This window comes from Massilia sp. 05N420 (assembly GCF_056397205.1).
In genome coordinates this window covers 171301-228971 of record NZ_JBFTMX010000003.1, presented here as the reverse complement: position 1 = coordinate 228971, position 57671 = coordinate 171301, and the positions used below count along the sequence as shown (strand labels likewise).

At 66.7% G+C, this 57671-nt stretch carries 49 protein-coding genes and 1 pseudogene (2 of these 50 only partly in view); 22 read left to right on the top strand and 28 right to left on the bottom strand.

What is annotated here, in order from left to right; translation table 11 throughout:
- Positions 1-95: the beginning of a pyridoxamine 5'-phosphate oxidase family protein gene (locus AC1DIX_RS03010; protein ID WP_442121377.1), read on the bottom strand. The gene continues 406 nt to the left of window position 1, outside the view; 95 of the gene's 501 nt are visible here — the first part of the coding sequence; it begins with the start codon at positions 93-95; its stop codon lies off the left edge, out of view.
- A gap of 192 nt (positions 96-287) precedes the next feature.
- Here AC1DIX_RS03010 and AC1DIX_RS03005 point away from each other — a divergent pair, with 192 nt between their 5' ends.
- From AC1DIX_RS03005 to AC1DIX_RS02980, 6 genes are all read left to right on the top strand, one after another.
- The gene (locus AC1DIX_RS03005; protein ID WP_477321912.1) at positions 288-1529 is read left to right on the top strand and encodes a glycosyltransferase; all 1242 of its coding nucleotides are present in this window, start codon (positions 288-290) and stop codon (positions 1527-1529) included.
- A 12-nt stretch (positions 1530-1541) separates the two neighbouring features.
- Positions 1542-2714: a glycosyltransferase family 4 protein gene (locus AC1DIX_RS03000; RefSeq protein ID WP_477321910.1), complete on the top strand. Its 1173-nt coding sequence runs from the start codon at positions 1542-1544 to the stop codon at positions 2712-2714.
- A gap of 208 nt (positions 2715-2922) precedes the next feature.
- Positions 2923-4551, top strand: coding sequence for an L-aspartate oxidase (gene nadB / locus AC1DIX_RS02995; protein WP_477321908.1), 1629 nt, complete (start codon positions 2923-2925; stop codon positions 4549-4551).
- Positions 4552-4602: 51 nt separating this feature from the next.
- Entirely contained in the window at positions 4603-5502 is a 900-nt protein-coding gene (locus AC1DIX_RS02990; protein ID WP_477321967.1) for a DMT family transporter, read from the top strand.
- A 96-nt stretch (positions 5503-5598) separates the two neighbouring features.
- Entirely contained in the window at positions 5599-6501 is a 903-nt protein-coding gene (locus tag AC1DIX_RS02985) for an NAD-dependent protein deacetylase (RefSeq protein ID WP_477321906.1), read from the top strand.
- Complete coding sequence (locus AC1DIX_RS02980) at positions 6498-7514, top strand: alpha/beta fold hydrolase (protein ID WP_477251394.1); 1017 nt, start codon at positions 6498-6500, stop codon at positions 7512-7514. Before AC1DIX_RS02985 ends, AC1DIX_RS02980 begins: the two co-directional genes overlap by 4 nt.
- 3 nt (positions 7515-7517) lie before the next feature.
- On the opposite strand, the gene AC1DIX_RS02975 is transcribed toward AC1DIX_RS02980, so the two are convergent.
- The 9 genes and pseudogenes from AC1DIX_RS02975 to queE form a co-directional block, all read right to left on the bottom strand.
- Entirely contained in the window at positions 7518-7970 is a 453-nt protein-coding gene (locus AC1DIX_RS02975) for an NUDIX hydrolase (RefSeq protein ID WP_477321904.1), read from the bottom strand.
- 170 nt (positions 7971-8140) lie between these two features.
- Positions 8141-9019: a carboxylating nicotinate-nucleotide diphosphorylase gene (nadC, locus tag AC1DIX_RS02970; protein WP_477321901.1), complete on the bottom strand. Its 879-nt coding sequence runs from the start codon at positions 9017-9019 to the stop codon at positions 8141-8143.
- Positions 9016-10050 (bottom strand): annotated as a pseudogene (gene nadA / locus AC1DIX_RS02965) (quinolinate synthase NadA); the annotation flags it as partial. The gene nadC and the pseudogene nadA, both read right to left, overlap by 4 nt.
- Positions 10051-10151: 101 nt before the next feature.
- The gene (locus tag AC1DIX_RS02960) at positions 10152-11753 is read right to left on the bottom strand and encodes an ABC-F family ATPase (protein ID WP_477321899.1); all 1602 of its coding nucleotides are present in this window, start codon (positions 11751-11753) and stop codon (positions 10152-10154) included.
- Between the two features lie 118 nt (positions 11754-11871).
- On the bottom strand, positions 11872-12789 hold the full coding sequence (gene ldcA, locus AC1DIX_RS02955) for a muramoyltetrapeptide carboxypeptidase (RefSeq protein ID WP_477321897.1): 918 nt from the start codon (positions 12787-12789) through the stop codon (positions 11872-11874).
- Positions 12786-13709, bottom strand: a complete 924-nt coding sequence (locus tag AC1DIX_RS02950; RefSeq protein ID WP_477321895.1) for an alpha/beta fold hydrolase — start codon at positions 13707-13709, stop codon at positions 12786-12788. The genes ldcA and AC1DIX_RS02950 overlap by 4 nt, the downstream gene beginning before the upstream one ends.
- Positions 13710-14040: 331 nt before the next feature.
- Positions 14041-14538: a tRNA adenosine(34) deaminase TadA gene (tadA, locus tag AC1DIX_RS02945; protein ID WP_477321893.1), complete on the bottom strand. Its 498-nt coding sequence runs from the start codon at positions 14536-14538 to the stop codon at positions 14041-14043.
- Positions 14531-14977, bottom strand: coding sequence for a 6-carboxytetrahydropterin synthase QueD (gene queD / locus AC1DIX_RS02940; protein ID WP_442121390.1), 447 nt, complete (start codon positions 14975-14977; stop codon positions 14531-14533). The genes tadA and queD overlap by 8 nt, the downstream gene beginning before the upstream one ends.
- Positions 14978-15006: 29 nt before the next feature.
- Positions 15007-15642, bottom strand: coding sequence for a 7-carboxy-7-deazaguanine synthase (gene queE / locus AC1DIX_RS02935; protein WP_442121391.1), 636 nt, complete (start codon positions 15640-15642; stop codon positions 15007-15009).
- 159 nt (positions 15643-15801) lie between these two features.
- Here queE and AC1DIX_RS02930 point away from each other — a divergent pair, with 159 nt between their 5' ends.
- The 3 genes from AC1DIX_RS02930 to AC1DIX_RS02920 all read left to right on the top strand — a co-directional run bounded on the left by AC1DIX_RS02930 (position 15802) and on the right by AC1DIX_RS02920 (position 20376).
- Positions 15802-16284, top strand: a complete 483-nt coding sequence (locus AC1DIX_RS02930; RefSeq protein WP_477321891.1) for a hypothetical protein — start codon at positions 15802-15804, stop codon at positions 16282-16284.
- Between the two features lie 171 nt (positions 16285-16455).
- Positions 16456-17439, top strand: coding sequence for a sensor domain-containing diguanylate cyclase (locus AC1DIX_RS02925; protein WP_477321889.1), 984 nt, complete (start codon positions 16456-16458; stop codon positions 17437-17439).
- An 84-nt stretch (positions 17440-17523) separates the two neighbouring features.
- Positions 17524-20376 (top strand): M16 family metallopeptidase, encoded by a 2853-nt coding sequence (locus AC1DIX_RS02920; RefSeq protein ID WP_477321887.1) that lies wholly within the window; start codon positions 17524-17526, stop codon positions 20374-20376.
- Between the two features lie 74 nt (positions 20377-20450).
- On the opposite strand, the gene AC1DIX_RS02915 is transcribed toward AC1DIX_RS02920, so the two are convergent.
- The 4 genes from AC1DIX_RS02915 to AC1DIX_RS02900 all read right to left on the bottom strand — a co-directional run bounded on the left by AC1DIX_RS02915 (position 20451) and on the right by AC1DIX_RS02900 (position 24061).
- Positions 20451-22406: a DUF2382 domain-containing protein gene (locus AC1DIX_RS02915; protein WP_477321885.1), complete on the bottom strand. Its 1956-nt coding sequence runs from the start codon at positions 22404-22406 to the stop codon at positions 20451-20453.
- 22 nt (positions 22407-22428) lie between these two features.
- Positions 22429-22854 (bottom strand): YsnF/AvaK domain-containing protein, encoded by a 426-nt coding sequence (locus AC1DIX_RS02910; RefSeq protein WP_477321883.1) that lies wholly within the window; start codon positions 22852-22854, stop codon positions 22429-22431.
- A 92-nt stretch (positions 22855-22946) separates the two neighbouring features.
- Entirely contained in the window at positions 22947-23213 is a 267-nt protein-coding gene (locus AC1DIX_RS02905; protein WP_442121397.1) for a hypothetical protein, read from the bottom strand.
- Positions 23210-24061 (bottom strand): DNA/RNA non-specific endonuclease, encoded by an 852-nt coding sequence (locus AC1DIX_RS02900; RefSeq protein WP_477321881.1) that lies wholly within the window; start codon positions 24059-24061, stop codon positions 23210-23212. Before AC1DIX_RS02900 ends, AC1DIX_RS02905 begins: the two co-directional genes overlap by 4 nt.
- Before the next feature lie 167 nt (positions 24062-24228).
- Here AC1DIX_RS02900 and AC1DIX_RS02895 point away from each other — a divergent pair, with 167 nt between their 5' ends.
- The 4 genes from AC1DIX_RS02895 to AC1DIX_RS02880 all read left to right on the top strand — a co-directional run bounded on the left by AC1DIX_RS02895 (position 24229) and on the right by AC1DIX_RS02880 (position 25506).
- A complete protein-coding gene (locus AC1DIX_RS02895; protein WP_442121399.1) occupies positions 24229-24621 on the top strand; it encodes a hypothetical protein in 393 nt (130 codons plus the stop codon).
- Positions 24622-24885, top strand: a complete 264-nt coding sequence (locus AC1DIX_RS02890; protein ID WP_442121400.1) for a DUF5985 family protein — start codon at positions 24622-24624, stop codon at positions 24883-24885.
- Positions 24886-24896: 11 nt separating this feature from the next.
- A complete protein-coding gene (locus AC1DIX_RS02885; RefSeq protein WP_477251519.1) occupies positions 24897-25163 on the top strand; it encodes a DUF5985 family protein in 267 nt (88 codons plus the stop codon).
- A 70-nt stretch (positions 25164-25233) separates the two neighbouring features.
- Positions 25234-25506: a hypothetical protein gene (locus tag AC1DIX_RS02880; RefSeq protein ID WP_442121401.1), complete on the top strand. Its 273-nt coding sequence runs from the start codon at positions 25234-25236 to the stop codon at positions 25504-25506.
- On the opposite strand, the gene AC1DIX_RS02875 is transcribed toward AC1DIX_RS02880, so the two are convergent.
- Positions 25503-26333: a phytanoyl-CoA dioxygenase family protein gene (locus AC1DIX_RS02875; protein WP_477321879.1), complete on the bottom strand. Its 831-nt coding sequence runs from the start codon at positions 26331-26333 to the stop codon at positions 25503-25505. The two genes, AC1DIX_RS02880 and AC1DIX_RS02875, sit on opposite strands and share 4 nt — an antisense overlap.
- A 182-nt stretch (positions 26334-26515) precedes the next feature.
- Between AC1DIX_RS02875 and AC1DIX_RS02870 the strand changes: the two genes are divergently transcribed.
- Positions 26516-28831, top strand: a complete 2316-nt coding sequence (locus AC1DIX_RS02870) for a hybrid sensor histidine kinase/response regulator (RefSeq protein WP_477321875.1) — start codon at positions 26516-26518, stop codon at positions 28829-28831.
- Here AC1DIX_RS02870 and AC1DIX_RS02865 read toward each other — a convergent pair.
- Both AC1DIX_RS02865 and AC1DIX_RS02860 read right to left on the bottom strand, forming a co-directional pair.
- Positions 28820-29245, bottom strand: coding sequence for an NUDIX hydrolase (locus AC1DIX_RS02865; RefSeq protein WP_477321873.1), 426 nt, complete (start codon positions 29243-29245; stop codon positions 28820-28822). The two genes, AC1DIX_RS02870 and AC1DIX_RS02865, sit on opposite strands and share 12 nt — an antisense overlap.
- A complete protein-coding gene (locus AC1DIX_RS02860) occupies positions 29242-32589 on the bottom strand; it encodes a response regulator (protein WP_477321871.1) in 3348 nt (1115 codons plus the stop codon). Before AC1DIX_RS02860 ends, AC1DIX_RS02865 begins: the two co-directional genes overlap by 4 nt.
- 96 nt (positions 32590-32685) lie before the next feature.
- On the opposite strand from AC1DIX_RS02860, the gene AC1DIX_RS02855 reads away from it, so the two are divergent.
- The 4 genes from AC1DIX_RS02855 (at position 32686) to AC1DIX_RS02840 (ending at position 36658) form a co-directional block, all read left to right on the top strand.
- A complete protein-coding gene (locus AC1DIX_RS02855) occupies positions 32686-33801 on the top strand; it encodes a mechanosensitive ion channel family protein (protein ID WP_477321867.1) in 1116 nt (371 codons plus the stop codon).
- 126 nt (positions 33802-33927) lie between these two features.
- On the top strand, positions 33928-34254 hold the full coding sequence (locus AC1DIX_RS02850) for a hypothetical protein (protein WP_477321865.1): 327 nt from the start codon (positions 33928-33930) through the stop codon (positions 34252-34254).
- 337 nt (positions 34255-34591) lie between these two features.
- Positions 34592-35746, top strand: a complete 1155-nt coding sequence (gene glf / locus AC1DIX_RS02845; protein ID WP_442121408.1) for a UDP-galactopyranose mutase — start codon at positions 34592-34594, stop codon at positions 35744-35746.
- A gap of 78 nt (positions 35747-35824) precedes the next feature.
- Positions 35825-36658, top strand: a complete 834-nt coding sequence (locus AC1DIX_RS02840; protein WP_477321863.1) for a metallophosphoesterase — start codon at positions 35825-35827, stop codon at positions 36656-36658.
- Between the two features lie 60 nt (positions 36659-36718).
- Here AC1DIX_RS02840 and AC1DIX_RS02835 read toward each other — a convergent pair whose 3' ends face one another.
- From AC1DIX_RS02835 to AC1DIX_RS02825, 3 genes are all read right to left on the bottom strand, one after another.
- The gene (locus tag AC1DIX_RS02835; RefSeq protein ID WP_477321861.1) at positions 36719-37990 is read right to left on the bottom strand and encodes a lipoprotein-releasing ABC transporter permease subunit; all 1272 of its coding nucleotides are present in this window, start codon (positions 37988-37990) and stop codon (positions 36719-36721) included.
- A gap of 79 nt (positions 37991-38069) precedes the next feature.
- Positions 38070-39305 (bottom strand): glycosyltransferase, encoded by a 1236-nt coding sequence (locus tag AC1DIX_RS02830; RefSeq protein WP_477321859.1) that lies wholly within the window; start codon positions 39303-39305, stop codon positions 38070-38072.
- 516 nt (positions 39306-39821) lie between these two features.
- Positions 39822-41039: a hypothetical protein gene (locus AC1DIX_RS02825; protein WP_477321857.1), complete on the bottom strand. Its 1218-nt coding sequence runs from the start codon at positions 41037-41039 to the stop codon at positions 39822-39824.
- Between the two features lie 323 nt (positions 41040-41362).
- Here AC1DIX_RS02825 and AC1DIX_RS02820 point away from each other — a divergent pair, with 323 nt between their 5' ends.
- Positions 41363-42655 carry an NCS2 family permease gene (locus AC1DIX_RS02820; RefSeq protein ID WP_442121414.1) on the top strand — a complete coding sequence of 431 codons (1293 nt, stop codon included), beginning with the start codon at positions 41363-41365 and terminating at the stop codon, positions 42653-42655.
- Here AC1DIX_RS02820 and AC1DIX_RS02815 read toward each other — a convergent pair.
- Positions 42640-45297 carry a GGDEF/EAL domain-containing response regulator gene (locus tag AC1DIX_RS02815; protein WP_477321855.1) on the bottom strand — a complete coding sequence of 886 codons (2658 nt, stop codon included), beginning with the start codon at positions 45295-45297 and terminating at the stop codon, positions 42640-42642. The genes AC1DIX_RS02820 and AC1DIX_RS02815 overlap by 16 nt on opposite strands.
- 297 nt (positions 45298-45594) lie before the next feature.
- A complete protein-coding gene (locus AC1DIX_RS02810; protein ID WP_477321853.1) occupies positions 45595-46227 on the bottom strand; it encodes a response regulator in 633 nt (210 codons plus the stop codon).
- A 208-nt stretch (positions 46228-46435) separates the two neighbouring features.
- Between AC1DIX_RS02810 and AC1DIX_RS02805 the strand changes: the two genes are divergently transcribed.
- A complete protein-coding gene (locus tag AC1DIX_RS02805) occupies positions 46436-47242 on the top strand; it encodes a DUF481 domain-containing protein (RefSeq protein WP_442121417.1) in 807 nt (268 codons plus the stop codon).
- Here the strand turns inward: AC1DIX_RS02805 and AC1DIX_RS02800 are convergent.
- The 3 genes from AC1DIX_RS02800 to AC1DIX_RS02790 are packed head-to-tail and all read right to left on the bottom strand — an operon-like array spanning position 47230 to position 49293.
- Positions 47230-47652: a GFA family protein gene (locus AC1DIX_RS02800; RefSeq protein WP_477321851.1), complete on the bottom strand. Its 423-nt coding sequence runs from the start codon at positions 47650-47652 to the stop codon at positions 47230-47232. The two genes, AC1DIX_RS02805 and AC1DIX_RS02800, sit on opposite strands and share 13 nt — an antisense overlap.
- 25 nt (positions 47653-47677) lie before the next feature.
- Positions 47678-48964, bottom strand: coding sequence for an MFS transporter (locus AC1DIX_RS02795; protein ID WP_442121419.1), 1287 nt, complete (start codon positions 48962-48964; stop codon positions 47678-47680).
- Positions 48961-49293 carry a thioredoxin family protein gene (locus tag AC1DIX_RS02790; protein WP_477321848.1) on the bottom strand — a complete coding sequence of 111 codons (333 nt, stop codon included), beginning with the start codon at positions 49291-49293 and terminating at the stop codon, positions 48961-48963. Before AC1DIX_RS02790 ends, AC1DIX_RS02795 begins: the two co-directional genes overlap by 4 nt.
- Before the next feature lie 309 nt (positions 49294-49602).
- On the opposite strand from AC1DIX_RS02790, the gene AC1DIX_RS02785 reads away from it, so the two are divergent.
- The gene (locus AC1DIX_RS02785) at positions 49603-49785 is read left to right on the top strand and encodes a DUF3606 domain-containing protein (protein ID WP_442121421.1); all 183 of its coding nucleotides are present in this window, start codon (positions 49603-49605) and stop codon (positions 49783-49785) included.
- Positions 49786-49904: 119 nt separating this feature from the next.
- Positions 49905-51005, top strand: coding sequence for a mechanosensitive ion channel family protein (locus AC1DIX_RS02780; protein ID WP_477321846.1), 1101 nt, complete (start codon positions 49905-49907; stop codon positions 51003-51005).
- A 204-nt stretch (positions 51006-51209) separates the two neighbouring features.
- Here AC1DIX_RS02780 and AC1DIX_RS02775 read toward each other — a convergent pair whose 3' ends face one another.
- From AC1DIX_RS02775 to AC1DIX_RS02765, 3 genes are all read right to left on the bottom strand, one after another.
- Positions 51210-53618 carry a penicillin-binding protein 1A gene (locus AC1DIX_RS02775; RefSeq protein ID WP_477321844.1) on the bottom strand — a complete coding sequence of 803 codons (2409 nt, stop codon included), beginning with the start codon at positions 53616-53618 and terminating at the stop codon, positions 51210-51212.
- 87 nt (positions 53619-53705) lie between these two features.
- The gene (locus tag AC1DIX_RS02770) at positions 53706-56516 is read right to left on the bottom strand and encodes a bifunctional diguanylate cyclase/phosphodiesterase (protein ID WP_477321842.1); all 2811 of its coding nucleotides are present in this window, start codon (positions 56514-56516) and stop codon (positions 53706-53708) included.
- A gap of 58 nt (positions 56517-56574) precedes the next feature.
- Positions 56575-57671, bottom strand: partial view of a chloride channel protein gene (locus AC1DIX_RS02765; protein ID WP_477321840.1) — the 3' portion only. 253 nt of this gene lie beyond the right edge of the window; 1097 of the gene's 1350 nt are visible here — the last part of the coding sequence; its start codon lies beyond the right edge, outside the window — the gene reads right to left on this strand; its stop codon occupies positions 56575-56577.

The following is a 57671-nucleotide window of genomic DNA, read 5'->3' as shown; positions in this document are numbered from 1 at the left end:
TGGCCATGCTGGTCCTGCCAGGTAAACATCGGAAAGCGCACGTCCTTGATCTTGTCGTGCAGTTTGGCCACTTCGGCGGCGTGGTGGGTGGTCATGGGCAGTCCTCGTGAATGGCTGATGTCCGTGCATCCTAGCGCCAGCCGGATGCCGGGTCGGTGCGCAAGCGAACATCGGCGCCGCACTTTTTTGAGCCTCGTCAACCATGCCGGAAAGCGAAGAGAACCCAGGTTTGGGCGGCAATATAATCGCGTGTCAGCCGCCGTTAACGAGCATGGAGTCCGTTGCGAATGCCTTCCACTCACCGCCGTGCACAGCCGTTTCCGGACGTCGCCGGCCTGGGCGCGAAGCATGCCGCCGCCTCACCCATGGCGAATTCCTTTTCCGCCGCCGGACCGGCGCGGCTGGTGGTGCACGTCGTGGAAGCGCTGTCCAGCGCCCAAACGGAAACCGGCCTGCTGAACCTGATCCGTCATTTGCCGGCCGAGCGCTACCGCCATGCCATCGTCTGCCTGCGCGGCCAGGGCGACTACGAAGCCGGCCTGCGCGAACAAGGCGTCGAGATCGTCAACCTGCACCAGCAGGAGCGCGGCCTGCTTCACTACTTGCGCCTCTACCGCGTGCTGCGCAGCCTGCAGCCCGACCTGATCCATACCCGTAACCGTTCCGGGCTGCCGTCCCAGCTGGTGGCGGCGCTGGCCGGCGTGCGGCTGCGGGTGCATGCCGAGTACGGGCGCGACCTGGGCCCGGACGGCGCTCCCAGCTTTCGCGGACGGGCGCTGCGCCGCCTGCTGCGCCCGCTGATCGACCACTTCATCACCGCCAATGGCGACCTCGAACAATGGTTGGTGGGGGCGATCGGTGCTGCGTCGGCGCGCGTCTCGCAAATCGCGAACGGCGTCGACAGCGTGCAATTCCACCCGCGCCTGGGCCCGGCGGCGGCGGTCGGGCCGGCCGGTTTCATGCACGACGGCGTGTTCGTCATCGGCAGTATCGGCCGCATGGACGACGGCGCCAACCATACGCTGCTGGTCGAGGCCTTCCTGCGGCTGATCGCCTCGCCGCATCCGGCCCACCAGCGCCTGCGCCTGATGATCGTCGGCGACGGGCCGGCGCGCGCCGAATGCCAGGCGATGCTGAACCGCGCCGGCGCCGCGGCCCGCGCCTGGCTGCCCGGGGCCCGCAGCGATATCGCCCAGCTTCTGCGCGCGATGGACCTGTTCGTGCTGCCCTCGCTGACCGAGGACCGCGTGAACGCGATCCTGGAAGCGATGGCCAGCGGCCTGCCGGTGGTCGCCAGCGCGGTCGGCTGCAATGCCGAGCTCGTGCATCCCGGCTTCACCGGCATCCTGGTGCCGCCGACCTCGACCGAATTGCTGGCGGCGGCGGTTTCGGATTACTGCCGCATCCCCGAGATGGCGGCCCGCCACGGCGCGCGCGCCCGCAGCCAGGTGATCGCCCGCCATAGCATGCCGGCAATGGCGCGCGACTACCTGGCCGTCTACGATGCGCTGACGGGTTTCGAAACCTAGGCGGAACAGCCGATGCGCGTGCTGCACCTGCTCGACCATTCCGCGCCGCGGCGCAGCGATTACAGCCGCCGTGCCCAGGCCCTGCTGGAAGGGCTGCGCGACCAGGGCGTGCAGACCGTCCAGCTCACCGGCACCGGCCACCCGGCGACGCAGGTGCATGGCGAAGGCTGGCATTTCTACCGCACCGTGGCCCTGGGCCGGCGCCTCCCTTTCGTCCGCACGGCGGCGCCGGATTCCCGTCTCGGCGCGGCGGCATCGACGGCGGCCCTGGCGCTGCGCCTGCGCCAGGTGGCAAAGCTGACGCGGCCGGACCTGATCCACGTGCACCTGCCGAGTGCGAACGCGGTGGCCGCGTGGCCGGTGGCGCGCCTGCACAAGCTTGCACTGCTGGTCGAGGCCGAGCGTCGCGGACTGGCCGCGCCTGCCTATCCCTTCCCGCGCGCGGAACGCTGGGCCCTGGGCGCGGCCCATGCGATCGCGGCTGGGACAGCCCAGGTGCGGGCCGCCTTGCGTGCGGAGGGCCTGGCCGGCAGGTCGATCGCCGTGATCCCGCCGGCGCCGGACCTGGTGCCGGGCTTGCCGGCCAGCGCCAGGATTACGAACCTGGTGGGGGCGCCGCTACTTGCCTATGCGGGCGGCCTGGAGCCGGACGACGGTCTGGAGTTGCTGCTGACGGCCCTGGGCCAACTGCGGCGCAAGCATCCGGCGCTGCGGCTGCTGGTCGCCGCCGGCGGCGAACGCGAAGCCTGTTTCGAGCAGCTGCTGGCCCGGCCGGGACTGCGCGGCCACGTCGTGTTCGCCGGTCCGCTCTCTTACCGGCGTGCGGCCGATGTGCTGGCGCGCGCCGATATCGCGGTGTTTCCGGCGCTGGGGCTGAAACCCTCCCTGCAGCCGTCACGGCACCTGCTCAACGCACTGGCGCAGGGCTGTGCGGTGGTCGCATCGGACCTGCCCTGCCACCGTGAGCTGCTGGTGCACGGGCATAGCGGGATGCTGTTCGAGGCCGGCAGGCGTGCGTCGCTGGTGAAGGCCATCGAGCAGGTGCTGGCCGAACCCTGGCGCATCGATGGGCTGGGTGCGGCGGCGCGCGATTTCATGAGCACGCGGCGCAGCTGGGAGTTGACGGCGGCCCGCTACCGGCGTCTCTATGAAATGGTCCTCAATAAGCGTGATGCATCACGTTAATCTCTCCAGACGGGCGGCAGGCAGCTCGGCGGGCTGTGCCTGCTGAAGCGCATGCAGGACACTGTCGTTCATCGCCAAGCGCGGATGATTACGCCGATCGCCGCCAATGCCGTTCCAACAAGGCGGCCGCAAATCGTCTATAGTGATGCCTCTCTACAAAACTAAAAGGGCTTGAGACCCTCGGCAGGTTGATCAAGCCTCCACCATTATGAAATTCGATGTTGTAATCGTCGGCAGCGGCCTGGCCGGCCTGTCGGTTGCCCTCCACCTGGCGCAGACCCGCAAGGTGGCCATCATCTCCAAACGCGAACTCCTCGACGGCGCCAGCAACTGGGCGCAGGGCGGCATCGCCGCCGTCCTCGATTCCGGCGACAGCCACGACCAGCACATTGCCGACACCCTGGTGGCCGGCGCCGGCCTGTGCGACGAAGCCGCCACCCGCTTCATCGTCGAGCACGGCCGTAAAGCCATCGAATGGCTGATCGAGCAAGGCGTGCCCTTCACCCGCGACGAAAGCGCGGAACTCGGCTTCCACCTGACGCGCGAAGGCGGCCACAGCCAGCGCCGCATCATCCACGCCGCCGACGCCACCGGCCACGCGGTCCAGGTCACGCTGGAGCAGAAGGTGCGCGCGCATCCGAACATCGCGCTGTTCGAGCATCACAGCGCGATCGACGTGATCACCTCCGACAAGCTGAGCGCCGGCGGTGTGCACGGCGGCGCCCCGAGCCTGGTTGGCCAGCCGCGCTGCTACGGCCTCTACGTGCAGGACGAGCAGAGCGGCAAGGTGCTGACTTTCGAGGCGGAACACACCGTGCTGGCCACCGGCGGCGCCGGCAAGGTCTACCTGTACACGACCAATCCCGACACCGCCACCGGCGACGGCATCGCCATGGCCTGGCGCGCCGGCTGCCGGGTGTCGAACATGGAATTCATCCAGTTCCACCCGACCTGCCTGTACCACCCCTACGCGAAGTCCTTCCTGATCAGCGAGGCGGTACGCGGCGAAGGCGGCCTGCTCAAGCTGCCGCCCGAAGCCGGCGCCGCGGCCGGGACCCGCTTCATGCCGGTCCACGACGAGCGTGGCGAACTGGCCCCGCGCGACGTGGTGGCGCGCGCCATCGACTTCGAAATGAAGAAGCGCGGCCTCGATTACGTCCACCTGGACATCTCCCACCAGAGCCCGGAATTCATCAAGGAGCACTTCCCGACCATTCATGCCCGCTGCTTAGAATTAGGCATCGACATCACCCAGCAGCCGATTCCGGTGGTGCCGGCCGTGCACTTCACCTGCGGCGGCGTGGTGACCGACCTGGCCGGCCGCACCGACATCCCGGGCCTGTACGCGGTCGGCGAGACCGCGTGCACCGGCCTGCACGGCGCGAATCGCCTCGCCAGCAACTCGCTGCTGGAATGCCTGGTGGTCGGCCGCGCCTGCGCCCACCAGATCGCCGCCGCGCCGCCGGCCGAGCTGCCGGGCCTGCCGGCCTGGGACGAAAGCCGGGTCACCAATGCCGACGAAGAGGTCGTCATTGCCCACAACTGGGACGAACTGCGGCGCTTCATGTGGAATTACGTCGGCATCGTGCGCACCACCAAGCGCCTGGAACGCGCGCACCACCGCATCCGCCTGCTGAAGGAAGAGATCGACGAGTATTACCGCAACTTCCGCGTCACCAATGACTTGCTGGAGCTGCGTAACCTGGTCGAAGTGGCGGACCTGATCGTGCGCAGCGCATTGTCGCGCCGGGAGAGCCGCGGGCTGCATTATTCGCGGGATTATCCGGATACCTTGCCGAAGGCACTGCCGAGTGTGTTGACGCCGCGGCGCCGTTAACGTCATCCCCGCGAAAGCGGGGATGACGGTTTTTCGTTCGCGGCCTTGATGATGAACCAAAAACTCACCCCCTCCACCATCCTGCTCCTGGCGGTCCCGCCCCTGCTCTGGGCCGGCAACGCCATCGTCGGCCGCCTGGTGCGCGAGGCCGTGCCGCCGATGACCCTGAACCTGCTGCGCTGGACGATCGCGCTCCTCATCCTGCTTCCGCTGGGCCGCGCCGCGCTGAAACCCGGCAGCGGCGTGCTGGCCAACTGGCGCCGCTATGCGCTGCTGGGCCTGGCCGGGGTCGGCCTGTACAACTCGCTGCAATACCTGGCCCTGCAGAGTTCGACGCCGATCAACGTGACCCTGGTCGCGTCCGGCATGCCGGTGTGGATGATGCTGGTCGGGCGGCTGTTCTTCAAGGTGCCGGTGCGGCCCCGGCAGGTGGCGGGCGCCGTGCTGTCCATCCTCGGCGTGCTGGTGGTGCTGTGCCGCGGCGATATTCACCAGTTGCTGAGCCTTAGGCTCGTAGCCGGCGACCTCTACATGATCCTGGCGACCATCGCCTGGTCATTCTATAGCTGGATGCTGCTGCAGCCGAAGGACGCGCCGGCGCTGCGCGCGGACTGGGCGGCCTTCCTGGCGACCCAGGTGGCTTATGGCCTGCTGTGGTCGGCACTGTTCACCGGCGTCGAATGGGCCGTGGATGCGCATGCGATCGCCTGGAGCGGCACACTGGCCGCAAGCCTGCTGTTCGTCGCCGTCGGTCCGGCCGTGCTGGCCTACGCGCTGTGGGGCGCCGGCATCCGCCGCGCCGGGCCCGGCATTGGCGCCTTCTTCGTCAACCTGACGCCGCTGTTCGCGGCCCTGCTGTCCTCGGCCTTCCTGGGCGAATTGCCGCACGCCTACCATGGGCYGGCCTTCGCCCTGATCGTCGGCGGCATCGTCGTTTCCAGCCGGCGCTGAGCAATGCTGCAGCGCGGCGCAAGAGCCGGTATCGTGTGTCCGTCCCGTCAGTAAGGGTGTTACGATCCCGACGGAAGACAACGAGGAACCACCACAATGGCTGAAGGTTTTACCGTCCACGACCACGCGGCCCGGCTCGCCGAATTCCTGGACCGCCACCCGCGCGCCCTGGTGCTGACCGGCGCCGGCCTGTCCACCGCGTCGGGCATTCCCGACTACCGCGACCGCGACGGCACCCGCCGCGGCCGCCCGCCCATCCATGGGCCGGATTTTCGCAAATATGACCACGTCCAGAAACGCTACTGGGCGCGCAGCATGATCGGCTGGCCGGTGTTGTCCAGGGCGCGGCCGAATCCCGGCCATGTTGCGATCGCAGCATTGGAGAAGCTGGGCAAGATCGGCTCGGTGCTGACCCAGAACGTCGACGGCCTGCACGGCCAGGCCGGCAGCCACAGCGTGCTCGAACTGCACGGCAATATCCACGCGGTGGTCTGCCTGGAATGCTCGGCCTTGTTTCCGCGCGCCTTCGTCCAGGGGCAACTGGCCGACCTGAACCCGCACATGCTGCATGCGGACGCGACCCCGCTGCCGGACGGCGACGCGTCGGTCGAGCCGGCCGAGCTGGCTGATTTCCGCCTGCCGCAGTGCGTGTGCTGCGCCGGGACCCTGATGCCGAACGTCGTGTTCTTCGGCGATAACGTCCCGCCCGCGCGCACCGCCATCGCCCTCGACCAGATGGCGCGCGCCGACGCCCTGCTGGTGGTCGGTTCCTCGCTGATGGTGTATTCGGGCTTCCGCTTCGCCCGCATGGCGCGCGCCAGCGATAAGCCGATCGCCGCGATCAATCTCGGCCGCACGCGCGCCGACGACCTGCTCGACATAAAAATCGAAGAATCCAGCGAGCGGGTATTGCCCCTCGTGGTCGAGCTGCTCGCAAGGACTGGGGCTGGATCTGAAAGAGTCACGCCATCCATTCAACTCGACGGGGGAACATTGTGACGAATAACATCAAAGGCTGGCAGATCGGCGCCGCCGCGGCCGGGCTGGGACTGGCCGCATCCTTCTTTTACGTGCGCGCGAAAACGAAACAGGCAGAGGCCGAGAATCCGCCGCAAGGACGCTTCGTGAAGGTCGATGGCGTGCGCCTGCACTACATCGAGCGCGGCGAAGGCCCGGTGCTGGTCCTGCTGCACGGTAACGGCGTGATGGCCAACGATTTCGAGCACAGCGGCTTGCTGGACCGCGCCGCCGAGCACTACCGCGTGATCGCCTTCGACCGCCCGGGTTTCGGTTACAGCGAACGTCCGCGCAGCAAGGTGTGGACGCCGCAGGCCCAGGCCCGGCTGCTGCACCATGCCTTGCAGGAGCTGGACGTCGAGTCCGCCATCGTCCTCGGCCACTCCTGGGGCACGATGGTGGCGCTGTCGATGGCGCTGGAGGCGCCGGATTTCGTGCGCGGCCTGGTGCTGCTGTCGGGCTATTACTACCCGAGCCTGCGCCTCGATGCGCCGCTGATGTCGGGCCCGGCCATCCCCGTGGTCGGCGACCTGATGCGGTTTACGATTTCGCCCCTGATGACCCGCATGCTGTGGCGCCCGCTGATCAAGAAAACCTTCGCGCCGATGCCGGTGGCGGATTCGTTCCGCCGGTTGCCGCCCTGGATGGCCCTGCGCCCGAGCCAGTTGCGCGCCAGCGCCGCCGAAAGCGCGCTGATGGTGCCGGCGGCGATGTCGCTGGCCAAGCGCTATCCGGAGCTGAAGGTGCCGGCCCTGATCCTCGCCGGCACCCAGGACCAGATCGTCGACTTCGGCCACAATTCCGAGCGCCTGAGCGAGCGGGTTCCGGACAGCGAGCTGCAGTTGCAGCCAGGCGTCGGCCACATGACGCATTACGCGCATCCGGACCAGGTCATGGCGGCAGTCGATTCGATCGCGGCGCGGGTGGGCGAGCCGGTGCTCATGCGCACGCCGCAGGCGGAGGCGATGGCGCGGGCCAGCGAGAGCGGGGTCTGAGCCTCAGCCCCGGCGGACGCTCAGCCAGTCGCGGAGGGCGCGGATGATCGCGGCATCGTTCGGATGCGCGGCAATCCCGGCCAGGCGTGCGGCGGGCACCAGGTGCACCGCCTGGGTCTCCCAACCCATGGCCGAGGGACAGCCGCCGATGCGTTTCGCGAGGTAGTAGCGGGTATAGGTTTGCGTGCGCCGGACGTCCAGCAGGAAGGCTTCCAGGCGCACGGCGAGGCCGGATTCCTCGAACACTTCGCGCACTGCCGTTTGCTGCAAGGTAGCGCCCGGGCCCACCCGGCCTTTCGGAAAGGTCGCGCTGTAGCCGCCGAAGCCGTTGGTTGGCGACACAAGCCAGACGCGGCCGTCATCCTCGACGACCACCGCGCCGGCCGCGGCCTTCATGCCGGGCGGCAGGATGAATTCAGGCTCCTCGACCGTGTCGCCAGCACCAACTGGAAGCACGCACGGTGCCAGCACGACCCCATTCAGTTCGGCCGGCATCGCGCAAGCGGGTACGGCAAGCGCCTGTGCGCCGGAGTCCGCCCAATGCGTCAGGGCGGTGGGCGAACTGGGCCGGTGGATGACGACCAGTTCGCCGTCATCGTTGCGGCAGGGATGATGAATCACACCGCTCAGCCGACGATCCTGAGCGAATAGTCGGTCGCCCGCACATCCTTGGTCAGGCTGCCGACCGAAATGCGGTCGACGCCGGTTTCGGCAATCGCCCGCACGGTCTGCATATTGATGCCGCCGGAGGCTTCCAGCAGCGCACGGCCGTCGTTGATTCGCACGGCYTCGGCCATCATGTCCAGATCGAAGTTATCCAGCAGGATCGAGACGGCGCCGGCCGCCAGCGCTTCCTGCAGTTCGGCGATCGACTCGACCTCGACCTGGATCGTCACGCCGGCATTCAATGCCGCCGCGGCGTTCAGGGCCGCGGTGATGCCGCCGGCGGCCGCGATGTGGTTTTCCTTGATCAGGATGCCGTCGTAGAGCGCCATGCGCTGGTTGGCGCCGCCGCCCACGCGCACCGCGTACTTCTGCGCCTGGCGCAGGCCCGGCAGGGTCTTGCGGGTGTCGAGGATCTTCGCGCGGGTGCCGGCCACGACTTCGACGTACTTGCGGGTGGCGCTTGCCACGCCGGACAGAAGCTGCAGGAAATTCAAGGCGGCGCGCTCGGCCGTCAGCAGCGAACGCGGCGAACCTTCGATCGTGCAGACCACGCTGTCCGCGGCCATCAGGTCGCCTTCGGCGTACTGCCAGTCGATCTCGATGTCCTGGTCGACGGCCAGCATGATGCCCTCGAACCAGGGGGCGCCGCACAGCACGGCTTCTTCGCGGACGATCACGCGCGCTTTCGCACGCGGCTCGTCCGGCACCAGCTTGCCGGTCAGGTCGCCGGTACCGACGTCTTCCAGCAGCGCGGCTAGGAGGTTCTGTTCGAACGCGGCTTGCAGCTTGTCGTTGAAGGCACCGCCTTCTTCCGCGAATGGGTTACGTAAGGTCGTCATGCGGGTCCGATTCCAGAGAACAGTTTGCTTTCCTGCTCCAGCGAACCGGTCGGCAGGGCCTTGGCTTTCTTGGCGGCGGCGAAATCGAGCATGCGGTCGATGGCGCGCTTGGCCTGGCGGCCGGTTTCCGGATCGACGTGGATCTCGTTGCGTCCGTCCGTCGCTTCCAGTACGGCGGCCAGGTTGACCAGGCCGTTCATCGCCATCCACGGACAGTGGGCGCAGCTCTTGCAGGTGGCGCTGTTGCCGGCCGTCGGCGCATCGATGAAGTGCTTACCCGGGGCGGCGGCACGCATCTTGTGCAGGATGCCGTTGTCGGTGGCGACGATGAAGGTGGTCGCATCCATGGTGCGGGCGGCGTCGATCAGCTGGGTGGTCGAGCCGACCGCGTCTGCCTGTTCGACCACATTGGCCGGCGATTCCGGGTGCACCAGCACCTTCGCGTCCGGATACTGGGCGCGCAGCAGGTCGAGTTCGATGCCCTTGAACTCGTCGTGCACGAGGCAGGAACCCTGCCACAGCAGCATGTCGGCGCCGGTCTTCTTCTGGATGTAGGCACCCAGGTGGCGGTCGGGCGCCCACAGAATCTTCTTGCCCTGCTTGTGCAGGTAATCGACGATGTCCAGGCCGATCGACGAGGTCACCATCCAGTCGGCGCGCGCCTTCACGGCGGCGGAGGTGTTCGCGTAGACGACCACGGTGCGGTCCGGGTGCTGGTCGCAGAAGGCGGCGAACTCGTCGGCCGGGCAACCCAGGTCCAGCGAGCAGGTCGCGTCCAGGTCCGGCATCAGGATGGTCTTTTCGGGGCTGAGGATCTTCGCGGTTTCGCCCATGAAGCGCACGCCGGCGACGACCAGGGTCTTTGCCGGATGGTCGCGGCCGAAGCGCGCCATTTCCAGCGAGTCCGAGACGCAGCCGCCGGTTTCCTCGGCCAGGTCCTGCAGGTCGGCGTCCACGTAGTAGTGGGCGACCAGCACGGCTTCTTTTTCCTTCAGCAGGCGCCGGATGCGGTCCTTGAGGGCTTCCTTCTCGGCCGCCTCGACGGGCATTGGTGCGCGCGCCCAGGACCCTACGAAGCAATGTAGGGTAGGCGCACCGTGCCCACGTTATTTTTTGTTCGCGTCACGAAAACTTATTCGAGGCCCTGGCTCTTCAGGTAATCCTCGTAATTGCCCTGGAAGTCGACCACGCGGTCTTCCTTCACCTCGAGGATGCGGGTCGCCAGCGAGGACACGAATTCACGGTCGTGCGAGACGAAGATCAGGGTGCCGGCATACTTGTCCAGCGCAATGTTCAGCGACTCGATCGATTCCATGTCCATGTGGTTGGTCGGTTCGTCGAGCATCAGCACGTTGTGACGGCCCAGCATCAGCTTACCGTACATCATGCGGCCCTTCTCGCCGCCGGACAGCACGCGCACCGACTTCTTGACCTCGTCTCCGCCGAACAGCAGGCGGCCCAGGATCGAGCGCACGGCCTGGTCGTCGTCGCCTTCCTTGGTCCACTGGCCCATCCAGTCGGTCAGGTTGAGGTCGGTGGCGAATTCCTCGGTCGGATCCTGCGGCATATAGCCCGGGTTCGCGTTCTCGGCCCATTTGATGCGGCCGGTGTCGGCGTCCATGCCGGTGACTTCGTGGCCACCGATGGAGCGCAGCAGGGTCGTCTTGCCGGCGCCGTTGGCGCCGATGATGGCGATGCGCTCGCCGGCCTCGACCATGATCGAGAAGTTCTTGAACAGCGTGCGGTCGTAGGACTTGGTCAAGCCCTCGGCCTCGACGGCAAGACGGTGCAGCTTCTTCTCGCCTTCGAAACGCACGAAGGGATAGGCGCGCGAGGACGGCTTGAATTCCTCGATCTTGATCTTGTCGATCATCTTGAGGCGGGAAGTCGCCTGGCGGGCCTTCGACTTGTTGGCCGAGAAGCGGCGCACGAAGTCCTGCAGCTCGGCCACTTTTTCCTTGGCCTTGGCATTGTTCGCCAGCTGCTGGTTGCGGGCCTGGGTCGAAGCTTCCATGTAATCGTCGTAGTTACCCGGATAGACCTTCAGGGTGCCGTAGTCCATGTCGGCGACGTGGGTACAGACCGAGTTCAGGAAGTGACGATCGTGCGAGATGATGATCATCGTCGAGTTACGCTGGTTCAGCATGTCCGCCAGCCAGCTGATCGTGTGGATGTCCAGGTTGTTGGTCGGCTCGTCCAGCAGCAGGATGTCCGGATCCGAGAACAGGGCCTGGGCCAGCAGTACGCGCAGCTTCCAGCCCGGCGCCACGGCGCTCATCGGGCCCTGGTGCAGGTCGGTGCCGATACCCAGGCCCAGCAGCAGCTCGCCGGCACGCGCTTCGGCCGAGTAGCCGTCGTATTCGGCGACCTTGCCTTCGAGCTCGGCGGCCTTCATGTAGTCGTCGTCGCTTGCTTCCGGGTTCGCGTAGATGGCGTCGCGCTCGGCGATCGCGTTCCACAGTTCGGTGTGGCCCATCATGACGACGTCCAGCACGCGCACGTCTTCGTAGGCAAACTGGTCCTGTCGCAGCTTACCCAGGCGCTCGCCCGGGTCGAGCGAGACATTGYCGCCCGACGGCTCGAGGTCGCCGCCAAGGATCTTCATGAAGGTCGACTTGCCGCAACCGTTGGCGCCGATCAGGCCGTAGCGGTTGCCGTCGCCGAATTTGACGGAGATGTTCTCGAACAGCGGCTTGGCGCCGAACTGCATCGTGATGTTGGCTGTAGATAGCACTTGGTAACCTTCCTGCGGAGTTAACGCGACATGCGCGGTTCTATTCAATAACCGTGCATTTTACCATTGCGTAGCTACAGAGTGAGCAGCCCGCCACTATGAAGGCGGGGAAATCCTCTCAACCGACGCGAACGGTCGGATAATCGGACATCGTCAGGCGCCAGCCGGACTTGTCCGACACCAGATGCCCCTGCGCCCCAAATGGAATCGTCACGCGGCGCTGGATATGCCCGAACTCCAATCCGGTCAGCACCGGACACGGCAGGGTCGCACGCAGATAGGCCAGCATCTCGTCGAAGTTGTAGCCGTTATCGGCCGGCGCCAGCCGGTAGCCCGAGAAATCGCCCAGCACGATCGCGCGCTGGCGCGCCAGCACGCCGGTCTGCATCAGCTGGAGCAGCATGCGTTCGACGCGGTAGGGGTGTTCGGCGATGTCTTCCAGGAACAGGATGCCGCCATCGATACGCGGGAAGTAGTCGGTGCCGGCCAGCGACATGATCATCGCCAGGTTGCCGCCCCACACCGTGCCGTTCACGTCCAGCGCCGGATTTTTCCTGCCCTCCCCTGTCACGCTGTGGGTCGGGCCCGCCAGGCAGCGCCAGAAATCGCCGAGGGTGAACTCGTCCGGCTCCGCCGCGCTGAAATCGCCGGCGAACATCGGGCCGGCGTAGCTGATCGCGCCGCGCCGGGCGTAGAGCGCCATGTGGAAGGCGGTGATGTCCGAGAAGCCGACGAAAATCTTGCCGCTGTCGGCCATGCGGTCGAAGTCGATGTGCGGCAGCAGGCGGGTCATGCCGTACTGGCCGCGCAGCGCGATCACGAGCTGCACGTCCGCATCCGCGGCGGCCGCGTTCAGCTGCGCCAGGCGCGACTCGTCGGTGCCGCCGAAGCGCAGGTGGCGCTTGTCGTGCTCGTAGTAGTTATGGACCAGGATGCCCTGGGATTCGAGGCGGGCGATGCCGCGTGCTACTGCTTCGGCATCGGGCGCGTAGCCGCCCGGCGCGACCAGCGCGATGCCAATTTTCGGAGTGATCACTGTTTGACGAAAAGCCGCGGTGTTGAGTCGGGCGTCATCTTACCGTGGGCATGGGCGTCGATCAAGGCAAGCAGCCTCTCCAGCAATTGGGTCGGCAGGTCGTGACCCATGCCTTCGATCACTTCCAGGCGGGCGTTCGGAATCGCCTCGGCGGTGTCCGCACCGCAGGCCAGCGGCACCATCGGGTCGGCGGCGCCATGGATCACCAGGGTCGGGGCGACGATGGTGTGCAGTTGCGCCCTGCGGTCGCCGCTGGCGGTCACGGCCAGGATCTGGCGCAGCACGCCGCCTGGGCAGCAATTGCGCCTCAGTGCGCGCACCACCCGGCGGCGCAATTCCTTTTCAGGGGTCGGATAAGTCGGGCTGCCGATCGCCTGCAGCAACTGGACGCCATGCTCGACCATGGCATCGGCATCGTTCGGCCTGGGTCGGCGCATCAGGGCGCGCTTCACGGCGGGCGCCGGTCCGGGCAGGCCGCGCCGTCCGCTGCTGGACATGATCGACGTCAGGCTCAGCACGCGCGAAGGATATTTGGCGGCCATCAACTGCGCGATCATGCCGCCCATCGACACCCCGACCACGTGGGCGCGCGCCACGCCCAGGGCCGACAGTACGCCGACCGCATCGTCGGCCATGTCTTCCAGGGTATAGGGAGGGCGGATCGGCCAGCGCAACAGCGACTTCAGCCAGGCCAGGACCAGGTTCGGGGTGCCGGCATGCTCGAACTTGGTGGAGAGGCCGGTATCGCGATTATCGTAACGGATCACGTAAAAGCCGAGCTCGACCAGGCCTTCGACGAACTCGTCCGGCCAGGCCGTCAGCTGCAGGCCGAGGCCGGAGATCAGCAGCAAGGGCACGGCTTTCGGATCGCCCGCGGTGTCGAAGGCGATGCGGATGCCGTTGGCGTTCAGGCTAGGCATGGCGGCAACACTCGCGTCGGTATCGCCCGCGCAAAGAACGGAAGCGGAGGGGGTGCTCGGCACTGGTCGAATGGTCCACGTGAGTCTCCGCGCCACTATGCGGGTGGCGTAGATCCAGCATACCATTTTCGGCAGATAGTGGGCGCTACGCGATGTGGCGGAACGAGGCGGAACTAAGTACTTGACCGGAAATAAATGTGAATTTTGGCAAACAGAACCGGATGCGGTGCAAGGCGGCGAGTGCGCCGCAGTGCGAGCACTGCAAGCAGGAGCCAACGCAGCAACGCGCCGGTTCTGGCAGCCAAAAACACATTTATTTTTGGGCGAGTACTTAGCCCTTGCGCGCCGCGCGGCGCTCGGCAAAGAAGCCCTTCAGCATGGCACCGGCTTCCTCGGCCAGCACGCCGCCGACGACTTCGGTGTGGTGATTCAGTTCCTCGTGCGCGAACAGGTCGAGCACGGAGCCGCACACCCCGGTCTTGGGATCGGTGGCGGCGTAGACCACGCGCGCGAGGCGTGCGTGCATCATCGCGCCCGAACACATGGCGCAGGGCTCGAGCGTCACGTAAAGCTCGCAGCCCGGCAGGCGGTAATTGCCGAGCTTTTCGGCCGCCGCGCGCAGCGCGACGATTTCCGCATGCGCGGTCGGGTCGTGGCGCCCGATCGGCTGGTTGAAGCCGGTGGCGATGACTTCACCATCCTTGACCACCACCGCGCCGACCGGCACTTCGCCGGCCTCCCAGGCCTTGTGCGCTTCCCGCAGCGCCAGCTCCATGTAGGCGCCGTCGCGGGCGCCTGCGGTCGGCTCCGGCGGCAAGGAATCAGGCATCGGTGATCTCGGCCCAGCAGTTCGGGGTTTCGTGCAGCACCAGCTTCTGCAGGCGCAGGCCGGTACCGTAGCGGTCGGTGTAGGCGGCTTTCAGGATGTTCCAGGCGACCTGCGCCAGGTTCTCGACGGTCGGGATGCGGTCGATGACGATGGTCTTGTGGCCCGGCAGGCTGGCCAGGAAATCGCGCACCTTCTCGTCCTTTTCGTAGACCAGGAAGGCGTGGTCCCAGACGTCGACCAGGTGTTCCTTGGCAAGCGCCTTGATGTCCGAGAAGTCCATGATCATGCCGTTGTCGGAATTGCCTTCCGAATCGATGACGGCGCCGGTGAGCGTGATCTCGAGGGTGTAGCGGTGGCCGTGCAGGTTGCGGCACTGGCTCTTGTGGTCGGGAATGCGATGGCCGGCATCGAATTCGAGCTTGCGGGTAATGGTCAGCATAAATGTGGGCAGTACTGGCGCGGGAGCGCTCAGGGGATTTGCAGAAGTTTGTGGGTCTGGATGCTCAGCTTCCACTTCGGATTGCGGCGGCAGGTCTCGATCGCCAGGCGGGTGTTCTGGGCGGCCAGCAGGCCGTCCATCGGCTGGACGTAGAAATTCTCGAAGTCGAGGTGTTCGTAGGCAGCCAGATCCTGGCCGGCCTGCGGGATCACCACCTTGATTTCATTGCCCTTTTCGACCACCAGCTTCGAGCCCATCTTCGGGCTGACGCAGATCCAGTCGACGCCTTCCGGCACCGGCAGGGTGCCGTTGGTCTCGATCGCGATGGTGAAGCCGCGCGCGTGCATGGCGTCGATCAGGGCCTTGTCGAGCTGCAGCAGGGGCTCGCCGCCGGTGAAGACCACGTACTTGCTGGCCGGGTAGCTGGCCGGCCACAGGCCGTCGATTTCGTCGGCCAGCAGCGCCGCGTCCTTGAACTTGCCGCCGCGCTCGCCATCGGTGCCGACGAAATCGGTATCGCAGAACTGGCAGACGGCGCTGGCGCGGTCGCTTTCGCGCCCGGTCCACAGGTTGCAGCCGGAAAAGCGGCAGAACACCGCCGGACGGCCGGCGTGCGCGCCTTCGCCCTGCAGGGTATAGAAAATTTCTTTGATGCTGTAAGTCACGGTAAAAGTCCGGTTAAGCCCCTCGTCAACCTTCCATTATACCTCGCGCGGGTACAGCTGCAGTAGACCCCGAATTTATTGACTATCGGCAAAATATATCCGTTCGGAAAGTCGTACCTTTTCATAGCGGAAAGTTCCTACGACCTTAGGAGGCCGACCATGAAGACAATGCAACACGCCCGCTACGCCGTCTACGCCCTGAGCGCCATCCTGCTGCTGGCGGGACTGTGGCCTGCCGGCGCCGGTGCCGAAGCCATGCTGCCTGAGCGTCTGCGTGCGGGCGCCGTCCTCCTGCTGGGCATGGCCGTGTTGTACGCGGCCCTGTTCCGGCGGGTCCGCAGCGAAGACCGGATCGCCGGCCTCGAGGCCGCGCTATGCCGCGAAGAATCGGCCCGCACCCGGTCCGACCAGGCTTTCGCGGAAGCCGACCTGCTGCTGGCCCGCATGGCGGCACGCGCGAGCGGCGACTGCGCCGGCGATCCGGAAGGCCAGTTGGTCGTCATCCAGGCCGAGCTGACCCAGATCCAGCAGCGCTACGCCGCCGATCAGGCGATCCGCAGCCGCCTGGAACTCCTGCGCACCCGCCTCGACCGCCTCGGCACCAGCCTGCGCAGCAATTCCCGGGCCGCCGAGCCCGGGTGACAGCAGCGGCAGACTCATGCCGCGCATTTCTAGGAAAATTCCTGCTTAGAAATCTTCTTGCCTTTAATCAATAGAGCGGAAAGTGCCGTCCCGCACAATCGGATCTTGTCAGCAATCAATTTATTGCTCAACAGACAGATCAGAGGACGGCTTATGACAGGCACGACGACAATGCCACGGCTCATGGACGGCGCCAGCGCGAACGGTGAACGCGCCTTCGCGCACCAGCTCATGGAAATGCTGGCGATTCCCGTATTCGTGCTCGACACCAGTTGCCGCGTGATGATCTGGAACCGTGCCTGCGAGCACCTGACCGGCGTGCCCGCCAGTGAAGTCGTCGGCACCCGCGAGCACTGGCGCAGCTTCTTCGACGAGCAGCGCCCCACCTTGGCCGACATGGTTGTGCAGGACCGCGCCGGCGAGATTCCCAGCATCCATCCGCGCCAGGGCTACGGCATCCCTTCCGGCCAGCCCAGCCATCTGTCGGCCGAAAGCTGGTTCGACATGCCGCGCGTCGGCCGGCGCCGATACCTGGCCGCCGATGCCAGCCCCATCTACGACGAGCGCGGCCGCCTCGCCGCCGTGGTCGAAACCCTGCGCGACCTGACCGACGAAAAGATGGCCCAGATCGCGCTCGAGCAGCTGGCCACCCGCGACGGGCTGACCGGCCTGGCCAACCGCCGCTGCTTCGACGACACCCTGCAGGCCGAATGGTCGCGCGCCCTGCGCCAGCGCCAGCCGCTGTCGCTGCTGATGGTCGACGTCGACAACTTCAAGGCCTTCAACGATGCCAACGGCCACCTCGGCGGCGACGAATGCCTGAAGCGCATCGCCACCGCCGTCGCCAGCGAGATGCGCGCCAACGACCTGGTGGCCCGCTACGGCGGCGAGGAGTTCGCCGTGATCCTGCCGAACCAGTCGCTGAAGGGCGCCGCCAGCGTCGCCGAGCGCATCCGCACCCGGGTCGAGCAGTTGCAGGTGCCGAACCGCGTGGCGGCCGGCCAGCGCGTGACGGTCTCGATCGGCGCCGCCACCGCGCTGGCGTCTCCGGATACCTCCGCGTCCGACCTGGTGGCCACCGCCGACGCCGCGCTCTACCGCGCCAAGCACATGGGCCGCAACCGGATCAGCCTGCCGCTGTCGGAACCTGCCTGAGCCGCATGCATACTTGATTGTCCTATATCTTTCTTTGGGAATACTCTATGCTGTCGCGCACAGTATTTTTCCCAAGGAGATCGCGTGACACAGTTGTCCAAGTTTGTCCCGCTGGCAGCCCTGCCCATGGCCCTGTCCATGGCGCTGCCGGCCCTGGCCGCGCCCGCTTCGGCGCCATCGAAATCCGACGTCCTCCCGTTCAAGGCCACTGAAAAACAGCTGCCCAACGGCCTCAAGGTGATCGTGGTGCCGACCGGCTTCCCGAACCTGGTCTCGGTCACCATTCCGGTGCAGACCGGTTCGCGCAATGAAGTCGAGCCGGGCAAGTCCGGCTTCGCCCACTTCTTCGAACACATGATGTTCCGCGGTACCAAGGCCTACCCGCCCGAGAAGTACCAGGAGATCATCACCAAGGCCGGCGCCCGCCAGAACGCCTACACCAGCGACGACCTGACCAACTATTACACGACCTTCGCCAAGCAGGACCTCGAAACCGTGCTGAAGGTCGAGGCCGACCGCTTCCAGCACCTGGATTACTCCGAAGCCGCGTTCAAGACCGAATCGCGCGCCGTGCTGGGCGAGTACAACAAGAACAGCGCCAAWCCGATGCAGAAGCTGTTCGAGGTCCAGCGCGATGCCGCCTTCAACACCCACACCTACAAGCACACCACGATGGGCTTCCTGAAGGACATCGAGGACATGCCCAACCAGTACCAGTACTCGAAGGTCTTCTTTGACCGCTGGTACCGCCCGGAGCGCACCACCATCATCATCGCCGGCGACGTCGATCCGAAGAACGCGGTGGCGCTGGTCGAGAAATACTGGAGCGCTTGGCGCCGCGGCTCCTACAATGTCGCGGTCCCGGCCGAGCCCGCCGCACAGGGAGCGCAATACCGCCACGTAAGCTGGCAGAGCCCAACCCTGCCGCTGGTGACGGTGGCCTTCCGCGCCCCGGCCTTCTCGGATACGAAGAAGGACCAGGCCGCGCTGTCGATGCTGCTGTCGCTGTCGTTCGGCCGCACCTCGCCGCTGTATAAACGCCTGGTGCAGGACGAGCAGAAGGTCGACCAGCTGTTCGACTACACCCCGGCACGTGTCGACCCGTCGCTGGTGACCATCGGCGCCCGCGTCAAGAAGCCGGAAGACGCACTGTACGTACGCAATGCCATCCTCGAGACGGTGGCGAAGCTGCGCGACGTCCCGGTCACGAAGCAGGCGCTGGAAGATGCCCAGTCCTCGGAAAAATACGGCCTGATCCGCAGCCTGGACAATACCGACACCATCGCCCAGACCCTGGCTTCCTACGTCCACTACGACCGTTCCTACGGCACCATCAACCGCTACTACCGCCTGATCGACACCCTGACGCCGGCCGACCTGCAGGCGGCGGCGCGCAAATACCTGGTCGACGACGCGATGGTGGTGACGACCCTGTCGCACGACGCCCTCCCGGCCGGCGTCGAGGCCCTGCCGAAGCTGGCCGACATGGCGCCCAAGGCCACCGACGCCCGGTTCGACGTGCTGGTGCAGAAGACTGCCCTGCCGCAGGTACGCTTCAAGCTGCTGTTCGAAGCGGGAGCTAGCCAGGACCCGGCCGGCAAGGAAGGCCTGGCCGCCCTGACCGCGGCCATGGTCGCCCGCGCCGGCTCCTTTGATCGCAAGTACGACGAGGTGACCAAGGCCCTGTTCCCGATCGCCGGCGGCTTCGGCGAGCTGACCGACAAGGAAATGACCACCTTCACCGGCACCATCCACAAGGACAACTGGAACCAGTTCCTCGACATCGCCCTGCCCCAGCTGCTCACGCCGGGCTTCCGCGAGGACGACTTCCGCCGCCTGAAGGATGCCCAGAAAAACGCACTGGTGCTGGACTTGAAGGACAATAACGAGGAAGAGTTCGGCAAAGAACGCCTGCAGGCTAATATCTTCGCCGGCACGCCCTACGGGCATCCGGTCCTGGGCACGGTCAAGGGCATCGACTCGATCACCCTGGACGACGTCAAGAACTTCTACCGCCAGGCCTATGCGCAGGGCGCGCTACGCGTCGGCATCTCGGGTGACGTCAGCCCGGAGATGACCGCCCAGCTGAAGACCCGCCTGGCCGGCCTGCCGGAAGGCGCCGGCCTGCCGCGCATCGCCAAGCCCCAGGGCCGCATGCCGCAAGGCCTGGAAGTCGAGATCATCGAGAAGAACACCCGCGCCACCGCGATTTCCTTCGGCCTGCCGATCGAGGTCAACCGTGCACACCCGGACTTCGCGGCCTTGTGGCTGGCCAAGACCTGGCTGGGCGAGCATCGCGCCTCGAACTCCTACCTGTACCAGCGGATCCGCGAAGTACGCGGCATGAACTACGGCGACTACGCCTACATCGAAGCCTTCCCGCGCGGCATGTTCGGCTTTTTCCCGAGCCCGAACCTGGGCCGCAAGTCGCAGATCTTCGAAATCTGGATCCGTCCGGTCGCGCCGCAGAACGCCCACATGGCGCTGCGCATCGCGCTCACCGAACTCGGCAAGCTGATCGACCAGGGCCTGACCCAGGAACAGTTCGAAGCCACCCGCGACTACCTGATGAAGAACGTGTTCGTGATGACGGCGACCCAGGACGCCCAGCTCGGCTACGCCCTGGATTCGCAGTGGTACCGCACGCCGGAATTCACGCAGATGATGCGTGACGGCCTGTCGAAGCTGAGCGCGGCCGACGTCAACGCCGCGATGCGCAAGCACCTGTCGGCGAAGAACCTGTCGGTGGTCTTCATCACCAAGGATGCGGCCGGCCTGAAGGACAAGCTGGTGAGCGATGCCTTCTCGCCGATCAGCTACGATGCGACCAAGCCGCAGGCCCTGCTGGACGAGGACAAGGCGATCGGCGCGATGAAGCTGGGCGTTCGTCCGGAGGCGGTCAAGATTACGCCGGCGGTGCAGGTGTTTGCGCAGTAAGCGCTCCGTTCGGACGTTTTCGGACGAAAAAAACGCCGGCCCCGGCCGGCGTTTTTCATGGGACTAGCCCCCGATCACGAAGTGACCTTGTCCCAGCCGTGGCGCACCGCCGCCTTCATCTTCTCCCAGGTCGAGACGCCGTTCCTGCTGTAGCGGGTATCCCAGTCGCTGCGCAGGTCGGATTCGACCTCGTCCCAGTTGCGGCCCTGGTAGCGGGCGTCGCTGTGCATCTGGGAGCCGTAGCGGTAGGCCGGCTCGTAGTCGTTGTAGGTGTCGCCCGAACTGGCGTAGTTGTTCGTCCAGTGGGTGCGGTAGTAGGAATCGTCGTTGCCGTCCGGGGTCACCTTGTCCCAGCCGTGGCGCACGGCGGCCTTGACCCGCTCCCAGGTCGAGGGCTCGCCGACGTTCTTGCGGTCCCAGTCGCTGCGCAGGTCGGATTCGACGTCGTTCCAGTTGCGGTTGCGATACAGGTCGTTGCTGCGCATCTCCGTACCGTAGCGATAGGCCGGCGCGTAATCGTCGTAGCTGCTGCCCGAGCTGGCGTAGTTGCTGTCGTAGTGGCTGCGGTAGGCGCTGTCGCTGTCCGTATCCGGGGTGATCTTGTCCCAGCCGCGGCGGATGGCGGCCTTCATCTTGTCCCACGTCGAGGCGCCGTTATTGCTGTAGCGGGTGTCCCAATCGCTGCGCAGGTCGGACTCGACGTCGCTCCAGTCGCGGTTGCCGTACTTCGCGTTGCGGCGCATGTCGGAACCGTAGCGGTAGGCCGGCGCGTAGTCGTCGTAGCTGCCGCCCAGGCTGGAGTAATTCTTGTTCCAGTCGTTGCGGTAGTAGCTGTCGTCGTCTTCCAGGTTGGACGCGCGCATCGACGAGCTGTCCTGGCCCAGCGATTCGACCTGCACCTCGGTATGGCGCACGCTGTCGCTGATGTTCTGCTGGCGCTGGGTGACTTCCTTGCCGACCAGGACTTCCTCGACCACGCGGGCGGTCTTCTGGATCAGCGGCTCCTCGGCGGTTTCGCGCATCTCGATCGACTGCTCCTTGAAGGCGGTCGAGTCGGACGGCGAGATCGGCTGGTCGACCGGACGGCGTTCCACGCTCACGTGTTCTTCGCGCAGGTTGACGCTTTCATTGACCGGGGTCTCGACCACGCGCGAGAACACGCGCACGCCGCCGCGCTGGACTTCACGCTTGCCGACCTGCAGGTCTTCCTGCACGACCGGAATCGCCGTGCTGCGCTGTTCGTTGAGCATTTCGCCCATGTCGCGCTGCATCGAGCCGGTCTGGCCGGCGTCGCGCTGGATCGAGCCGGTCTGGATGGTGCCGCCCAGCGAAGCGTCTTCCTCGTCGCGGATAGAGGAACTGCCTTGCAGGGATTCGCCTTCCCGCAGCCGATTACCGGCCTGCATCGAATGCGAGCGCAAGGTCGTCCGGGGCATCGGCTCCTGGTAGGTCTGGCCTCCCGGCACCGAATCGTTGAGGGTCTGGGTGCCGAAGGGGACGCGGTCGCCGGTTTCGCCGCTCAGCGAGCCGGCGCCGTAAGAGGGTTCGTGGTATTCGCCCGATTGCGAGGAGATCGGCGCGGACTTCTGGATGCCGCTGCCCGAGGTGGCGCCGGCCGCCAGCATCGCCGGGTCCAGCGAGCTGGCAGAGCCGGTCAGGTCGTGGCGCTCGTCCAGGTCTACCGGGCCGAAGCGCTCGAGGATGTCGGCCGCGCGCTCGACTTCCGGTTCCGATTGGGTAACGAAAGTCAGCACGTGGTGGCCGCGGGTGACGGCGTCCGAATAGCGCTCGACGTGGTCGCCGTTGTCGGAGCCGAACAGGCCGGTGAAGAAGTGCTTGATCTGGGACATGAAGCCCTCGTGCACTTCGCTGGTATGGGGAGTAGTGCCGGTCAGGCTGTCGGTCTGTCCGGTCGGATCGGCGCTGGAGACGTTGACGTCGGCGCGGGTAAAGCCCGAGGCCAGCAGTTCGTCCATTGCATTCTGCGCGTCGCTGCGGTTGTCGAAAACCGCTACTAGGGTATGTTGCATGATAGATCCTCCGATTGACATATCATTCAGGTGGGCCGTCGCCGGCCTCGTCGAAGCGCTCCACGCTGACCTGCTCGGACTTGAGCATGACGGTTTCCGCGTGGTGCGCCTCGCGCCGGGTTCGGGTGATGCGGACTTCCTCTTTGATGCGCACGCGGCGTTCGACCACGAGGACTTCTTCGAGGATCGGCACCACCAGGGTATCGCCTTCGTAACGCGTGGTGGGCGCAGCGTCGAGCGGGACGATGCGGTCCACCGGGACGTGGCTGATTTCAACCTCGTCGCGCGTCAGGCGTTCGTCGATGTGGCAGGGATGCTCGGCGACCGTCTTGTGGATGCGCACGCCGCGACCGGTATCGACAACCCGCTTGTCGACCTGCACTTCCTCGCGGACCACCGGCACCTTGAGTGGCTCCTGTCYGTTTGGTTGCGCTTGGTCAATTTGCACAGTTGATCTCCTCGAATCACGACGCTAGAGCAATCGAGGTTACCGCAAAAGGTGTCTGAACCCGCGCACCATTGACTATCTACAAACGTCAATCATGCGAATGGATTATCGACTGTCTCCACCGGCGGTGGCGGCAACTGGTCCGGCAGATCCCGGCTTTCGAGGCTGGCGACGACCTGTCCCAGCAGCGCATGCAGGCGACGCGCCGCCTCCAGGCCGTGCTTGTCGGCGGTCAGGTCGACGTCGCCGGAAATGGTGATGCGGTCGAGGCGGTTTTCCAGCATCAGGCGGCCGATTTCGATCACATCGGCTTCGTTTGCGTAGGGAACGAAGGCGGGTGCGTCCTCTTTCTTGCTCATGAATTCCTCCTGTCGCCCTTGTTCTGGCGGATGTTCGGCAGTTTCAGCATGCGTTCCTTTTCCTCGTCGCTGAGGGCGGGCAGCAGGTTGATGCCGATGATGCGTTCGAGTTCCGGGATCGGGATCACGTTCGGCTTGGCGTCGGCGGTGTTCTCGACGAACCAGGCGGCGCCGGCCTTCTGGCGCGGACTGTATACGAGTTTATACAGGTGGGTCGGCACCAGCACGTTGCCGACCTTGCGCAGGTTGCTGCCCAGGAAGGCGGGGCCGGTCACCACGTACAGGTCGCCTTCCTTCTTCGCCATCCTGCGCACCACGCCCTCGATGCCGGCCCACAGGTGGCGGTTGTTCTCGCCGTCCTGCGGCACGATGTTGGCCAGGCTGAAGCTGTCGCGCTGGCTGTCGCGGTCGGGCATGTCGCCATTCGGCGCCATGTGGCCGCGGTCGTAGCCGCTGCGGGCGTAGTCGGCGAGTTCGGCGCGCTGGCCGGCAGGCAGGCGCTGCTCCGCGTGGAAGGAATTCTCGCGGGTCAGCTGCTGGGCCGATTCCACTTCATTGGCTTCGAGATGCTCGGCCGACCACAGCGGCGTGCGCGTGATACCCGAATGCATCACGCTGAACACGTTGAAGCACAACTCCGTGGTCTGTGGGGCCAGCTTGGGATTCTGGATCTGCGGTGCGCGGCCGTCGAGGTAATGGTCGGCGCAGGACGCCGGCCCTCGCTGCGCTTCGGACTGGGACGCGACGGGCGCGCCGGGGCGGTGGGTGTCCGCGGCGTGCCGGTCGCAGGCTCCGAGGATCAAGAGGCTGGACGATAAAACGAGCGGAGCGAACAACTTCTGAAGCATGGCGATGTACAAAGATCAAACGTGCCGCCATTGTAGCCGAGTAGCTCTTGCGGGGCGCCAGAAGATCCGTGCATGGCCGCGCACGATAGAAAACGCCTTTCCAACTGGAATGTTATAGAATTCCCGCTTTCCAAAAGCTAAAGTGCATTTGAGCAAACATATTGGTAATGGATAAACACTCCATTCCCGAGGATCTCCGGCGCTTCGTGCTGACCAGCATCCCTTCGGTACCCTTCCTGGAAGCCCTGCTGCTGATGCGGGCGGATCCGGAGCAGGTATGGACCCGGGATACCCTGGCGCGCCGCCTCTACGTGCGCGACAAAGTGGCGGAGGGCCTGCTCGACGAGCTGTGCCGTTCCGGCATGGCCGCGCCATGGCCGGACGCCAGTGCCGATGCTTTTTGCTACCGGCCGCGCGAAGACGCGCTGCGCGAACGCATCGACCGCCTGGCGGACGTCTACGCGAGCCACCTGGTCGAAGTCACCCACCTCATCCATTCTTCCCTCGACCGCAAGGCGCAGCAGTTTGCCGACGCCTTCAAATGGCGAAAGGATTCCTAAGTGGCGTTTACCATCTACACTCTCTGCGCCCTGACTTCGCTGGCCTGTGCCGTGCTGCTGCTGGCCAGTTATCGGCGCACCCGTCACCGCCTGCTGTTCTGGAGCGGGTGGTCCTTCGTGGCGATGACGGTAAATAACCTGTTCCTGGTGCTCGACAAGATCGTGTTCCCCGATCCCGACGTCAACCTGCTGCCGGTGCGCCTGATTGCGGCGCTCGTCTCGATGCTTCTCCTGCTGTATGGCCTTATCTACGAAAAGGAATAACCGTGACCGACATGCTCACCGGCGCCATCGCCATGGCCTCGACCGTGATCGCGCTGTTCTTCCTGCGGTTCTGGCGCAGCACGCGCGACCGCTTCTTCATGTATTTTGCCCTGTCCTTCGGGATCGAAGGCGCCCACCGCGTCTATTCGGCCCTGACTTACCAGGATGCCGAGGACTCGCCGCTGCACTACCTGGTCCGTCTGCTTGCCTATGGCCTGATCATCTGGGCTATCCTGGAAAAGAACCTGCCCCAGCGGAACAAGGACGGCAGCCGGTAGCGTGCGCCCGCCCCCCCTGCCCTGCGCCATAATCGCCCGACAGCGATCGACACGCATACAGGAGGAAGCGATGGCAGACCAGCAGAACCGGAACCAGGAACAGGGCCGGAAACAGCAGGGCCGGCAGAACCAGCAGCGCGCCACGCCTGACGAAAACGGCGAGCTCAGCCGCTCTGAAGACCTGCTTCCGGCCGGCGCCGCCGACAATACTGCCGACGGCCGCTTCGAGGTCGCCGAAGAAGTGAACATGGACCAGCAGTCGGACGCCACCCGCCGGGTCGGCAAGGTGCCCAAGGGCATCGCCTCCGATGCCCTGGCCGACTCGCTGAAGAAAGACGACTAGACCGTAACACCCATCCTCAGGCCTTCGATCGTATGGGCCTGGTAAATATCCTCGAGCGAGCTCACCACCCGGCACGTCAGGTGGGCACGCACCTCTTCCGGCAAGCGGTCCCAATAGGCCTGGGTGACTTGCAGATCGTGCTTGTCGGCGTTGCGGGCGTCCGGCGCATCCACGCCCAGCACGAACACGGGCCGCGACTGCTGCGAGCGGTTGGCTGTGCCGCGGTGGATGGTGAGCGCCGAGCGCGCGGAAATGTCGCCCACCCTCGGCAGCTTGCGCTGGGCGCGGGCTTCGTAGCGCGGGTAAAGCGACTTATCAGGGAACATCGGATCGCTGCCGGCAAGATCGTCCCACTGGGTGCCCGGTGCGATCTCGAAGGGACCGATCTCCTCGGTCACGTCGACGGTCGTGATGTTGAAGGCCAGCGAATTCAGGCGCCGCCCCACCAGGGTCGCTTCGGGTGCCGGAAAATCGCGGTGCCAGGGCTGGTGCATGGCGCCCGGGAAGGGAATGTCGAAACCCGTCTCCACCACCTTGTAGTCCGGGCCGAGCACGGCGCGGCACACGGCCACCACCCAGGGATGCGTGACCAGTTCGACGAAGCCGCGCACGCGCTCCGGATGCACCTCGACGTAATAACGCTGCGGGCCGCGCTCCAGGACACCGCCGGGGCGCGCCTTCGCTTCCGCGAACAGCTTCTCGATGTCTTCCTTCAGATGCGCCACCCATTCCTGCGTGAACGCGCCCTTGCAGGCGATGATGCCGTCGCCATACAGGCCACCTATGATGGCGCCCATGTCGTATCGTTCGTCGATTCCATTGCTCATGATTCTTCCTCCTGGGTCGCCATCCTAACGCCAAGCCGGCAAGCGGCGCGCACGGCCGATGGTTGACATTGGGTGGGACTACTCCTACATTGCCTAGACAATCGACTAGACAGACACTGCATGAACCCTGCGCCTCCTGCCAGCCCCGCCCGCCGTACCGCCATTGTCCCGCGGAGGCCGGCGTGAACCAGTCCGCGCGCGGCCGCGTCCTGTTCGTCTGCGACCGCCCGCAGGCCGATCCGGCCGTGGCCAGCGTCGCCGCCGAGCTCGGCTATGACGTACTGCGCGTGCGCAGTGCAGACGAAGCCCTCGAACACATCGCGCCGCCCGGCTTCGCCCTGATCCTGGCCGGCTATACGGACAAGGTGGACGACTTCGCCGCCTCCCTGAAGCGCCTGCGCGCGGCTTTCCCGCCAGTGCCGCTGGTTGCCGTCGGGCTGCCGCGGCAACGCGACTTCACGGTCGACCCGCTATACGAAGCCGGCGCCCTGTCGGTGCTGGAAGAGCCGATCTCGGTGCCGATCCTGAGGGCCAAGGCGCGCTTCTACCTGGACGCCTATGCCACCGCGGCCGAGCGCACCGGCACCGAGGCGGCGCTGGAGGAAACCCGGGCGCGGCTGGAGTCGACCATCGCCGCCGCCGAGGTGGGCGTCTGGAGCTGGCAAGTCGGTACCGACCGCGTGGTCGCCGACCGCCGCATGGCCGCCCTGTTCGGCCTCGGTCCGGAAGACGCAGAAGGCGCGCCGGTGGCGTCCTACTTTGCCGCCGTTCATCCGGACGACCGTGCTGGCGCCGAAGCCTGCCTGGCGGAAGCCATGGCCGCCGGCCGGCCGTACGAAGCCACCTACCGGGTGCGCGGACCGGAAGGCGACTGGCGCTGGCTGCTGTCCCGCGGCCGCATCGAAAGCAGCCGCGGTGACCGGATACTGCGTGGCGCGGTAATCGATATCACCATGCAGAAGCAGGCAGCCGAGCGCCTGCAGGCCAGCGAGGAACGCTACCGCACCCTGTTCGATTCGATCGACGACGGCGTCTGCGTGATCGAGATGCTGTACGACGAAGCCGGCGAGCCTTGCGACTACCGCTTCCTGGAGGTGAATCCGGCCTTCCTCGCGCAGACGGGGCTGGAGAATGCGGTCGGCAGGACTGTGCGCAGCATGGTGCCCGCGCATGAAAGCCATTGGTTCGAAACCTATGGCCGGGTCGCCACCACCGGCGAGCCGATCCGCTTCGTCGACGAAGCCGCGGGACTGGGACGCTGGTACAACGTCTACGCCGCCCGCGTCGGACCGGCCGGTAGCCGCAAGGTGGTGGTGCTGTTCACGGACATTACCGAGCGCCGCCTCACCGAACTCGAACTGCGCCGCCTTGCCGACGACCTTGCCGAACAGGACCGCCGCAAGACCGAATTCCTGGCGACCCTGGCCCACGAGCTGCGCAACCCGCTGGCGCCGATCCGCAGCGGCCTGCAGCTGATGCGGCGCGCCAAGGGCGACCCGGCCGCGCTGGCGCGGGTGCAGGACATCATGGACCGCCAGCTCGACCACCTGGTGCACCTGGTCGACGACCTGCTCGACGTGGCCCGCATCACGCGCGGCCAGATCGAGCTGAAACCGGAATGGCTCGACCTCGACGCGATGGTGCGCGCCGCGGTCGATACCAGCATGCCGCTGATCGAGTCCTCGCGCCACAGCCTCGACCTGCGCCTGCCGGCCGAACCGCTGCACCTGTACGCCGATCCGATCCGCCTGACCCAGGTGATCAGCAACCTGCTCAACAACGCCGCCAAGTACACGCCGCGCGGCGGCGCCATCCTGGTCGCCGCGGAGCGTGACGGCGACCAGGCCGTGATCGTCGTGTCCGACAACGGCATCGGGATCCCGGCCGAGTCGCTGGAATCTGTATTCCGGATGTTCACCCAGGTGCCGCACCCGACCCAGCGCGGCCAGGGTGGCCTCGGCATCGGTCTGTCGCTGGTGCGCAGCCTGGTCGCCCTGCACGGCGGGACCATCACCGCGGCCAGTCCCGGCATCGACGCCGGCAGCGTGTTCACGCTGCGCCTGCCGCTGGCAGGCATGGACCGACCGGCGCTGCCGGAGGCACGGGTAGCGGCGGCGGACGAGCCGGGCGCCTTGCGCCTGCTGGTGGTGGACGACAACCGCGACGCCGCCGAAACCCTCTCCGCCCTGCTCGGGATCATGGGCCACACCGCGCCGATGGCGGCCGATGGCCACCAGGCCCTGCGCATGATCGCCAGCCTGCGCCCGCAGGTCGTGTTCCTCGACATCGGCATGCCCGGCATGTCGGGCTATGACGTGGCGGAGGCGGTGCGCGCCGATCCGGCGCTGGACGGCGTCAGGCTGGTGGCCCTGACCGGTTGGGGCGGCGAAGCCGACCGCGCCCGTTCCAGCGCGGCGGGCTTCGACGCCCACCTCACCMAGCCGGCGACGGTGGCCGCGATCGAGGCCGTACTGGCGCGCCTGGCCTCACCAGCCTAGGCCCAGCAGCCGCTGAGCCATGCGCGGCCAGCACAGCTTCGCGACCTRCTCGCGCGTGGCCCAGCGGAAGCCGTCGGTTTCCGGGGTCGGCTTGCCCGTCACGTGGTGTGGAAAAAAGCTGCGGCACACCAGGTGCCCGAGGTCGGCCAGTTCGTCGCCCACCTCCACCTTGTACAGGTGTAGGCATTTGTCGCGCCGGTAGTCGAAGCGGCCCAGGTCGACGAAGCGCTCCGGATCGAAGGCCAGGCCGGCCTCCTCCCACAGCTCGCGCATCGCCGCCGCCAGCGTGCCTTCGCCCGGGTCCTGCAAGCCTTTCGGGATATCCCACTTCGGGGTGCCGGTGACGTGGCAGATCAGCAGGCGGCCGGCGCCGTCGACCACCAAGGTGCCGCAGGAGACCGCGAGTTCGCTCATGGCAGGCCCCGCGCGGCGGCGGCCAGCGCCTGCTCCAGCGCTTCCAGGCTGACCGGCTTGGTCAGGTGCTGGTCGAAGCCGGCTTCCTGTGACTGCCGCTGGTCGCTCTCGGAACCCCAGCCGGTGAGTGCGATCAGCACCACCTTGCGCAGCAAGGCGCTGCGGCGGATCTCGCGCGCCACCTCGTAGCCACTCATGCCGGGCAGGCCGATGTCGAGGATGACCAGGTCGGGCACGAAGTCGCGCGCCGCCTGCAGGCCCTGCACGCCGTCGTGCGCCACCGTGGTGGTGTGGCCCAGCACCTCCAGCAGCGCCACCAGGCTGTCGGCGGCATCCAGGTTGTCGTCCACCACCAGCACCCGCAGCGGGCTGTCGGCCGCACTTTCGGCGGGCAAGCCGTCCGCGGCAAGCAGTGTCTGCGCATGCGGGGTGCCGGGACGCAGCGGCAGGCGCACCGTGAAGGTGCTGCCCTGGCCGCGGCCGCCGCTGAAGGCGCTCACCCGACCGCCGTGCAGCTCGACCAGGCGCCGCACCAGCGACAACCCGATCCCGAGGCCGCCCTGGGCGCGGTCGAGGCTCCCGCGCACCTGGGTGAACATCTCGAACACCGAACCGATGCTCTCCGGCGGAATGCCGATGCCGCTGTCCGCCACCGCGATCACCGCGTGACCGTCCTCGCGCCGGGCCGACAGCGCAATGCGCCCGCCCGCCGGCGTGTACTTGGCCGCGTTGTTCAGCAGGTTGGACAGCACCTGCACCATGCGTGTGACGTCCGCCTCCAGCTCCAGCGGTTCGGGCGGCAGTTCCACGCTCAGGTTGTGGCCGTGGGCCTCGATCAGCGCGGTGCTGGTCTCGACGGCGGTGGCGACGATGGAGCGCAGCAGCACCGGCTCCTTCTTCAGCTCGATCTTGCCGCGCGTGATGCGCGCGATGTCGAGCAGGTCGTCCACCAGGTGGATCAGGTGGCCCAGCTGGCGGTCCATCATGCCGTGCACACGCTCGGCGGCTTTCGGATCGCCGGGCGCCAGGCGCAGCAGGTCGAGGCCGGTTCGGATCGGCGCCAGCGGGTTGCGCAGTTCGTGCGCCAGGGTCGCCAGGAACTCGCTCTTGCGGTGATCGGCTTCCGAGAGGTCGGTCGCGACCCGGCGCAGCTCGTCCTCGGCGCGCTTCTGCGCCGTGATGTCGCGCGTGATGGTGGCCAGGCCGATGTTCTGGCCATTCGCGTCGCGCACCGCGAAGCCCTTGAAATAGACCGGGATCGGTTCGCGCCCCTCGGGCTGGGCCAGGCGCAGCTCGCCCTCCCATTCGGCCTGCTCGCCGGTCAGGGCCGCCATCATCTGGTCGCGCACGAAGCCGCGGTCTTCGCGTGGGAAGAAGTCCAGCATGCGCCAGGCCGCGATATTCGTGTCCGCCGTCAGGCCCGCCATGCGGCGCCCGGCCGGGTTCAGGTAGATGCCGCCGGCGTCCGGCGTGAAGATGCCGATGAAGTCGGAAGACTGTTCGGCCACCGCGGCCAGGCGCCGGATCCCTTCCTCGGCGCGGCGGCGGTCGGTCTCGTCGCGGAAGTAAAGCGCCAGACCCTCTTCGTCACCGGTGCCGGGCGACTCCATCGGGAAGGAGTTGATCTCGAACCAGCGCGCCTCGGCCTCGTCGTAGACTTCGATGCGGCTGCGGGTGCGCTCGTGGGCGCTGCGCCGCAAGGCCTGCTCGTCCGGGCCGCCGCGCAGCTCGGGGAACAGTTCCCAGAACTGGCCGCCCACCAGGTCTTCGCGGCGGCGCCGCGTCTGCGACTCGAAAGCGCCGTTGGCATAGGTGATGCGCCACTCGCGGTCGAGGGCGACGAAGCCCTCGCTCATGCTCTCCAGGATCGCCCGCGAACGGTGTTCGGCGGCCTGGCGCTCGGCCGCCTCGTGGCGTTGGCCGATCACCAGCGAGGCGGTGTTCGCCAGCAGGGCCAGCGCCGATTCCTCCTGCGGCGCGAGGTGGCCGGCATCGCGGTAATACAGCGTGAAGGCGCCCAGCACCTCCCCGGACGGCGCCAGGATCGGCAGCGCGCGGCTGCCGCCCAGGCCGTGCTCGAGGGCCAGCTCCTGGCGCCCGGTCCACAGCGGATCGCTGGCGATATCGTCGGTGGCGACGGCCTCGGCGCGCCAGGCCGCGCTGCCGGCGGCGGCGGCGACAGGGCCGATGCGCACGGCGTCGATCGCGTGCTGGAATTCGAGCGGCAGCGAGGGTGCGGCGGCGTGGCGCAGAAATTCCCCGTCACCCGACATCAGCTGCACCGAGGCCAGCGCGGCACCGCCGCTGTAATCCTCGGCGGTGCGGGCCAGTACATCGAGCACGTCGCCAAGCGGGGCGTCGGTGACGGCCAGTTCGAGGGCGCCGCGCTGGCCCACCGCCAGCGCATTCGCACGGGTTCGTTCGGTGACGTCGATCCCGTGCAGCAGCACCCCGGACACCGCGCCGTCCGGATCGCGCAGCGCCATGCAGACGAAGTCCAGGAAGTGCTCGTCCAGCCCGGCGCGCGGCGCCGAGGCGCGCAGCAGCAAGCGCGCATTGCTGGCGTCGACCGCTTCGCCGCTGCGGTAGACCTTGTCGATCAGCTCGACGAAGTCCTGGCCCTCCAGCTCCGGCATCGCGGCTTGCAGCGGCTGCCCGGCCAGGGAACGGCCGCCGGCCAGTTCGACGAAGCGCTGGTTGGCCATGTCGACCACGTGGTCCGGGCCGCTCATCACGCACATCAGGGCCGGGGCGCGCTGGAAGATGTCGCGCATGCGCTCGCTGGCCGCCTCGATCTCGCGGTAAAGGCGGTCGCGGTCGGCCTGGGCCCGGCGCTCCGTGCGTTCCAGCTGCTCGTCGCGGTGCCGGATGGCGGCCTGGTGGCGCTCTTCCTCGATGCGGGCGAGTTCGGCTCGCTTGCGGTACAACTCGATGAAGACGCCGGTCTTGGCCCGCAGTACCGTGGTGTTGAAGGGCTTGGTCATGTAGTCGACCGCACCCAGCGCATACGCGCGCTCGATCGGGAACTCCTCAGCGTCGCCAGCGGTCAGGAAGATGATCGGCAGCGCCTGGGTGCGGGGATGCTGGCGGATCAGCTCCGCCAGCTCGAAGCCGTTCATGGTCGGCATGCGCACGTCCAGCAGCACCACCGCGAAATCGCGCGCCAGCACTTCGCGCAGCGCGGCCTCGCCCGAGGTCACGGAAACGAGTTCCTCGGCCAGCCCGGCAAGCGTTGCCTCCAGCACCGCCAGGTTGGCGGGCTGATCGTCGACGAGGAGGATGCTGGTATGGTCGTTCGCCATGCGGAAAGGACTGTTGCGGGCAGGATGATGCAAATAAGGCAATGTATGCTCCACGCTTCCGAAAGTCAATTGTGCGCACCTCAGCGCCGGGCGCCCCCAAACTAGGACGGGTTTCTCGAATGTCCCCGGAGTGTATCGATGCGTGTTCCCGACCTGGCCCACCTGCGCCAGCTTGATTTCCTTGGCAATTCCCTCGAAGACTGGGCGCTGGCCCTGCTGGCCACGGTGCTGGCGACGGCCGCCATGGCCACCGTGCGCGCCCTGGTGCTGCGCCGCATGGCCGCGCGCTCGGCCGCGACCGAGACCAGGATCGACGACCTGGTCGTCAAGATGCTGTCGCGGACCTATCTCCTGTTCATCGTCGCCTTCGGCATCTATTTCGGCAGCACTTTCCTGGAGCTGAGCCGGCCGCGCGCGCTGTTCGTCTCCCGAGTCGGCGTGGCCGCCCTGCTGATGCAGGTGGCGGTCTGGGGCGACGTCGGCCTGCGCGCCTGGCGCAACCAGCTCTACCAGGCCCAGGACAGTACACGGCGCAATTCCAGCGCCATCCTCGGGTTCAGCCTGCGCCTGACCCTGTGGGTGATCGTGTTCCTGATGGTGCTCGATAACTTCGGCGTCAACATCACGGCCCTGGTGGCCAGCCTGGGCGTGGGCGGCATCGCGGTGGCGCTGGCGGTGCAGAATATCCTCGGCGATCTCTTCGCCTCGCTCTCGATCACCCTCGACAAACCCTTCGAGATCGGCGACTTCATCATCGTCGGCGAGGTGCTGGGTTCGGTCGAGCACATCGGCCTGAAGACGACCCGGGTGCGCGGCCTGGGCGGCGAACAGGTCGTGTTCTCGAACGGCGACCTGCTGAAAAGCCGGATCCACAACCACAAGCGGATGGAGACGCGGCGGGTCGCCTTCGTGCTGCGCATCGCCTACGGCACCAGCGAGGAGCTGCTGTGCCGGGTGCCGCGCATCATCCGCGAGATCATCTCCGCCAAGCAGAACATCGACTTCGAGCGGGCGCATCTCTTCCAGTGGGGAGAGTGGTCGCTGAATTTCGAAGTCGTCTATCACTTCCGCAGCCCGGACTACATCCTGCACATGGACGCCCAGCAGGACATCTTCCTGGAGATCTACCGCCGTTTCCAGGAGGAAGGTATCCGTTTCGCCCATCCGCTGTCGATCGTACGCCTGGCCGATCCGCCGTCGGTGCTGATGCAGGCCGCCACAGGGACGCCGCCCGGAGCTTCCTGGCGGCATTAGTCAGCCAGACTCTTCCTACAAGCCTGCCATGGCATCTCCTATAGCGCACGATATGCGGGTTGCATAGAATGAACACATCTCCTCTGACGAGGATTTCATGGCAACCATTCATGAAGGAGAATGATCATGGCACAAAACAACCAGCAAAACGGCAATCAACAGAATCGTAACCAACAGGGCAGCAAGCAGCAAGGCGGCAACCAGCAGAGCGGCGGCCACAGGATGGACCAGGATCGCGAGCTATCCTCGCAGAACCTGGACCGGGACAGCCAGCAGGGTAGCCGGCAAAGCGGGCTGCAGCAGGGCAGCCAGCAAAGCAATCGCCAGGTCAACCAGCAGAGTGACGATTTGCTGAACGATAATAGCGTGGACAATTCCTCGAATATGCGCGGCGGTTCGTCGCAACAGCAGACGCGGCCCGGATCGCAGGGCAGCAAAAGCGACAAGCGCTGATCTTGCCTGACGCGCTACACCTTCGACTGCCGGCCCTGCCGGCGGTTCTCGTTTACAGACCAAAATTGTTGTGATGCATCACAGCAAGTCGCCCCGTCCATCACTCCATCCATACCCCTTCCGCCGCATCCAATTGTGCGATGCCGAATGGGTGATCGATGATATATTTTTGGCACGATATTGAACGCCGCGCCCCACGCAGGGCCGGCCGCGCATGCTGCCTGTGCCTGTTTCCTGTGCACTCTGCTCCGCCCCATGTTCACGTCCTGCACCCAAGCATCAGGTCTTGCGGCCGCCGCAAGCCTGCGGATTCAACTCAACAGTTAGGATAAAACAGATGAAAAAAAATATCGCCATCGTCGGCGCGGGATTCTCGGGAGCCGTGATCGCCAACCAGCTCGCAAAGGCGGGCTATAACGTCGAAGTCTTCGAGTCCCGTCCCCATGTGGCGGGCAATTGTCATTCGGAACGTGATCCGGAAACCGGTGTCATGGTCCACGTCTATGGACCGCACATCTTCCACACCGATATCGAACGCTCCTGGGAATTCGTGACGCGTCACATGGAGTTCATGCCCTACGTGAACCGCGTTAAGGCGATCACCAACAATGCCGTCTACACCCTGCCGATCAACCTGCTGACCATCAACCAGTTCTTCGGAAAGACCATGCGTCCGGCCGAAGCCCAGGAATTCCTGGCCAAGCTGGGCGACAAGTCGATCGAGAACCCCACCACCTTCGAGGAACAGGCGCTGCGCTTCGTCGGCCGCGAGCTGTACGAGGCCTTCTTCAAGACCTACACCATGAAGCAGTGGGGCCTGCACCCGAGCGAACTGCCGGCCAGCATCCTGAAACGCCTGCCGGTGCGCTTCAACTACGACGACAACTACTTCAACCACAAGTACCAGGGCATGCCGAAGGACGGCTACACGGTGCTGGTGGAGCGCATCCTCGACGTCCCGGGCATCACGGTGCACCTGAACACCAGGTTCGACCCGGATTCGAAGGTCGACTACGACCACGTGTTCTACAGCGGCCCGATCGACTCCTGGTTCAAGCATGCCGAAGGCCGCCTGCCCTACCGCACCCTGGACTTCGAAGTCTTCCGCGCCCAGGGGGATTACCAGGGCAACGCCGTGATCAACTACTGCGACGATGCCCAGCCCTATACCCGCATCACCGAGCACAAGCATTTCTCGCCGTGGGAGCAGCACGAAGGCTCGATCATGTACAAGGAATTCAGCCGCCAGTGCGAAGAAAAGGACGTGCCCTACTACCCGATCCGCCAGGCGCGCGAGAAGGCCCAGCTGGAGCGCTACGTGAACCTGGCCAGGCAGGAAGAGAACGTGACCTTCGTCGGCCGCCTCGGCACCTACCGCTACCTCGACATGGATGTCACCATCAACGAGGCGCTGAGCACCGCCGATACCTTCCTCGACGCCGCGCAGAAGAACGCGCGCATGCCGGCGTTCGCGATCGACCCGCTGGCCTGAGCGCCGCGGCACCCGGTGCGCCGCGCCTGGCTTCCAGCCGGCGCATCGGCTCCGCGTAACGGCTATACTGGTCCGATCATGCGAATTCAGCTTTTTTCGGACCTGCACCTCGAGCGCGACCCCGGCTTCGAACCCCTCATCCACCCCGGCACCGACGTGATCGTACTGGCCGGCGACATCGGCTCCTACCAGGCCAGGTCGCGCCTGCCGGACGAAGATTTCGGCCTGGCGCGATTTTCCCCTCGACGCCATGATTTCGGCGCCGCCAGGGTGCTCTACGTCCCCGGCAACCACGAATTCGACGGCCTCGAACACGACGACGCTTACGAACGCCTGCAGCGCGTCTGCAATGTCCTCGGCATCGAATGGCTGGACCGCGAGACCATCGTCGTCGGCGGCGTGCGCTTCATCGGCAGTACCTTGTGGAGCGACTTCGACGCCCTCGCCGGCCAGGAGCGGGAATTGACCAGGCAGCTGCAGGCGCGCGGCAAGGCCTTCCGCGCCGCCAACTACTACCTGAGCAAGAACACCACCTTCCGCAAGGGCGAGCCGGTGCTGGCCGAGCAACAACGCGAGATGTCGCTGGCCTGCCAGGAATGGCTGCGCGCCGCCCTCGCCGCGCCATTCGACGGCCCGACGGTGGCCGTGACCCACTACGCGCCCAGCCTGCGCAGCGCAGACCCGCGCTATGGCCTCACGCCGGGCACGGCCGGCTTCTGCAACAGCATGGATGCCCTGATTCCCTGGGCCGACATCTGGATGCACGGCCACCTGCACTGCGCCAACGACTACGTGGTCGAAGGCGAAGCCGGGGGCCGGCCGCGTGCCTGCCGCGTGGTCGCCAATCCGCTCGGCTATGCGAACAAGGGCGAGCAGGCGGCCTTCCAGCCGGAGCTGGTCATCGAGGTGTGAGGCAAAACATCCCGCGGAGCTTATCAGCCGCAAACCGCCGAATGCGCGCGGAATCTCACCTCATTCGTAGCGCAGCGCCGCCGCCGGCTGCAGGCGCGCCGCCGACCAGCTCGGATACAGGGTCGCCACGAAGGCCAGCAGCACCGCGACCCCGCCGATGCGGCCGACATCGGCCCAGCGCAGGTCGCTCGGCACTTCGCTGATGAAATAGATGTCCTTGGCCAGGAACTGCACGCCGAACAGGTGCTCGATGGCGGGCACGATCACGTCCACGTTCAGCGCGACCAGCACGCCGAACAAGACCCCGAGCAGGGCCCCGAGGATGCCGACCAGGGTGCCCTGGATCACGAAGATCCGCATGATCGAGCTCGGCGAGGCGCCCAGGGTGCGCAGGATGGCGATGTCGGCCTGCTTGTCGCGCACCGTCATCACCAGGGTCGAGACCAGGTTGAAGGCGGCCACCGCGATGATCATGGTCAGGATCACGAACATCATGCGCTTCTGCGACTGCACCGCGGCGAACCAGGTGGCGTTCACGCGGGTCCAGTCGCGCACCATGAAGCGCTCGTCGAGGCTGCGCGCCAGCTCCACCGCCACGCGCGGGGCCGCGTACATGTCGGCCAGGCGCATGCGCAGCCCGGTGGGCGCGCTCAAGCCCTGCAGGCTCTCGGCATCCTCGATGTGGACGAAGGCCAGGGCCGAATCGAACTGGTAGTTACCGGAATCGAAGACGTCGGATACCGTGAACACCCGCTGGCGGGTGGCGATCTGCCCCGGCTGGCCGGAGGTGCCCGGCGCGGCCACCAGCAGGCGCACCTTGTCGCCGGCCTTGACCGCGAGCGAGCGTGCCAGCTCGCTGCCCAGCACGACGTTGTTGGAACCGGCCGTCAGCGACGACAGGCTATGCGACTTGGTCTGCTGCGCGATCTCGGACACCGCCGCCTCGGCTTCCGGCAGCACGCCGCGGATCACCACCGGCTTCATGCTGTCTTCGCGCAGCAGCATGCCCTGCAGCTCCGCGAAGGGCGCGGCGGCCTTGATTTCGGGGTTGCGCAGGGCCTGCTGTTCGAGCGAACGCCACTCCGGCATGGCGCCGTCGGCGGCAATCACTTCGACGTGGGCCAGCACCGACAGCATGCGCGCGGTAACCTCCTTTTCGAAGCCGTTCATCACGGACAGCACGACAATCAGCGCGGCCACGCCGAGGGCGATCCCGGCCACGGAGATCAGGGAAATGAAGGACAGGAATCGGTTGCGGCTGGCGCGCTTGCCGGCGCGGGTGTAGCGCAGGCCGATCAGCCACTCGTAAGGCAGACGGTGCAGGATACTCATCCAGCGATTTTGCCACAAAAGCAAAAATCCGCCCACGCGCATCGCTGCGCCGGGGCGGATTTACTTCAGGCCGGGCAGATTATTCGGCTGCCTGGGCCTTGATCGGCTGCTGGTCGACGTCGACCACCGGTGCTGCCTGCTTGATGGGCAGCGGGCTGACGTTGTCGGCGCCGGCTCCGGCGATGTCGGCCAGGTGGGCCTTCAAACGCTGGGCACGGTTGGCCGGCTCGGTGGTCTGGATCAGCCGGTGCATCGCATTCGCGGTGTTGTCCCACGAGGTGCGGGCCACGATGGCGCGCATGCGCCCGGCCAGCGAGGCCTTCTGTTCCGGAGTCGCGTTCAGCATGCGCTCGCAGGCCTCGATGAACTCTTGCGGGGTCTCGGCGATGGCGACCACGTCACCGTAGGGCACCTTGACGTCGGTGATCGGCGTGCTGACCGACGGCAGTTCGGCGGCCATGTACTCCAGCACCTTGGTCGGGCTGATGAACTTGGTCGACTCGTTCATCGCGAACGGCAGCAGGCAGACGTCCCAGCCGGCCAGGAACTTCGGCAGCTCCTCGTAGGTGCGCTGGCCCATGTAGTGGATGTTGGCGGCCTGCGGCAGGTGGGCCGGATCGATCTTCACGACAGGGCCGACCAGCACGATCTGCCAGTCCGGACGGGCGGCGGCCATTTCGCGGATCAGTTCGGTGTCGAAACGCTCGTCGATCACGCCGTAGAAGCCGAGGCGCGGATGCGGGATGTTCGCCTGGTCCGGGTGGCTGTACGAGCGGTCCCGGGCCTGCTGGAAGTGCCTGGCGTCGACGCTGCTCGAGAAGCAGTGGGCGTTGTTGTGGCGCTCCTTCTTCGAGTTGTACAGGCTCGGACCGCCGGTGAAGCACAGGTCGGCGATGTTCAGCAGGGCGCTCTCGCGCTGCAGCAGCTGCTTCGGCGCGTTGCGGAAGGCTGCCAGTTCGTCCATGCAATCGTACACGACCAACGAAGGCTCGAAGCTTTGCAGCAGCGGCAGGGCCATCGGGGTGTAGAACCAGACCACCGGCTTCTCGCCTTCCGGCACGAGGTCGGCCAGCAGGGTCTGCAGGGTCGGGATCTGGTCGTCATGGAAACCCGGTGCATGGATCGCGGTATGCGGCTGGCACACCGTGATGTTCGGCGCGGCGGCCGTTTTCTTCAGGTGCGCCTGCCCTTCGTGGTAGACCGGTTCCTCCACGATGAGGATTCGGTAGTGTTCCGCCAGGCGCGTCATCAGGTGCTGGGGACGCTGAAAGACAAAGTCCCAACGCAGGTGGCAAAACACGATCAGGGTTGGCATTTTTCAAGTTCCTTTCGCCTCAGGGCGTTCTCGTTGATCTGGAATTCAACCGGCGGAACCCTTCGCATGTCGCTTGGCGGCGGCAGGATTCCGGTTGCCGGACCCGAGAATCGTAACATGCAAAATTCTCAAGATTTTCATTTACCAATTGCAATATTAATAATAGGTAACAGAAATGAGAAAACGGCACTCTGCCTCCCTAGGGAAGCTTGTGACTATCGGTAAAAAATGTAGGCGCACTCCTACGATTAATCAGGAAAAAACACTACGAAAATCGCCCATGCACTCAAGCGTGCGGAGGGTTAAATGGAGAACGGAACTGTGAAAAAAACGTGTTTACGGGGAAGGAATTGTTGGAAATGGAGGGATTGCGAGACCGTTAACGTCGTTCCCGCGGATGCGGGATAGTGCCCGTGGCACTATCCCCAAGTTTGCATGTGCTATCAAAACGCGTCGAACCTGGGTTCCCGCCTGCGCGGGAACGACGCTGAGGTGGCGGGAACGACGTCCTACACTTCAATCACTCAGATAAGCCTCCGCCCCCTCCGGCTGCCCACCTTCGTCGAAGCCGCGCGCCACCAGCACCCCATCCAGCCCGACCGTACTCAAGCCGTCGCACAGGTCTTCCATCTCGGTTTCCAGGTCGGCCGCCAGGTCCAGCGGCTTGTCGACGGTCGCCAGCGGGGCGCCGCCGTCCAGCGGATACAGGTTGATGCGCAGCGCGGCGTGGTCGCCCAAGTCGACCGGCGCGACCACGGCCTTGATGCGCTCCGGCTCCGCGTCCAGCTCGTCCAGGCGGGCGTTGACGTCGGCCAGGGTAGCCAGCATCGCCAGCTCGGCCACGCCCTGCTCCTTGGCGCCGTAGAACAGGTCCTGGTAAAGGAAATTCAGTTCGATCTCGGCCGGCCGCGGCGACAGGCAGCGCGACAGCAGCGGCGCGATGCTGCCGGCCCACATGCGGTAGCGCGCCATGCGGCCCTCGAAAAAGGCGTCCGCCGCCGCTTCGTCCTTCGGTACCTTATAGAAGGGGTCGTCGGCGTGCTTGAGCGAGAAGCCGAGCAGGAAGCGCAGTTCCATCGCCTCGTCGTCCGGGTTGTAGCCGCTGACGTGCCAGCCGCGCATGCTGGCTTCGATGGTGGGCGCCGCCACCAGCTTCTTGCTGCGCATGGTGGCCGCGGCTTCCCTCAGCATCTGCTGCATGACGCTGTAGCTGATGTGGTCGACCTCGTCGAGGTCGTAGAGGTAGCGCACCAGTACGACGCGGCTGTCGGCGCTGGCCAGGCCGGTGTGGCGGAAGCTGTCGCTCAGTTCCTCGAAGGAGGCGTCGTCCTGGAATACCTCGGCCGCTTTGAGGCCGCCCGTGCTGCTGACGAACAGCGGGATCATGAAGGCGTCGATCTCGAGCTCGGCGCCGTCGTCGTCGCGCAAATGGAGGGTCGCCGCCTCTTCCTCGATGTGCTCCTGCAGGTAGCGGCAGCACTCGGGATCGGTGTAGCGGGCGGCTTCGATGGCGCCGTACAGGATCTCGTCGTGCTGGCGGCGCAGGGTGCGGCGGATCAGGGTCAGCAGATCCTGCTCGTACTGCGGCCTGCGCGCGGCGGCCTGCAGGTCCTCGGGGTCGGCCTCGGTGATCTCGAGCGCGAGATCGACCAGGTTCTGGGCCAGCGCCTCGTGGTCGGGCTCCGCCGCCTGTTTCACAGGTTTGCGGGGAGCTGGGCGCTTGTTTTTGGGCATGGCGGCATTCGTAAAGAGTGAACAAGCCACCATGTTATCAAATCGCCCGCCCGGCCCCCAGCATGTCGGATGGCTCGCGCGACAGTTCCTGCGGCGTCCGCGCGCCGGCGGCGGTTTCCTCGACCGGCGCCGCGTCCTGCCGGGCGACGTCGTCCATGCCGATGATGCCCTGGTTTAGGATATGGCTGATCTGCCGTCTGGTGTTATGCTTCGGTCATCGATAAGCGGACGTGTGCACGCGACACCGGCACCGTCGTTTTCGCGTAAACACCCGTCGATTCATACCGTCGCGGGAGCGACGAATACTGGAGCCCTCCACCACCATGCTTGAACGCCTTTTCAACCTGCGGCAAAGCGGCACCGACGTCCGCACCGAAATGCTGGCCGGTCTGACCACTTTCCTGACGATGGCCTACATCATCTTCGTCAACCCTTCGATCCTCGGCGACGCCGGGATGCCGAAGGAAGCCGTGTTCGTCGCCACCTGCCTGGTGGCGGCGCTCGGCAGTGCGGTGATGGGCTTGTACGCCAACTATCCGATCGCGATGGCGCCGGGCATGGGCCTGAACGCCTATTTCGCCTACGCGGTCGTGCTGGGCATGAAAGTGTCGTGGCAGGCGGCGCTGGGCGCGGTGTTCGTGTCCGGCTGCCTGTTCATCCTGGTCTCGGTGTTCGGCCTGCGCGCGATGATCGTGAACGGGATTCCGCGCTCGCTGCGGGTGGCGATCACGGTCGGTCTCGGCATGTTCCTGGCCCTGATCGCGCTGAAGAACGCCGGCATCGTGGTGGCCAGCGAGCCGACCCTGGTCAAGGTCGGCGACCTGCACCAGGCCGGCGCCATCATGGCCATGGTCGGTTTCCTGCTGATCGTGACCCTTGACCGCCTGAGGGTGCGCGGCGCGATCCTGATCGGCATCATCGCGGTCACGATCCTGAGCTTCTTCTTCGGCGGGAACCAGTTCCACAACGTGGTCTCGGCCCCGCCCTCGCTGGCCCCGACCTTCCTGCAGCTGGACGTGAAGGGAGCCCTGAGCGTCGGCATCCTCAACGTGATCCTGGTGTTCTTCCTGGTCGAACTGTTCGACGCCACCGGCACCCTGATGGGCGTGGCGAGCCGCGCCGGCCTGCTGGTCGAAGGGAAGATGGAACGCCTGAACAAGGCCCTGCTGGCCGACAGCGCCGCCATCGTCGCCGGCAGCGTCCTCGGCACTTCGAGCACCACGGCGTATATCGAATCGGCATCCGGGGTCCAGGCCGGCGGCCGCACCGGCCTCACCGCGCTGACGGTCGCCGTGCTGTTCCTGGCCTGCCTGTTCATCGCGCCGCTGGCCGGCGTGGTGCCGCCCTACGCCACCGCCCCGGCCCTGCTGTTCGTCGCCTGCCTGATGCTGCGCGACCTCGGCGACATCGAATGGGGCGATACCACCGAAGCCATCCCTGCCGCCATCACCGCGCTGACCATCCCCTTCACCTATTCGATCGCCGAGGGTATCGCCTTCGGTTTCATCACCTATGCGGTGCTGAAGCTCACCACCGGCCGCGCACGCGAAGTCGCGACGATCGTGTGGGTGATCGCGGCGCTGTTCGCCTTCAAGATCGTCTACATCGGGACGTGATGGCCGGCGCCTGATGCCTCCTCGGCCGGGAGCCGCCCCAACGGCGCCAGGTCGAGCGTCTTCCCCTCGCGCAGCATCTGCGCGAACTGCGCGGCCGGCACCGGCTTGCTGAAGTAATAGCCCTGCATGAGGTCGCAGCCATGCTCGGCCAGCAGGGCCAGCTGGCCGGCACTCTCCACCCCTTCGGCCACCACCTTCAATCCCAGTCCGTGCGCCATCGCGATCACCGCCTGCGAGATCGCCAGGTCGTCGCCGGCCGTGTCGAGGATGTCGGCGACGAAGGACTGGTCGAGCTTGAGCGTATCGACCGGGAAGCGCTTCAGGTAGTTCAGGTTCGAGAAGCCGGTGCCGAAATCGTCGATCGCCAGCCGGATCCCCATGCTCTTGAGCTGGGCCAGCAGCGCACAGCTCTTGTCGGCGTCCGCCATCGAGGCCGATTCGGTCAGCTCCAGCTCCAGCAGCTCCGGCTCGATGCCGCATTCCTCGAGCACCCGGCCGACCGTCTCCACGATGCGGTCGTCGAACTGGTTGGCGGACAGGTTCACCGCCACCGGCACCAGCGGCAGGCCGGCCTCGCGCCATTCGCGCTGCTGGCGGCAGGCGGCGTTCAGTACCCAGTCGCCCATCGGCAGGATCAGGCCGGTCTCCTCGGCCAGCGGAATGAACAGGCCAGGGGGCACCAGGCCGCGCTCCGGATGCTGCCAGCGCACCAGCGCCTCGGCGCCGACGATGCGGCCGCTGGCCAGGTCGACCTGGGGCTGGTAGTGCAGCACCAGCTCCTCGCGCTCGATGGCGCGGCGCAGGGCGCTCTCCAGCTTGAAGCGCTCGTTGGCGCCCCGGTTCAGTTCGGGACGGTAGAAGGCATAGCGCTGGCCGACGCCTTCGGCCGCCTGGCGCAGCGCGGCTTCGGCGCCCTGCACCAGCAGTTCGTACTTCAGGCCGTCGTTCGGGAATACCGCGATGCCGATTGCCGGGTCCAGGTGCAGCTCCTGGTATTCCCAGGAATACGGCTTGGCGACCGCGGCCAGCAGGCGGCGCGCCGCGACGGCCAGGTCCTCGCCTACCGAACGCAGCGCCAGCACGGCGAAGCTGCCGTCGGAGAAGCGGCCGACGGGGTCGGCGCCCGCGGTCTCGCGCAGGCGCCCCGCCACTTCCTGCAGCAGCGCCTGTTCGGCCGCCGGGCCCAGCGCCTCGCGGATCAGCGGCATGCGGCCCAGGCTCAGCAGCATGAAGCCGAGCACCTGGCCCGCGCCCTGGGCCTGCCCCTTCATCTGACGCAGGCGGTCGCGCAGCAGCAGGCGGTTCGGCAGGCCCGTCACGGCATCGAAATTGCTGACGTAGCGCAGGCGTTCCTCGGCGCCGCGCAGCTCGGTGGCGTCGATGCCGGTGCCAAGCACGTACTCGACGCTGCCGTCCTCGCGCCGCAGCAGGGTCGAGGTCCAGAGGATGGAACGGCACTTGCCGTCCCGGGTATGCCATTCGCCCTGGATGCGGGCCGTTTCCGGCAGGCTGTCCAGATGCAGGAACGCGCGCCTTACCGCCAGTTCGTCGTCGACCCGCCGCACGACCTCCCAGGCCGGCCGTCCGATCGCCTCGTTCGCATTCCAGCCCAGCGCGTCCTCGCAGGCGCGGTTGAACATCACGATGTGGCCGCTGGGCGCCGCCAGCAGCACCAGCGCGCCGGCGGTATCGACCACCGCGGACAGGCGGTTGCGCTCCGAGCGCAGGGCCTCCGTGCGCTCGACTACCAGCGCTTCCATGCAGGCGTACAGGCGGGCGCGTTCGAGCGCCGAGCCGAGCTGGGTCGCCGCGCTGTCGAGCAGCGAGCGCTCGGCCTCGCCCAGTTCGGGACTATTGGGCAGCAGCTCGAGCACGCCGACCTCGCGGTGTTCGGCGTAAAGCGGCAGGCGCAGCAGGTGCATGCCGGGCGCTTCGCCGGCCGGCATGCCGCGCGCCGCCAGCATCCTGAGCCCACCGTTCGGCCGCAGCGCGCCGACCGCGGCGCCGGCCAGGCCCGGCATCGCCAGCAGGTGGGCCAGCGCCGCTTCGGCGACTGCCTGTTCGCCGACCGCCTCGTTCAGCGCCGCCGCCATGCCGTGCAGGGTCGCTAGCGAGCGGACGGAGCGCTCCAGCGAAGCACGCTGCTCGGCCAGTTCGGCATTCATGCGCAAGGCCTGGGCGTGGGTGGCGACCAGCAGTTCGTAGATCTGGCGCCGTTCGGCGGCCATGAACTCCAGCGGACGGTCGGGCGAACCGAGGGCGCAATCCTGGAGGATGCGGCGCAGGCGCTCGCGCAACTGCATGCCGTCGTAGGGTTTGCGGACAAAACTGTCGGCACCGGATTCCAGGGCCTGGACGATGTCGTTCAGGCTGGACAGGCGGGTCAGCAGCACCACCGGCAGGTCGGCGTAGACCGGGTCTTCCTTCAGGGTGCGGCACAGGGTGAACCCGTCCATGCCCGGCATCGCGATATCGCTGATGACCAGGTGGGGGCGCCGGCGCGCCACTTCGGCCAGCGCGGCCGAGCCGTCGCCGGCGATCCGGACCTTCCATCCGGGTTCGCTGGCCAGCAGGCGCGCGAGGTGCTGCGCCTGGGTGGGGCTGTCTTCCACGACCAGGACCTCCACCGTGTCCCCGGGCATGGCTCTCTCTCGCTTAGTGATCATCGTTTGTACGCTGCCTCGCTGGGAAACTTGCAATATCGATAGGCAAGATGGAGAAGTTATAACATTGTGGCGGCAGTCAGTAGCAGAGGCTGCCAGCGCGACATCGTATTTACAGCTGCGCCGGGGCCGGCCGGCGACCGTCGCCCGCACCCTGGCCGACAGAGGAAAAACGGAGAATGAAGGAGGTGCAGGACGGTCGCGAATCGGGCGTCGGCTGTCGCATATTTAACGACACGGCGCGTTTCACATTGTTACCTCGCGGCAACGTCGAAATCAGCCGGCAAGACCGTGGCGCAATGCGTATCGGATCAGCGCCGCATTCGAGGACAGGCCCATCTTGCGAAAGATGCGGTTGCGATAAGTGTTGACGGAACTGATGCTGATGCCGAGTTCGGCGGCAACCTGCTTGACCTGCAGGCCGGCGCCGATCAGGGCCACGATCTCCCCTTCGCGCGGGGTCAGCAGGTGATGCGGCGGGGCCGGCGGCGGACAGCTCGCCTCCTGCACCAGGAGGCGGGCGACGCGTGAGCCGAGCCAGCGCACGCCCTGGGCCGCCTTGCGCACCGCCTCGACCAGGTCGGTCGAGACGCTGGCCTTGGACACATAGGCGAGTGCGCCCGCGCGCAGGGCAGCGAGTGCATAACGCTCCTCAGGGTGCATGCTCAGCATGACCACCCGCAAGTCCGGAAAGTGGCGGCGCAGTTCGGCCAGGCCTTCCAGCCCGTCCGTGTCCGGCAGGCTGATGTCCAGCACGACGACGTCGGGCCGGACCTGGGCGACCAGCGCCAGCGCCTGCCTGAGATCGCCCGCCTCCCCGGCGACCTTCAGGTCGGCGCAGGCGCGCACGATCTTCTTGATGCCTTCGCGGATCAATTCGTGGTCGTCGATGATGACCAGCCTGCTCAATGTGGCTCCCAAACATACATGCCGGTATGTCCGGCAAAAACCCGACATTCTAGGCGTGCCGCGGTTTGGATTGCAAACACAATGAATGTCGACTTAACAATTGCATTATATCTGCATGTAATTCTGTGGGGAAAATGTTGCGACGGATGGGTTTGAAGCCCGGCTTTGGTTTACAATGTCGGGCCATCCAATGAACGACGGGATGCTCATGAGATCTCAGCTACTTTGGGCGCTGGCTCTGGCCGGCGCAACCGGCACGGCAGCCGCCGCGCCGGACGACAACGGCAATACTGCCCCGTCGTCCACCTACTTTACGCAAGCACCGACCATCGCTGTGCCGGAAGGCAGCAGCTGGTACACGTCCGCCGAACTGGGCGCGATCACCACCTCGGGCAACACCACCGGCACCTCGGTCACGGGCAAGATCGACGCCCGCCACGAGATGAGCAACTGGAGCAACGAGTACATCTTCAGCGGCTTCTTCAAGGAAGACGAAGTCGTCCACGACGACGGCAGCCGTACCAAGAACCGCTCGGCGGAACGCTGGCAGCTGTCGGCCAAGGCGGCCTTCAAGCTGCTCCAGGACGGCAACCGCGCCTTCGTGCTCGGCTCCCACGTGAACGACAAGTTCGGCGCCTACACCCGCTATTCGACCCTGGCGGTCGGTTACGGCACCCAACTGCTCAAGCGCGAAGACAAGTCGGTCGACGTCGAGATCGGTCCGGGCTACTTCCACGGCGAGAGCGCGTCCGGCGAGCAGGATTCGGGCATGACGGTGCACGGCGCCGCCCAGCTGCGCTGGCGCGTCAGCCCCTCGGCCAACTTCAGCCAGACGGTCAGCGTCGAACGCGGGACCTCGAATACGCACACCGTGGCGGAGACGGCCCTGAGCACCAAGATCAACGGCACCATGCAGATGAAGGCGGCGTTCAGCGCGCGCAGCGACAGCAAGGTCCCGGAAGACAAGAAGAACACCGACACCCAGACCTCGCTGACCCTGGTCTACTCCTTCTGATCCTCCTGAAGTCCTTCCCCGCGGCTGCGCGGATACACCGGCATGCCGTCGTCGACGCGCAGCCAGCCCAACCGCTGGGAAGCGAAGGTATGGTCCTGCGGCGAGGCCGCCTCGGGATCGTCCAGGGTGCAGGTGAGGACGTCGATTTCGTGCGCGTAGCCGTCGTTGCGGTAGCTGAGCGGCGTGCCGCAGGCGGCGCAGAAGCTGCGCTCGACCTGCGGGCTCGATCGGTGCACGGCCGGCTCACCCCGGACGTAGCGCAGTTCGGCCGCCGGCACCGTGAACCAGGCGACGGCCGGCGCCCCCGCCGTACGCCGGCAATCGATGCAATGGCAGAGAGTGCGGTGGAAAGGCACCGCCTCCGTTTCATAGCGCACCGCGCCGCAGGAACAGCCTCCCTCGAGTCCCATCGCCGCCTCCTTCAGGGAAGCATGTTCAGCGCGCCGCCGACTTCACCGGCAGCAGTGCCGCCAGGCTGATCAGGGCTGCCGCGCTCAGGTACCAGCCCACGGTGGACAGGCCGTGGTTGGTCGCCAGCCAGGTGGCCACGTAGGGCGCCAGCGAGGCGCCCAGGATGCCGGCCAGGTTGAAGGTCAGCGAGGCGCCGGTGTAGCGCACCTCGGGCGGGAACATCTCGGACAGCAGGGTCCCGAGCGGCCCGTAGGTCATGCCGATCAGGCACTGGCCCAGAACCATGAACAGCGTCACCATCGCCAGCGAGCCGGAGCCGAACATCGGCCCGAACAGCAGGCCGAAGACCGCGATCGCGGCCGACACCCCGATCATCACGCGGCGCCGGTCCAGGCGGTCGGCCAGCCTTGCTGCCACCGGGATCGTGAGGCCGAAGAACAGGATCGCGAACAGCTGCAGCAGCAGGAATTGCTGGCGCGAGTAATGCAGGGCCGTGGTGCCCCAGCTGAGGGCGAACACCGTCATCAGGTAGAAGATCACGAAGGTCGACAGCGCGGCCAGGGTGCCCAGCACCAGTGGGCCGGGATGCGACTTGAACACGGCGACCACCGGCAGGCGCACACGCTCGTTGCGCTCCAGGACCTTCTGGAAGTCGGGGGTCTCGGTGATCTTCAGGCGCACGTACAGGCCAATCACCACCAGCAGCGCGCTGGCCAGGAAGGGTATCCGCCAGCCCCAGGCGAAGAAATCGGCGTCCGACAGGGTCTGCGACAGTACCAGGAAGGTCGAACCGGACAGGAAGAAGCCGAGCGGCGCGCCCAGCTGCGGGAACATGCCGTACCAGGCGCGTTTGCCCGGCGGCGCATTCTCGGTGGCGAGCAGCACCGCCCCGCCCCACTCGCCGCCCAGGCCAAGGCCCTGGCCGAAACGGCACACCGCCAGCAGCAGCGGCGCCAGGGTGCCGATCGACGCGTAGGTCGGCAGCAGGCCGATCACGACGGTCGACAGGCCCATGGTGAGCAACGCCGCGACGAGGGTGGCCTTGCGGCCGATGCGGTCGCCGAAGTGGCCGAACACGGCCGAGCCCACGGGACGCGCGAAGAAGGCGATCGCGAAGGTCGCCAGCGACTGCAGGGTCGCGGCGGCCGGACTGGCCGCCGGGAAGAACAGCTTCGGGAACACCAGCACCGCGGCGGTGGCGTAGATATAGAAGTCGAAGAACTCGATGGTAGTGCCGATCAGGCTGGCGAACAGCACGGTCGCCGGACGGTTTGCGGGGGCCCGCACCGTTTGCGGTTCGGCTGCGATCATGCGGCGCCTGCCTTGCCGGCCGCTTCCAGGGCATCCTTCACTTCCTGCGCACCGGCCGGGCGCACCACGCGCGCCACTTCCTGGCCGTCCTTCATCACGACCACGGTCGGCCACAGCTTGACGCGGAAGGAGCGGCCCAGAGGACGGCCCGGGCCATCCTCTGCCTTGACGTGTTTGACCGCCGGGTAGGCCTTCAGCGCCTCGTCGATATCGTGTTCGGCCGCCTTGCAGTAGCCGCACCAGTTGGTGCCGAAATCGACGGCCACCACGCCGGGCATCRCATCGACCGCAGCGCGGTCGGGCTGGGCGGTTTCATAGGGCTTGGGCATGCTTTCTCCTTATTGTGCAATTGACAGTAGCGTACCTCAAATGCATGCCGGCGGCGAGTGTGGCGGCCACCCTCTTTCCTGGTGGCGGGTTTTTTCTGGGTCTTCGCATCTTGTGGGTTAGTTGCATATTTCAATGAGCAAAAAGGCCCACGGCCGGACCGGAATTCCTGGGATAGCTGATGGTGCTCAAGCTGTATCGCTGACGCATGGGAACTTTTTCGTTCGCGTAACGTGAATTAGCGAACCGAATATGGCGATGGGCGCTGGCATCCTGACAAGGTACGCGTCAATGATGAAAAGGAGGCCAAGATGTCCGACAATCTGCAGAACCGCGGCCAACAGGACCGCTCCCGCATCAACCTGCACGAGAAGCACGAGATCCAGTACTGGACCAAAGCCCTCGGCGTGACCCAGGAAGAACTGGAGCAGGCCGTGAAGCAGGCGGGCAACAGCGCCGAAGCCGTACGCCAGCACCTGCGTACCAAGCACTGAGCAGGCACTGATCCCAAAGCATCCCCGGGCGCCGGCAGCCGGCGCCCGCCTGCCCCGGCAGGCCGTCTTTCGCGCGCCCCTTCCGCGCGCCTTCCCCGCCCCATCATGAAAGGAGCCCAATGGACATCCGCGGCTATTTCACATCCCTCGACATCAGCTGGACCAACGCCGCCTTCGCCATCGCCGCGGCGGTGCTCAGTTTCATCCTCATCCACGCCGCGGTGTTGCTGTTCCGGCGCCGCCTGGACAAGCTCTCTGGCGAAGCCGCCCAACGACCCATCGTCGACGTCCTCCAGCACACGCTGGCGCGCACCAGCAACGTGGCGATCCTGGCGACGTCGATCCTGATCGGCGCCTCGGTGCTCGACCTGCCGCCACCCTGGGACCGGCGCATCGGCCACCTGTGGTTCCTCACCCTCGGCGCCCAGCTCGCCGTGTGGCTGCACCGCGCGATCGGCGTGACGGCGCGGCGCTACTTCCGCATCCACGGCAAGAACAAGGAAAACGAGCAGGTCACGGTGGCGCATACCCTGATGATCTGGGCCCTGCAGTGGAGCGTCTGGACCGTGTTCCTGCTGGCCATGCTGTCCAACCTCGGCATCAACGTCACCACCTTCGTGGCCAGCCTCGGGATCGGCGGCGTGGCGGTGGCCCTGGCGGTGCAGAACATCCTCGGCGACCTGTTCGCCTCGCTGTCGATCGCGGTCGACAAGCCCTTCGAGGTCGGCGACTTCGTCTCGGTGCCGGAATTCTCGGGCACGGTCGAACACGTCGGCCTGAAGACCACCCGCATCCGCGCCCTGTCCGGTGAGCAGATCGTGATCGCCAACGCCGAGCTGCTGCGCAAGGTGGTGCACAACTTCAAGCGCATGAATACCCGCCGCGTGCAGTTCGCGTTGCGCATCAACCCGTCGACCCCGCCGGAGCTGGCGGCCAAGGTCCCGCCGAAGCTGTCGTCCATCATCGAAGGCAAGGACAAGGTCAGGCTCGACCACGTCAACCTGACGGTGCTGGACCAGAACTACATCGAGTTCGACATCGTCTACAACCTGTCGGACGCCGATTTCAGCCTCTTCCTCAAGACCCAGCAGCAGGTGCTGCTGGAGGCGATGCAGATGTGCCGCGAACTCGGCATTTCCACCGCGCCGCGCGCCCAGGAGCTGCTGCTGAACGACGCGACGGGTCCGAAGCCGGCGACGCCACGATTCGGAACGGCGTAGGATCGCAGGCCACGATGCCGATGGGAGCCGGCGCCGACCTGCTGATCGCCTGCCTGAACGAGCACGATGATGCGGAGGAAACCGAGCGCCTCGTGAAGCAAGCCGGCCGCAGGCGGTGCTGATGCCGGGCGACATCGCCGATCCTGTAGGGTGGGCGGTCCTCCGCCCACCCTAGGTCAACCTGGGGGAACGACGGGCAAACCGTCAGGCGTCGTTCGGAAACCGGTTCCCCACATCCTGCCGCGGTTCGGACGGCTGCTCCGGCGGTTCCGGCGGCTGCGGCAGGTCGGCCGGCGGGCCGTTTTCCTGCATGTCGCCGCCCTCTTCCATGTCTTCCTCAGGCTCCTCGTGGCGCACCACCGGCTCCGGCTTGCGGTAGCCCGGGAACTGGGCGTCGGCCGCCAGTTTGCCGCTGTCGAGGGCGGACTTGAAGAAGTCGCCCACCAGCAGGATCGCGCTGTGGCCGCCCTGGCCCCAGTAGTTCGAGCGCATCGTCACGCGGTTGTCGTTGAAGCCCACCCAGGCGCCGGCCACCAGGTTCGGGTGCATCATGATGAACCAGCCGTCGGCATTGTTCTGGGTGGTGCCGGTCTTGCCGGCGACGTCCCCCAGGATGCCGAAGCGGTAGCGCACCGCAGTGCCGGTGCCGCGGTTGATCACGCCGCGCATCATGTCGATCAGGGTCTCGCTCGAGGCCTGGGACAGTACCCGCTGCGGGGTCTGGGTGGCGAAGTCGGCGATCACCTTGCCGTCGCGGTCGGTGATCCTGCGCACGAACACCGGACGCCGGTATTCGCCCTGGGCGGCGATGGTGGAATAGGCGCTGACCATCTCCAGCAGGGTCACCGGGCTGGTGCCGAGGGCAATCGAGGGCACCGCCTGCAGCTTGCTGCCGCGCACGCCCATGTCCTGGGCCAGCTTGACGATCGGCGCCACGCCCACGTCCTGCATCACCTGGGCCGTGATGGTGTTCTTCGAGTACACCAGGCCGTCGCGCATGGTCAGGCGGCGGCCGGTGGTGCCGCTGTTGTCGGTCGGGCGCCAGGTGAAGCCGTTGGGGCCGCGGATGGTCGTCACCGCGTCCAGGTAGGGATGGTCGGGCGTGATGCCGCGTTCCAGCGCGGCCGCGTAGACGATGGGCTTGAAGGTGGAACCCGGCTGGCGGCTCGCCTGGTTGACGTGGTCGAACTGCTCGCGCTGGAAGTTGCGGCTGCCGACCCAGGCCTTGACCTCGCCGGTGGTCGGGTCCATGGCGACGAAGCCGGCCTCCAGGCGCGACTTGGCGGCCTTCAGCTGGCGCATGAAGTCGCGCTCGGCCTTCAGGCGCTTGAGGGCCGCGGCCGGGGCCTCGCCGCCTTCCACCGCATGCTTGTACTCGCCGGATTCGCGCACGAAGGCGTCCAGCAGCTCGCCATGCGACTGCCAGAAATAGTCGAAGGGCGTGACGTTGCCGCGCATGTCGGCATAGGTCTGGGCCGAGGTCGAGTTGACCGGCCAGGAATGGGCCCAGTCGACGTCGGCGATCGCTTGCAGGGCATCGGCCTGGCGCTCGACCGCGCGCCGGGCTTCCTGCTGCAGGTCGTAGTCGAGGGTGGTCTGCACCACCAGGCCGTCCTGCTGCAGGTTGACGTCGTTCTTGTCGGCCCACTCGACCAGCCAGCGGCGCACATAGGCGGTGAAGTGGTCGTCCTTGCCGTTGCGCTCCTGCTGACGCGTGAAGCGCACCTTCAGCGGCCGTTTCGCCAGCTGCTCGTAGCGCTTCTCGTCGAAGGCGCCGGCCTTCATCATCTGCGCCAGCACCACGTTGCGGCGCGCCTTCGAGCGCTCCGGGTTGGTCACCGGATTGTAGTAGGCGGTGCCCTTCAGCATGCCGACCAGGGTCGCGGCCTCGGTTTCGCTCAGCTGCGCGGCCGGCTTGTCGAAATAGGTGCGGGACGCCATCTCGATGCCGTAGGTGTTGTACAGGAAAGGCACCGTGTTCAGGTAGGCTTCCAGGATCTCGGTCTTGCTGTAGGTGTTCTCGATCTTGAAGGCGGTGATCAGTTCCTTCAGCTTGCGGTTCAGGTTGCGCTTGCTGCCGATCTCCTCGGGGAACATATTGCGCGCCAGCTGCTGGGTGATGGTCGAGCCGCCCTGGGCGTCGCCCTTCAGGTTGGCCAGCACCGCGCCGGCGATGCGGGTGAAGTCGACGCCATGGTGTTCGTAGAAGCGGTGGTCCTCGGTGGCGATCAGGGCGGTGATGACGTTCGGCGAGATCTGCGACAGCTTCACCCTTTCCTGCAGGCCCTGCTCGAAGCTGGCCAGCTCGCGGCCGTCGCTCGACAGCACCACGGTGGGCTGGGCCACGCGCGCCTGCTTGACGTCCTCGATGCCGGGCGTCAGCGGGAACAGCAGCGCCACGTAGATGGCGAACACCACGATGATGGCCAGCACCGACCACAGGCCGATCAGCAGCCAGCGCTGCAGCGGCGGGCGCGCCATCAGGCCGGCCTTCACTTGCGCGTAACGGGCGCGGGCGCGCGCCGCGACGGCTCCCGGCCGGCGCCGCTCCAGGCCCGGATAGCCCATCGGTTCCTGGTTCTGCTGCTCTTCGTTATTGTTATGATCGTCCACGTGGTGTTCCTGAAACTTCTCTGATGACCGCCGCAAGTATAGCCGAGGGCGGGCTTGACGACGGTGCGGCATGCCGCATAGCGGACGCTAGGCCGTGGCGTCGTGCGGCTCGACGCGGCGCCCCGCCTTCAACATGGCCTCGACATCCTCGCCCGACGCGGCGCGTGCATACACATGGCCCTGCACCTCGTCGCAGCCGCGCCGCTTCAGGTAATCGAGCTGGGCCTCGGTCTCGACCCCTTCGGCGATCACCCGCATGCGCAGCCCGCGCGCCAGCTCGATGATGATGGCCACCATGGCGGCGTCGTCCTCGCTGCTGGTGATGTCGCGCACGAAGGAACGGTCGATCTTCAGCACGTCCACCGGAAAGCGGCGCAGGTAGGACAGGCTGGAATAGCCGGTGCCGAAGTCGTCGATGGAGAGCTTGACGCCCATGGCCTTGATCTCGCCCATGGTGCGGATCGCGCCCTCGACGTCCTCCATCACCAGGCTCTCGGTGAGCTCGATTTCCAGGCAGTGCGGCGACAGGCCGGTCTCCTCCAGCACCCGGGCGATGTCGCACACCAGGCCGGGCTGGGCGAACTGCCGCGCCGACAGGTTGACGGCGATGCGCAGCGGGCCGTAGCCGGCGTGCTGCCATGCGCGGCTCTGGCGGCATGCGGTGCGCAGCACCCAGGCGCCGATCGGCACGATCAGGCCGGTCTCTTCGGCCAGGTGGATGAAGCGGTCGGGCCTCACCATGCCCAGGCTCGGGTGGCGCCAGCGGATCAGGGCCTCCAGCCCGACCACCCAGCCGGTTTCGAGGTCGACCTGGGGCTGGTAGTAGAGCTCGAACTCGCCCTGCTGCAGGGCGCTGCGGAGGGCGCCTTCCAGGGCCATGCGCTCGCGGGCGCGCGCATTCATGGCCGGGGTATAGAACTGCACCGCGTTGCGGCCGAGGTCCTTGGCGCGGTACATCGCCACCTCGGCATGCTGGACCAGGGTGGCAGCGTCGTGGCCGTCGGCCGGCCAGGCCGCCAGCCCGGCACTGCCGGTCATCACCAGCTCCTGGCCGTGCAGGCGCAACGGTTCGGCCAGCGCCTCCAGCACCGCGTGCATGGTGGCCTCGGCCTCACTCTCGTCGGCGCGCCCGGGCAGCACCAGCACGAACTCGTCGCCGCCGGTGCGCGCCACCGTGTCGGCGCGCCCGACCGCCTTCTGCAGGCGCGCCGCGGCCACTTTCAGCATCTCGTCGCCGGCGCCGTGGCCGAGGGTGTCGTTGACGTACTTGAAGTGGTCGAGGTCGAGCGCCGCAACCCACACGGCGGCGTCGCTCCCGGCGAGCGCGATCGCCGCTTCGATGCGGTCCTGCAGCAGCACCCGGTTGGCCAGGCCGGTCAGGGTGTCGTAGCGCGCCTTCACCTCCAGCTCGGCCTCGTAGCGCTTGGCCGTGCTGACGTCGTACTGGGTGATGACGAAGTGGCCAGGCTCGGCGCCGCCCTCCCACACCGGCGCGATATATACGTCGGCATACAGTTCGCGCCCGTCCTTGCAGCGCAGGCGCATGGTGGCGTGGGCTTCGCGGCGCTCGCGCATCGCGTTCAGCAGCTCGGCCACCGCGCCCTGGTCCGGTTCGGCCTCGGCGGCGTCGAACAGGCGCTGCCCGACCGCTTCGGCGGCGCTGAAGCCGCGCATGCGGGTGAAGGCGGGGTTCACGTATTCGATGCGGTAATCCGGCGGCGCCGCGTTCACCAGGATGATGGCATTGGCGCTGGCTTCGATCGCGCGCAGGTAGAGGTGCATCTGGCCGAGAGCGTTTTGGAGATCGGCCGTGCGGCTCACAACCAGCGCTTCGACGCGGCCGGCGCGGCGGAATCGGCCGCGCACCCAGGACGCCAGCGCGGCGCTCAGCAAGGTGCCCAGCAAGAGCACCGTCAGCGGCGCAGCGCCGCCGAGCATCTCGGTCGAGCGCCCGGACAGGCGCAGTTCCCAGCGCTGGCCGGCCAGCTCGAACGGATGGCGCACCGTAAAGATTTCCTCGCCCAGCCAGCCGTGCCAGGCCGGTACCGCGCGCCGTTCCAGCCGGTCCCACCGGAACGCGGTGCGCATGCCGCGCGTGCCCATGCCGTCCAGCTCGACCGCCATGCCGGCGCGGCCCAGCAGGTTGGCGTTCGCCAAGGCCCTGCCGACCAGGGCGGCGACGTCGACGATCACCGCGGTATCGCCGATGACGCTGGCGCGGCGCCCACCTATGCTCGGCGGCATCACGCCGCCGCGGTAGACCGGCATCACCAGCGCCGCCCCCAGGCGGGCGCGGTCGCGCAGCAGCGGCACCAGGACACTGGCGGTCGGCTGGCCGCTGTCGACGGCGTCGTCGAAGGCGCGGGCGCGCGGCGCGGTCGACAGGCTGTCGTAGCCGAGCGCGTCTTCGTAGCGCTTGAGCGGTTCGACGTACTCGGCCACCAGGTAGCGCGAGCGCACGCCGGCCGCGCTCAGGCCGGCCGGACCGCGCTCGAGGATGCGGAAGCCGGGCTGGCGCCGGCCCAGCTCGGCTTCATACCGCGCCCGCTGGCCATCGTTGACAAGGCGGTGGAAGGCCACGGCGTCCAGGTAGGGGTGGCTGCGCAGCAACGGACGGATGAAGGCGCCAAACTGGTCGCTGCCGACCGCACCGATCGATTCGAACAGGGCGTTGCTGGCCTGCAACACGACCAGCACGTCGCCGAAGCTGTCGGCGACGGCGGCGTAATGGGTTTCGGCGCGCTGCAGGAATTCGGCATGGGCGCGCTCGCGCTCGGCCTCATGCAGTCCGGCGGCGAGGGCAACAGCAATCGCCACGCCGCCCAGCAAGGTCAGGACGGCGGCGATATCGGGTGGCCGCAAGCGGACGCGGCCGATGCGCGCGATCCATGACGACATGGTTCATGGTAGCAGGGATGGTGTCGCGCACATGCCGGATTGCGCCGGCGGCGCGAGCCTAGTGGTGTTCCAGGCTGCGTGGCTGTTCGCCCGGTGCCAGGGGAATCCGCGCCAGCTGGAAACCGGCCAGGGTCGCGTACAGCGGCGGGCTGATCGCGCGCGCCACCACGAAGGACACCAGGGCGCAGGCCATCAGGCTGAGCACCATCGCATGGCCGTCGACCATCTCCATCACGATGATGAAGGCGGTCAGCGGCGCCTGGGTGGCGGCGGACAGGAAGCCGACCATGCCGAGCGCGATCAGGGCCGGGGCCTGGGTACCGTACAGCAGCAGGGCGACATCGTTGCCGATCGCCGCGCCGATCGCCAGCGAGGGCGCGAAGATACCCGCCGGCACGCCCGAGCAGCTCGTGATCCAGGTCGCCAGGAACTTGAACAGGGCGTAGGCCACCGGCATCGCGCCGCTTCCCTCGACCATGGTGCGGGTCGAGCCGTAGCCGGATCCGAAGGCGGCGCCGGCGGTGACGACGCCGATGATCGCCACCGCCAGCCCGCAGCCGGCGGCGAACAGGACCGGACGGCGCGCCCGCTGGCGGCTGAACCAGTCCGGCGACTGCCCGGACAGCGAAGCGATCATCAGGCGCGAGAACAGGCCGCCGGCAATGCCGGCCAGCACCGCCAGCATCAGGCCGGGCAGCAGCAGCCCGAGGCCGGGGGCGGCGGCGTGGATCACGCCGAAATAGGCGCCGTTGCCGTGGGCCGACACCGCCACCAGGCCGGCCAGCACGATCGCCGCGATGATCAGGCCGCTGCTGCGGCGTTCCGGCGCCCGCGCCAGCTCCTCGATCGCGAACATCACGCCGCCCAGCGGCGTATTGAAGGCGGCAGCGATGCCGGCCGCGCCGCCGGCCACCAAGAGGCCGTGGATGCCGACCGGCGCTGCCGAGCCCATCAGGCGGCGCGCCTGCAGCATGATGCCGGCGGCGATCTGCACCGAGGGACCTTCGCGGCCCAGCGACAGCCCGCCCAGCAGGCCGGCCGAGGTCAGCAGGATCTTCGCCACGCTCAGGCGCAGCGACACGAACAGGCCGCGCTCGCCCTCGCCGACTTCCTTTTCCAGGGTTACCATGACTTGCGGGATGCCGGAACCGGCCG

What these genes read in the sequence shown, in the direction of transcription:
- AC1DIX_RS02785 (WP_442121421.1), top strand. Translation starts at nt 49,603, where the DNA reads ATGTCCGACAATCTGCAGAACCGCGGCCAACAGGACCGCTCCCGCATC.
- AC1DIX_RS02850 (WP_477321865.1), top strand. Translation starts at nt 33,928, where the DNA reads ATGGCACAAAACAACCAGCAAAACGGCAATCAACAGAATCGTAACCAA.
- AC1DIX_RS02835 (WP_477321861.1), bottom strand. Translation starts at nt 37,990, where the DNA reads ATGAGTATCCTGCACCGTCTGCCTTACGAGTGGCTGATCGGCCTGCGC.
- AC1DIX_RS02880 (WP_442121401.1), top strand. Translation starts at nt 25,234, where the DNA reads ATGGCAGACCAGCAGAACCGGAACCAGGAACAGGGCCGGAAACAGCAG.
- AC1DIX_RS02820 (WP_442121414.1), top strand. Translation starts at nt 41,363, where the DNA reads ATGCTTGAACGCCTTTTCAACCTGCGGCAAAGCGGCACCGACGTCCGC.
- glf (WP_442121408.1), top strand. Translation starts at nt 34,592, where the DNA reads ATGAAAAAAAATATCGCCATCGTCGGCGCGGGATTCTCGGGAGCCGTG.
- AC1DIX_RS02780 (WP_477321846.1), top strand. Translation starts at nt 49,905, where the DNA reads ATGGACATCCGCGGCTATTTCACATCCCTCGACATCAGCTGGACCAAC.
- AC1DIX_RS02985 (WP_477321906.1), top strand. Translation starts at nt 5,599, where the DNA reads ATGGCTGAAGGTTTTACCGTCCACGACCACGCGGCCCGGCTCGCCGAA.
- AC1DIX_RS02950 (WP_477321895.1), bottom strand. Translation starts at nt 13,709, where the DNA reads ATGCCTAGCCTGAACGCCAACGGCATCCGCATCGCCTTCGACACCGCG.
- AC1DIX_RS02830 (WP_477321859.1), bottom strand. Translation starts at nt 39,305, where the DNA reads ATGCCAACCCTGATCGTGTTTTGCCACCTGCGTTGGGACTTTGTCTTT.
- AC1DIX_RS02875 (WP_477321879.1), bottom strand. Translation starts at nt 26,333, where the DNA reads ATGAGCAATGGAATCGACGAACGATACGACATGGGCGCCATCATAGGT.
- AC1DIX_RS02915 (WP_477321885.1), bottom strand. Translation starts at nt 22,406, where the DNA reads ATGCAACATACCCTAGTAGCGGTTTTCGACAACCGCAGCGACGCGCAG.
- AC1DIX_RS02795 (WP_442121419.1), bottom strand. Translation starts at nt 48,964, where the DNA reads ATGATCGCAGCCGAACCGCAAACGGTGCGGGCCCCCGCAAACCGTCCG.
- AC1DIX_RS02925 (WP_477321889.1), top strand. Translation starts at nt 16,456, where the DNA reads ATGCCACGGCTCATGGACGGCGCCAGCGCGAACGGTGAACGCGCCTTC.
- AC1DIX_RS02905 (WP_442121397.1), bottom strand. Translation starts at nt 23,213, where the DNA reads ATGAGCAAGAAAGAGGACGCACCCGCCTTCGTTCCCTACGCAAACGAA.
- AC1DIX_RS02815 (WP_477321855.1), bottom strand. Translation starts at nt 45,297, where the DNA reads ATGCCCGGGGACACGGTGGAGGTCCTGGTCGTGGAAGACAGCCCCACC.
- AC1DIX_RS03000 (WP_477321910.1), top strand. Translation starts at nt 1,542, where the DNA reads ATGCGCGTGCTGCACCTGCTCGACCATTCCGCGCCGCGGCGCAGCGAT.
- AC1DIX_RS02855 (WP_477321867.1), top strand. Translation starts at nt 32,686, where the DNA reads ATGCGTGTTCCCGACCTGGCCCACCTGCGCCAGCTTGATTTCCTTGGC.
- AC1DIX_RS02885 (WP_477251519.1), top strand. Translation starts at nt 24,897, where the DNA reads ATGCTCACCGGCGCCATCGCCATGGCCTCGACCGTGATCGCGCTGTTC.
- tadA (WP_477321893.1), bottom strand. Translation starts at nt 14,538, where the DNA reads ATGCCTGATTCCTTGCCGCCGGAGCCGACCGCAGGCGCCCGCGACGGC.
- AC1DIX_RS02840 (WP_477321863.1), top strand. Translation starts at nt 35,825, where the DNA reads ATGCGAATTCAGCTTTTTTCGGACCTGCACCTCGAGCGCGACCCCGGC.
- AC1DIX_RS02895 (WP_442121399.1), top strand. Translation starts at nt 24,229, where the DNA reads ATGGATAAACACTCCATTCCCGAGGATCTCCGGCGCTTCGTGCTGACC.
- AC1DIX_RS02900 (WP_477321881.1), bottom strand. Translation starts at nt 24,061, where the DNA reads ATGCTTCAGAAGTTGTTCGCTCCGCTCGTTTTATCGTCCAGCCTCTTG.
- AC1DIX_RS02770 (WP_477321842.1), bottom strand. Translation starts at nt 56,516, where the DNA reads ATGTCGTCATGGATCGCGCGCATCGGCCGCGTCCGCTTGCGGCCACCC.
- AC1DIX_RS02825 (WP_477321857.1), bottom strand. Translation starts at nt 41,039, where the DNA reads ATGCCCAAAAACAAGCGCCCAGCTCCCCGCAAACCTGTGAAACAGGCG.
- AC1DIX_RS03005 (WP_477321912.1), top strand. Translation starts at nt 288, where the DNA reads ATGCCTTCCACTCACCGCCGTGCACAGCCGTTTCCGGACGTCGCCGGC.
- nadB (WP_477321908.1), top strand. Translation starts at nt 2,923, where the DNA reads ATGAAATTCGATGTTGTAATCGTCGGCAGCGGCCTGGCCGGCCTGTCG.
- AC1DIX_RS02805 (WP_442121417.1), top strand. Translation starts at nt 46,436, where the DNA reads ATGAGATCTCAGCTACTTTGGGCGCTGGCTCTGGCCGGCGCAACCGGC.
- AC1DIX_RS02800 (WP_477321851.1), bottom strand. Translation starts at nt 47,652, where the DNA reads ATGGGACTCGAGGGAGGCTGTTCCTGCGGCGCGGTGCGCTATGAAACG.
- AC1DIX_RS02930 (WP_477321891.1), top strand. Translation starts at nt 15,802, where the DNA reads ATGAAGACAATGCAACACGCCCGCTACGCCGTCTACGCCCTGAGCGCC.
- queD (WP_442121390.1), bottom strand. Translation starts at nt 14,977, where the DNA reads ATGCTGACCATTACCCGCAAGCTCGAATTCGATGCCGGCCATCGCATT.